A 53,027-nucleotide genomic window follows, 5' to 3' on the forward strand; every position below is an offset into this window, starting at 1 on the left:
GCACTGGCCGTCGTGGCCGCGCTCGTTTCACCCGCCGGGCTTGCGTTGCCGGGCGGGGCCGGGGCAGCGGTCGTCTCCGGCCCGGGTTCAGGCGCCGCCGTGATCGCCTGCGGCACGGGTGCCGGTGCGGGCGCCGGACGTGGCTTCACCGGCTTGGGCCGGGGTGCTGCGGGCGGCGGAGCAGGGGCCGGGACGGGCTTCGGCGCCTCCACCACGGGCGGCGGCGTGATCACGATCGTGCGGGTGATGAAGCGCTCGGCCGGCGTCTGCGCATCGGGCGCGTTGCCCAGCGGAATGGCGCCCAGCAGCGCCATGTGGGCGGCCACAACCACCGCGCTCACCACCAGCGGCGTGCGCCATGCGGTGCGCTCGGCCGGCAGGTGGCCGGCGGCGGGGGAGAGGGCGGACGTCGGCATCAGCGTCATCAGGTATGGACCGGTCGGCGCGCCGGAGGTTCACCTCGGTACACTGCCGCCGTTCCACCAGTTTAGTAGCGAGGCCGCATCCGGGCCCGCCGCCACCATGAAACTCGCCACCCTCAAGGACGGCTCGCGCGACGGCCAGCTCGTCGTCGTCTCGCGCGATCTCTCGCTCGCCCACTACGCCACCGGCATCGCCAGCCGCCTGCAGCAGGTGCTCGACGACTGGGGCTTCCTGAGCCCGCAGCTGCAGGACCTCTACGACGAGCTCAACAACGGCCGCGCGCGCCATGCCTTCCCCTTCGACCCGGCCCAGTGCATGGCGCCGCTGCCGCGCGCCTACCAGTGGGCCGACGGCTCGGCCTACCTCAACCACGTCGAGCTGGTGCGCAAGGCGCGCAACGCCGAGGTGCCCGAGAGCTTCTACACCGACCCGCTGATGTACCAGGGCGGCAGCGACGACTTCATCGGCGCCATGGACGACATCGTGGTGCCCAGCGAAGCCATGGGCATCGACTTCGAGGCCGAGATCGCGGTCGTGACCGGCGACGTGCGCATGGGCGCGTCGCCCGAGCAGGCGCTCGACGGCATCCGCCTGGTGATGCTGGTCAACGACGTGAGCCTGCGCAACCTGATCCCGGCCGAACTCGGCAAGGGCTTCGGCTTCTTCCAGAGCAAGCCGGCCACCGCCTTCAGCCCGGTCGCCGTGACCCTCGACGAGATCGGCGAGGCCTGGCGCGACGGTCGCGTGCACCTGCCGCTGCAAAGCAGCTGGAACGGCCGCAAGGTCGGCCTGTGCGACGCGGGCGAGGAGATGACCTTCCACTTCGGCCAGCTGATCGCCCACATCGCCAAGACCCGCAACGTGCGCGCCGGCAGCATCGTCGGCAGCGGCACCGTGAGCAACAAGGGCGTGGAGCGCAAGGGCGGTGGCATGGACTGGCCCAAGGGCTATTCCTGCATCGCCGAGAAGCGCTGCATCGAGACCATTCAAGACGGCCAGCCCAGCACCGAATTCATGTACTACGGCGACACCATCCGCATCGAGATGAAGGGCCCGGACGGTCGCACGCTGTTCGGTGCGATCGACCAGGAAGTGGTGGCGCCGGGCGCGCGTGAGCGGGCGGCGGCGGAGGCGCTCAAGGCGCAGGCGCTGGCGCGCAGCCAGGCGGCGGCGGAGGGTTGAGCGTTTTCAGGCGGCGGCGCCACCGCCGCGCAGCAGCTCCTTCAACGACCCGATCCCCAGCCGCCGGAACGCGCGGTACTGGTGGGTGCGCACGGTCGTGAGCGCGATGCCCATCTCGCGTGCCGTGGCCTTGGCCGTGCGGCCGGCCAGCAGGTGCCCGATCACCTCGCGTTCGCGCTGGCTCAGCGCGAGCAGGCGCGGCGCGAGCGCGGGGTCGGCGGTTTCGCGGGCGACCACGGCGCTGCGGCCGTGGGCGGCGGTCGCGTCGGCCAGCAGCGCGGCGTGCGCCTCGAGCTGCGCGAAGTCGCCGGCATCGAATGCCGGCTGGGCGAGGCTGCGGTAGAAGCTCACGGCCGCGCGCTGGCCCGTGGGCAGCAGCAACAGCACCGACGCACGCTCGCGGATGCCCACGTCGCCGTAGCAGGCGGCGCGGTAGGCCAAATCTTCGATCTCGTCGCCGAGGTGGTGGCCGATCCAGCGCTGCGCCTGCTTCGGCCGCGCGCGGGCCGCCAGCCACACCATGTGCGGATCGAGCCGGTCGAAGCGCTCGGCGATGTAGCGCGCGGCCGTGCGCTCGGCGGTGTTGCCGTAGCTGCTGGCCGCCGACACGGCCTCCAGCGCGCCCGCGGCGCCGACCGCGAACACGGTGCAGAAGGTGGCGGGCAGCACGCGCTGCATCGCCGCCAGGCAGTGGGTGGCGAGCTGCGGCGTGCCGATGCCCGCGAGCACCTCGCCGATCACGGCGGGCGCGATCGGCAGGTCGGAGGGAGGAATGCGCCAGCGTTTCATTGCGAGTCGAGAAGCGTGCCCCTAGGGTAATCACCTCCTACAAGGTTATGACACTGCGCCGGTCCTGCCATCGGGAGAATCCCGTCGCATGAACACCGCAACCCCTGTCGTTCCTTCCGCGCGTCCCGGCGATGCCGCTGGTGGCCCGCTGCCACCGCGCGCGGACGAGGGCGCGCTGCCGCCCTCGGTCGGCAGCTTCCACTACACGCGCTACGCGCCGCGCACGCCGGCGCTCGAAGACGGCCGCGAGCCCGGCGTGCACCCGGTGCTGATCGCGGGCGGCGGCCCGGTCGGCATGGCGCTGGCGCTCGGGCTGGCCAACCATGGCGTGCGCAGCGTGCTGATCGAGGCCGACGACACGGTGTGCGTGGGCAGCCGCGCGATCTGCGTGTCGCGCCGCAGCCTGCAGATCATGGAACGGCTGGGCGCGCTGCCGGGCTTCCTGGCCAAGGGCCTGCCGTGGTCGGTGGGGCGCAGCTTCTACAAGACTGACGAGGTGTTCCGCTTCGAGATGCCGCAGGACCCGCGGCAGCCGCTGCCGCCCATGGTCAACCTCGCGCAGTACGACATCGAGCAGAGCCTGCTCGACGCGATCCATCGGCGCAATGCACAGCAGCCCGGGCTGATCGACATCCGCTGGGCCACCGAGGTGACGGCGCTCGCGCAGGACGCCGAGGGCGTGAGGCTCGCGGTGCGCAACCGCGACGCGGCCTACACGCTGCAGGGCCGCTGGCTCGCGGCCTGCGACGGCGGCCAGAGCTTCGTGCGCAAGACGCTCGGCCTGTCGCTGGAAGGCGCGGCCTACGAAGGCCGCTACGTGATCATCGACATCGAGCTGCCGAGCAGCTACCCGACCGAGCGTCGCGCCTGGTTCGACCCGCCGTGGCACCGCGGCGCGACCGTGCTGATGCATCGCCAGCCCGACGACATCTGGCGCATCGACTACCAACTGCGCGCCGGCCAGCGCACCGAGGACGCGATGACGCCCGAGGCGATCCGCGCGTTCGTGCAGCGCCACCTCGACGCCATCGGCGAAGGCCATCTGCCGTGGCAGACCGTGTGGTCCTCGGTCTACCGCGCGGGCGCGATGACGCTGGCCGGCTACCGCCATGGCCGCATCCTCTTCGCGGGCAACGCGGCCCATGCGATGCCGATCTTCGGCGTGCGCGGGCTCAACTCGGGCTTCGACGATGCCGACAACCTGGCCTGGAAACTGGCCGCGGTGGTCGACGGCATCGGCGGCGAAGCACTGCTCGGCAGCTACTCGCAGGAGCGCATCGAGGCCTTCCACATCAACGCCGAGAACGCGATGCGCAGCACCGAATTCATGTCGCCGCCCTCGCGCGGCTTCGACCTGATGCGCGAGGCCGCGCTGTCGCTGGCCGGCGCGCACCGCGACATCGCGCAGCTGGTGAACCCGCGCCAGACCGAGGCGGTGCGCTATGCGGCGTCGGCGCTGTCGAGCGAGGGCGATGCCTGGCCCGCGGGGCCGTTGCCAGGCCAGGTGATGCCGGGCTTCGTGGACGTGAACGCGGCGGCCTTCATGCTGCTGGTGCTGGCGCCCGAGGGCATGGCCGAACCCGTGGACGAGGCCGAGCTCGGGGATGCGCAGCAGGCGGTGCGCAGCCTGCAGGTCCGGCGCATCGCGAACGACGGCGCATTGTTCGCCGAGCTGGGCGCCGAGCAGGGCGCGGCCTACCTGCTGCGTCCCGACGGCCATGTCGCCGCGCGCTGGCGCCGCGTGCCCCGCGGTGCGCTCGTGGCCGCCTTGCGCCGCGCCCTCTGCGCCACCAAAACAGAAAGCCAGCCATGAGCACCCCCTTGCCTCCCGAAGCCCGCGACCGCCTCTACGCCGCCTGCGCGCGCGCCATCACCGAAGCCGGACCCGAGCGCGAGTCGCTGTTCCTCGCGCGGCTCGCGCTGCTGCTGTTCGAGCAGGTCGGCGACGAGGCGCGCTGCAGCGAAGCGCTGGCGCACGCGCTGCAGGACCTGCCCGTACCATCCCTGTCTGCCCTCACAACCACAAACGGAGATTGAATCCATGGACCGTCGTACCCTCCTGGCCACGCTCGCATCGGGCGCCGCCGTCGCGGCCGCGCCTTTTGCCCGCGCGCAGTCGGCCTATCCCGAACAGCTCATCAAGTGGGTCGTGCCCTACCCGGCGGGCGGCGGCACCGACGTGATCGCGCGCACGCTGGCCGAAGCCATGCGCCAGACGCTGGGCCAGCAGATCGTGATCGACAACCGTCCCGGCGCCGCCACCAACATCGGCGCCGACCTGGTGGCCAAGAGCAAGCCCGACGGCTACACCATCCTGTCGGCCGACAACGCGGTGCTGGCCTTCAACGAGCACCTGTTCGGCAAGCTGCCCTTCAACCCGCAGAAGGACTTCAGCTACATCGGCGCGATCGGCAAGTTCCCGCTGGCGCTGGTGGTGCATCCCGATTTCCCGGCCAAGAACTTCAAGGAATTCCTGGCCTACGTGAAGGCCAACCCCGGCAAGGTGAACTACGCGTCGCCGGGCAACGGCTCGCCGCACCACCTGGCGATGGAGCTGTTCAAGAACCGCACCGGCACTTTCATCACGCACATCCCGTACCGCGGCGCGGCGCCGGCCATGGCCGACGTGATGGGCGGCCAGGTGCCGTGCATGTTCCTCGACCTGGCCTCGGGCCTGACCATCATGCAGAGCCACAAGGTGCGCGTGCTGGCCATCGGCTCGGGCGCGCGCAGCAAGCTGCTGCCCGAGGTGCCGACGCTGGCCGAGGTGGGCGTGCGCGACAGCGAGGTGTTCGCCTTCCAGGGCCTGCTGGGTCCGGCCGGCCTGCCGGCCAACGTGGTGAGCAAGCTCAACGGCGACCTCAACAAGGCCTTCACCACGGCCGCGGTGCAGAAGCGTTTCGCCGACATCGGCATGGAAGCGATGCCCGGCACGCCCGAGCAGTTCTTCGGCCTGGCGCGCGCGGAAGCCAGGCGCTGGGGCCCGGTGATCCAGGCCGCGGGCGTCAAGCTGGATTGAGTCGACCCAAGGGCCGGCGCTACTTCGCGTTGGCCTTGCGCGACCCGTCCTCGAAGACCTCGTCGTCGCGGTCGGGCAGGCCGTTGGCGTCCCAGGTGCGCTCGCGCGTGACCCGCCCCTTGTCGTCGTAGTTGGACTCGCTGATCAGCCGGCCCTGCAGGTCGAAGCGCCGGTGCAGGCCGATCGCGAGCAGCCGCCCGCGCGGTGCCGGCGCGCTGAAGCGGCCCTGCGCGGCGCGCTGCCCGTTGTCATGGAACTCGCTGATGTCGGCCACGCGCGCCAGGCCGTCGCCGCTGTAGGCGGTCTTGCTGCGCGGCTGGCCGTTGAGGTAGTAGCTGTCGTCGCTCGCGGGCAGGCCGGCCGGTGTCCAGCGCTGTTCGCGCACCAGCGTGCCCCGCTCGGAGTACTCGCTCTCGCGCTGCTTCAGCACGCTGCGCTCGGCGATCAGCGACACCAGTTCGTAGCGCTTCACGCCCTCGGACGAGAAGCGCTGTTCGGTGCGCTGGTTGCCCGAGAGCTCGTCCAGCGACTCGGGCTTGCCGTTGTCGTAGAGGCGTTCGCTGCGCACCCGCTTGCCGGTCGTGAAGGACAGCTTGGCGCGCAGGCCGCCCTTGCCGTCGAACAGTTCGACCTGCGAGGGCTGGGGCCCGACGAAGCCGCACTGGCGCGCGTCGTCGAAGGCCGGCGCCAGCACCGGCCGGTCGGCGCAGCGCAGCGCCGAGAGCTGGCCGCCGGGCGTGAACTCGGCCGCCGCGCGCTCGCCGCCGGGGTCGGCGTAGAAGGCCAGCCGGCGCAGCTGGCCGTTGGGGTGGAAGCTGCGCACCAGGCCGAGCTCGTGGCCGTCGTCGTAGGTCGCTTCGCGCAGCACCTGGCCGTCGGGGTAGAGCTCGCGCGCGCGTCCGTGCAGGTTGCCCTTGGCGTTGACGCTCTGCTCCTTGGCCAGCTTGCCCTTGTCGTAGTAGCGCACGATGCCCATGAAGACGCCGTTGCGCAGTTCCTGTTCGCGCTGCAGCTCGCCGCTGTCGCGGTCCTTGCAGCGCATCAGGCCGGTCTTGCCCTGCGTGGTGTAGCCGTTCGCGGGGTTGACCGGGGCACCGTTGAGCTCGCAGTCCTGCACCGCATGCGCGGCGCCCGCCAGTCCCATCAGGACCGACATCCAGGCCAGGTGCGTGCGTGGGTTCATGCGTTCATTTCTCCAGCCCCGGCGGGTTGAGCTCGCGAATGAGGGGGGCGGGTGCCACGGCTATTTGTCGTAGAGCGCGGCCAGGGAGCGGAAGCCCTTGACCTCGATCGGATTGCCGAAGGGATCGCAGAAGAACATGGTCCATTGTTCGCCGGGCTGGCCTTCGAAGCGCACCTGCGGCGCGAGCACGAAGTCGGTGCCGGCGGCCTCGAGGCGCTGGGCCAGCGCGCGCCAGTCGGGCAGCTCGAGCACGATGCCGAAGTGCGGCATCGGCACCATCGCATCGCCCACGCGGCCGGTGCGCGTGGTGGCGAAGGGCTCGCCCAGGTGCAGCGAAAGCTGGTGGCCGAAGAAGTCGAAGTCGACCCAGGTCTCGGTGCTGCGGCCTTCGGCACAGCCGAGCACGTCGCCGTAGAAGCGGCGCGCGCCGTCGAGGTCGCGAACGTGGAAGGCGAGGTGAAATATGCTCTGCATGCGGTCAGCATAGCCGCCTTGTAACCAAATCCATACTTCGGCCCCCGGGGAAGACCATGCGCCTGCAGCGCCATTTCCAATCGTTTCGATGCGCAGGCGCGGCGCGGCTGTGGCGGCGCATGGCGGCGGCCTGGCTGGCCCTGGGCATGGCGGGCGCGGCGCTGGCGGCCGAGGCGCCTGCCGTCTGCGTGCCTGTGCCCGCGCCGGCATCGGAGGCGGTGCAGGACACCCCAGCGCAGGCCCAGGACCGGGGCTTCCTGTGGCGCCTCGAGAAAGACGGCCACAGCTCTTGGCTCTACGGCACCATGCACGTGGGCAAGCCGGCCTGGATGCCTCCGGGCGAGAAGGTGGGCGCGGCGCTGCGCCGGAGCGAGGTGATCGCGCTGGAACTGGACCTGTCGGACCCGGCCACGCTGGCGGTGTTCACCGCGCCGCTCGACGCCGCCGCCGTGGCCCGCATCCTCACGCCCGATCGCCGGCGCCGGCTCGAGCGCCAGATCGCGATCGCCTGCCTGCCGGCCGATGCGCTGGCGCGCCTGCGGCCGATCCTGCAGGCCACCACGCTGGCCGGGCTGGCGGTGCGCCACGACGGAATCTTCGCGGAATGGGGCAGCGAGCACTTCCTCGGCGCCTACGCGCGCCGCCACGCCAGGCCGATCGTCGCGCTCGAGGATGCGCAGATGCAATTGAAGGCCCTGGCCGGCGACAGCGAGGCCGAGGAGGGTGCGCAGGTCGACGAGACCCTCGACGAGCTCGAGTCCGGCCAGGCGCGCACGCTCGGCGCCGAACTGGCCACCGTCTGGGCTTCCAGCGACTGGCAGAAGCTGTCCGACTACCGCCGATGGTGCGATTGCGTGAAGACGGCGACCGACGAGCGCGCGCTGCAGCGCCTGCTGGACGATCGCAACCCCGGCTTGGCCGAGGGCATCGCGCGCCTGCATGGCCAGGGGCGCGGCGTTTTCGCCGCGGTCGGGGCGCTGCACATGGTGGGGCCCAAGGGCCTGCCGGCCCTGCTGGCGGCCCGGGGCTTCCGGGTGACGCGGCAGGTGCCGGCGCCATAATCGCCGCTCCCATGCCCGTCCTCCTGCGCCACCTCCTCTGCTTCCGCCGTCTCGGCGCGCTGGGCGGCCTCGTGCTCTGGAGTTTCGTGCTGTCGCTGGGCGTGGCCGCGGCATCTCCGCTGCTGCAGCCGCAGGCGCTGGAACTGGTGTGCGCCAGCACCGGTGCCGTGAAGATGGTGGTGCACACGGCCGACGGCGTGCAGGAGCTTGGCGCGGGCCACCTCGACTGCCCGCTGTGCCTGCCGGGCGGGGCGCCGCCGCACGCTGCTTCCGAGGCGCTGGCTACGGCGCCGCTGCCGCGTGGGCGCTTGTCGCGATCGGTCGAAGCCACACGCGTGGCGCTCGCCGCCGCGCCGCTGCCGGCCCGCGGGCCGCCGCTTCGCGCCTGATCCCTGTGCCTGTCTCGCCGCGCGAGACATGGCAGGCCCTGCGCCGCAGGCCGCCGCCGCCCTTCGATCCCTGACGTTTTCCTGTCTCCAAGGAGTTCCCGCATGACTTTCAACACCACCTTTCGCCGCGCCGCCGCCTGCATGGCGCTCTTCGCCTGTGCGTCGGCCTGGGCCCAGACGGCCGCGCCGGTCGACGTGCAGGACGCCTGGGTCCGCGCGGCCGTGCCCGGCCAGAGCGGCACCGGCGCTTTCATGAAGCTCACGGCGCACGAAGGCCTCAAGCTGGTCGGCGCGAGCACGCCGGCCGCCGGGGTGGCCGAAGTCCATGAGATGAAGATGGAGGGCGACACCATGCGCATGCGCGGCGTGTCCGGCGTCGAGCTGCCCGCGCACCGCACGGTCGAACTCAAGCCGGGTGGCTACCACCTGATGCTGATGGACCTGAAGCAGCCCATCGTCAAGGACGCGACCCTGCCGATCACGTTGCAGTTCGAGGACGCCAAGGGCGCCAAGAGCTCGCTGGCGTTGAACGTGCCGGTGCGCAGCGTCGCCCCGGGCGCCGCCGCCGGGGCCGCGGCACCGGCCCACCGCCACTGAGCGGGCGCGCCGCGCGCCAGCGCCCTGGGGTAAGCTGGTGCCCACCACTGCCGGAGACAGCCATGAGCGACGCGAATTCCCCTTTTGCCTTCAGCCAGTTCGTTCCCGGCTTCGATTTCCTCAAGGGCCTGGCCGGCAACACGGCCACCGGCGGCGCTGCCGCCACCGGCATGCCCAGCCTGTCCAACTGGGTGGCGCCCACGCTCAGCGTCGAGGAACTCGAGAAGCGCATCCAGGAACTCAAGACGGTGCAGTACTGGCTCGAGCAGAACGGCCATGCGCTGAAGGCCACCATCCAGGCGCTCGAGGTGCAGAAGATGACCTTGTCGACGCTGCGGGGCATGAACGTGCAGATGGAAGACCTGGCCAAGGTCTTCACCCGGCCGGCGGCGGCACCGGCCGAGGCGCCCGTCGCGTCGCCGTCCCCTGCGCCTGCGCCTGAACCGGCGCCCGCACCCGCCGCCGAGGCCTCTGGCGAGAAAGCGGCCGCGGCACCGGGCGTGGTCGATCCGCTGCAGTGGTGGAACGCGCTGACCCAGCAGTTCCAGCAGATCGCCAGCACCGCGATGCAGGAGGCGGCCCACGCCAAGATGCCGGGCGCGACGCCGGCACCGCCCTCCAAGGCCAAGCCGGCCGCCAGCAAGAAGCCCGCTCGCAAGACCGCCCCGCGCAAGGCGGCGGCCGCCAAGCCTCCCGCCGCGGCCGCGCCTCGGCGCGCGCGCGGCTGAGCCCTTTTCTTTTTTCTCCCACCAGGACCCCGGACCGCGCGCATGAAGCTTTTCCCCACCGGCCACGCCACCCATCCGCAATGGCGGATGGCGGCAGGCCTCGCGCTCGCGCAGCTGCGCGCGCAGATGGCGCTGCCCGACTACGCCGCCGCCCCCACGCTGGGCCTGCTCTACATCACCGACCACTACGCGGCCGAGGCGCAGGAGATCCTCGACCACCTCGGCGCCGAACTGCCCGAGATCACCGACTGGTCGGGCACCGTGGGCTTCGGTGTCGCGGCCAACAACGCCGAGTACTTCGACGAGCCGGCGCTGAGCGTGATGCTGTGCGCGCTGCCTAGCGACCAGTACCGCGTGTTCTCCGGCGTGGCGCCGCTGGGCAGCTCCGAGATGAGCGGCTTCGAGGCGCACACGGCGCTGGTGCATGCCGACCCGGGCACGCCGGAGCTGGCCGAACTGGTCGGCGAGATGGCCGGGCGCACCGACACCGGCTACCTGTTCGGCGGCCTGTCCTCGGGGCGCCGCGGCGCGCTGCAGTTCGCGCTGGGCGGCAACGGCAACATCCGCGGCCACGGCGCGGCGCGCGGCGTGTTCTCGGGCGGCATGTCCGGCGTGGTGTTCGGCGAGGGCGTGCGGCTGGTGTCGCGCGTCACACAGGGCTGCGAGCCGGTGTCGCGCGAGCGCGAGATCACCGAGGCCGACGGCAACCTGCTGCTGCAGTTGGACGGCGAGCCCGCGCTCGACGTGCTGCTGGCCGACCTGCAGATCTCGCTCGACGCGCCGCAGGAAGCGATCGAGGTGGTGCGCGCCACGCTGGTGGGGCTGGTCGACGCCGGCAGCGACGGCATCCGCCGCACCGGCGACCTGGGCGCCGACGTGCTGGTGCGTCACATCATCGGCCTCGACCCGACGCGCCGCGGCATCGCGATCGCCGACACGGCCGAGGCCGGCATGCGCATGAGCTTCTGCCGGCGCAGCCCCCAGGCCGCGCGCGCCGACCTGATGCGCATCTGCGCCGAGATCCGCGAGGAGCTCGAGCCCGAGGAGCAGACGCTGGCCACGGCCCGTGCCGTCGCGGCCGGCGAGGCCGAGGCCGCGCCGCATCCGGCGCGCCGCATCGCGGGTGCGGTGTACGTGAGCTGTTCGGGGCGCGGCGGCGCGCATTTCGGCGCGCCGGGCGCCGAGATGCAGATCGTGCGCCACGCGCTGGGCGACGTGCCGCTGACCGGCTTCTTCGCCGCCGGCGAGATCGCCCGCCACCACGTGTACGGCTACACCGGCGTGCTGACGGTGTTCGTCACCGACTGAGCCCGCCGACGGGCTTCTTCAGCCCTTGGCGAAGGCGAATTCGACCTCGGGCGAGAGCCCGCTCACGATGCGCGCGATCGACTTGCCCGCGCCGCAGGCGTTGACCCAGCCCTGCGCGCCCGGCGCGGTATTGAGGAACAGGTTGCGCACCGGCGTGCGGCCGATCAGCGGCATGCCGCTGGCGCTGCGCGCGTGCAGCGTGCTGGAGAACTCGGCCCGCGACGGGTCGACCACGCCCGGCAGCAGGGTCTCGACCCGCGCCAGCATGCGGGCGAAATGCGTCGAGTCGGGCAGGTCCTGCGCATCGGTGGCCAGGCGCACCGTGCAGCACACGCGCAGGCGCTCGCCCTCCGGCGTCTCGATGCGCCGGATGCGCAGGCGCTCGTGGCGGTCGTTGAGCATCACCTGCGGCGCCCCCGCCATGTCCTGGATCGGCAGCACGATGCTGTACTCGCGCATCCGGCGCAGTGGCATCGCGATGCCCAATGCCTGCGCGTGCGGCACGCTGCCGGTGCCCAGGGCCAGCACATAGGCATCGGCGCGCAGCAGGCTGCGCTCGCCGTCGGCATTGGCCAGTTCGACGTGGTCGATGCGGCCGTCGCGCGCATGCAGCTGGACCACCGAGTGGTTCATCAGGAAGCGCACGCCGGCGGCGCGGCACATGAAGGCCAGGCTGGCCGCGAAGGCCGCGGGGTCGCGCGAGGTGTCCTCGGGCGTGAAGGCGGCGCCGGCGAGATGGCCGTGCAGGTGCTGCAGCGAGGGTTCGATGCCGATGGCCTGTTCGGGCGACAGCAGCTGCAGCGAGCAGCCCAGCGCCTGCAGCCGGCGCACGCTGTGCGTGAAGGCCTCGAAGGCCTTGGCATCGGTGTAGACGCGCATCCATCCGGCGCTGCGCAGGTCCTGCGAGACGCCGGCCTCCTTGCGCAGTTCGTGCACCGTTTCCCGGCTGTAGGTGGCCAGGCGGACCATGTGCTCCAGGCGCGCGGCCGGCCGGTGGCGCACGCCGGTCAGGTAGCCGGACACGCGGTGCAGCCGGCGGCGCAGTCCGTCGATCGCGGTGCGGCAGAGGCTGCGCGCGGGCGGGGGCGCCAGCGGCGGGCGCGAGGGCGCGCTCGCCATGCCCCGGGCCTTGGCGGCGGGCGCCGCATGGCGGTCGATCACCGTGACCTCGTGGCCCAGCTGCTGGAGGTAGTAAGCCGAGGCGACGCCGAGAAGACCGCCGCCCAGAACGATCACGCGCATGGTCCGGTTCCTTGTGGGAAGGCACAAACGGCGGACCGGCGCACGCGGCAGATAGGGCGTGCGGGCCGGGTCCGAGGTTCAGGTTGCCGCTCCCTCTGTCCTGGGTACCTGAGAGATTCGCCCGCTGCGCCTTGCAACGGGTTTGCTCCTTCGGTGCATCGCACGGGGCGATGGCTCTTCAGACGGCGAATCGAAATGAGGCAGTCGTCGAACCGGCAGGGCGGTTCACCTCGGCGTTCATGGGAGTTTGCGCGTGCGGTGGGGTCCGAAAACCCTCTTTTCTGCAGAAATAGGAGTTTACCCGTCTTGACAAACTAGATAAACGTGTAATCGATATTCACCGAATATGCGCCGAAATATGCGGCATCGGCGCCACAGCCCCTGTTCAGTGGCGGCGAAGCCGGGTAAAGGCCTCGAATTCCCAGTTGCGCATGCCCAGCAGCAGCGTGTAGCCCTCTCGGTCGTCGGGTGAGAGTTTCTGGTCGGTCTGGTGCTGCTGCGCGAAATCCTGCGCCACGCGTTGCAGCCGTTCGAGGAAGGAGGGCGCCAGCGCCCGGCTGATCGAGCCGTGCACCAGCAGCAGCCCCTCGGCCGGCCCGTCGAAGCCGCCGCTGTAATAGTCGAGCACCACGTTGTCGCGGAAGAAGTTCATCACCGGCCCGTGCGGGCGCCAGCGGAAGGTCTTGGCCAGCTTGAGCCGGTAGCGGTTGAGCGGCCGCAGCTCGATGATGCCGATGCGGTCGAGCTGGGCGAAGCAGGCGATGCACTCGGCCTCGCTCAGGCGGTAGGCGCCGACGATCTGCTCCAGCGTCCACTGGCTCAGCACGCTGATCGCGACCAGGATCAGCTTCTTGTCGCGCACAACGGCCTTTTCCTGCTCGAGCGTGAGTTCGCGCAGCAGCGGCTGGGCGTCGGCCACGCGGCGCGCGAGCTCGGCGAAATCCATCTTCAGCGCGCGGCAGATCGCGTCGACCCGGCTCAGCGGCATGTCGGACTTGGCCAGCATGCGCTTGACGCTGGACTCCGCCATGCCCAGCGACCGGGCCAGGTCGGCATAGGTCATGCGGGCGTTCTTGAGTTCGTTCTTCAGGGCCTGAACCAGGTCGACGGTGGTGCTCATGGGCAGTAGGGTATTGCAAAGCGATACCGATCGGATGCGATCGGCGGACCGTATCGATTTTCGATGCCGGATCGGGGCGCCGCCCCTAGATTCGCGCCATGACACCTCGCACCGCCTTCCCGCCGGCCCCTGCGGCACAATCCACGCGCAGCCGCCTTGACGGCCTGAGGAGCCCGACAGGGACATTCCAATGACAGCACCCGCCATGGCCCCCGACGCCCACGCCAACCAGTTCGCCTTGTTGAAGCAGCGGCGCTTCGCGCCTTTCTTCTGGACCCAGTTCGCGGGCGCGGCCAACGACAACCTGTTCAAGTTCGCCTTCACCGTGATGGTGACCTACCAGCTGCAGGTCAGCTGGATGCCGCCCGCCATGGCGGGCCTGGTGATCGGGGCGCTGTTCATCCTGCCCTTCCTGCTGTTCTCGGCCACGGCCGGCCAGCTCACCGACAAGTACGACAAGACCACGATCATCCGATTCGTGAAGAACCTCGAGATCGCGATCATGGTGCTCGCGGCCTGGGGCTTCTTCCGCGCCGATCCGGTGGTGCTGCTGGCCTGCGTGTTCCTCATGGGCCTGCACTCCACGCTGTTCGGGCCGGTCAAGTTCGCCTATCTGCCGCAGGTGCTGGCGGCGCGCGAGCTCACCGGCGGCAACGGCATGGTCGAAATGGGCACCTTCGTCGCCATCCTGCTGGGCCAGGTGGCGGGCGGCCTGCTGGTGGCGCTGCCCCAGATCGGCCACACGAGCGTGGCCGTGGCGTGCGTGCTGCTGGCGCTGGTCGGCCGTGGCGTCGCGCAGGCCATTCCGAGGGCGCCGGCCACCGACCCGCAACTGGTCGTCAACTGGAACCCCATCAGCGAGACCTGGCGCAACCTCAAGCTCGCGCGCGGCAACATCGTGGTGTTCCGCTCGCTGCTGGGCATCTCGTGGATGTGGTTCTTCGGCGCGGTCTTCCTGAGCCAGTTCCCCAGCTTCGCCAAGGAGGTGCTGCATGGCAACGAGCAGGTCGCCTCGCTGCTGCTGGTGGTGTTCTCGGTCGGCATCGGCATCGGCTCGCTGCTGTGCGAGACGCTGAGCCGGCGCCAGGTCGAGATCGGGCTGGTGCCGCTGGGCGCGATCGGCATGAGCGTGTTCGCGATCGACCTGTACTTCGCCTCGCGCGGCCTGCCGGCCGGGCCCGAGATGGGGCTGGGCGCCTTCCTCGCGCAGTCGGCGCACTGGCGCGTGATGGCCGACCTCGGCCTGCTGTCGCTGTTCGCCGGGCTCTACAGCGTGCCCATGTATGCGCTGATCCAGCTGCGCAGCCAGCCCACGCACCGCGCCCGCATCATCGCGGCCAACAACATCCTCAACGCGCTGTTCATGATCGCCAGCTCGGTGATCGCCGGCGCGCTGCTCGGGGCCGGCTTCACCATCCCGCAGATCTTCCTGTTCACCGGCATCGCCAACGCGCTGGTGGCCTTCTACATCTTCCTGCTGGTGCCCGAGTACCTGCTGCGCTTCGTGGCCTGGGTGCTGTCGCGCTTCGTCTACCGCTTCAGGATCGAAGGCGACGAGCACATCCCGACCGAGGGCCCGGCCGTGCTGGTGTGCAACCACGTGAGCTTCATCGATGCGGTGCTGCTGATGGCGGCCAGCCCGCGGCCGATCCGCTTCATCATGGACCACCGGATCTTCCGCGTGCCGGTGCTGGGCTGGCTGTTCCGGCTGGCCAAGGCGATCCCGATCGCGCCGCAGAAGGACGACCCGGCCGCCTACGAACGCGCGTTCGCGCAGGCCATCCAGGTGCTGCGCGAGGGCGACCTGCTGGCCATCTTCCCCGAGGGCGCGATCACCAGCGACGGCGCGCTGCAACCCTTCAAGGGCGGCGTCATGAAGATCCTCGCCGGTGCGCGCGCCGAAGGCGTCGAGCCGCCGGTGATCCCGATGGCGCTGACCAACCTCTGGGGCTCCTTCTTCAGCCGCGTCGAGGTGCGCGAGGGCAAGAACGTGGCGATGGTGCAGCCCTTCCGCCGCGGCCTGTTCAGCCGGGTCGGTCTGCACGTGGGCACGGTGGTGACGGCGGCGGACGCCACGCCCGAACTGCTCCAGTCGCGCGTGAGCGGGCTGCTTTCGACCTGATGGCGGGCGGGCTCGACACCGTTCCCGCGGACGCCTGGCACGCCTTCACCTGGCTGGGCGACAGCGCGCTGATGCTGCCGCTGGCCCTGCTGCTCGCGCTGGGGCTGTGGCTCTCGCGCGCCGGGCGCGGTGCCGCGTTCGCGTGGTGCCTGGCCTTCGGCGCCGGCAGCGCACTGATCCTGCTGAGCAAGCTGGCCTTCCTGGGCTGGGGCATCGGCAGCGCGCGTTGGGACTTCACCGGCTTCAGCGGCCACACGGCGATCGGCACCAGCGTGTGGTCGGTGCTGCTGTGGCTGGCTTGCGCGCGCGGCTCGCCGCTTGTCCGTCGGCTCGCGGTGGGCGCGGGCTGGGCGCTGGGCGCGGCCATCGGCGTGTCGCGGCTGGCCCTGCATGCGCACTCGGTGTCGGAGGTGGTCGCGGGCCTGCTGCTGGGCATGGCGGTCAGCCTCGGCTTCCTGTGGCTGGCGCGTCATCGCGCGCCGCCGCGCCTGCCCTGGGCGGCCTGGCTGGTCGGGCTGCTGCTGCCGCTGGTGCTGCAGACACCCGGCAAGCCCGCGCCGACGCAGGGCCTGCTCGAAACCATGGCCGTCCGGCTGGCGGGCATCGAGCGGCCCTTCACGCGCAGCGATCTCCAGGCGCTCTGAGCCGGCGATTTTTCACGAAAAGTATCGAATATCGGTACTCCCGGCCTCCTGGCGGGGAACCGGTGCATAGATTCGCCCCTCCATGGGCGGTGCCCGGCCATCATTCGGGCTCCTTTTCCTTCCTCTTTCTTTTCGAAAGTCACTCATGAACAAACAACGGGTCCTGAGCTGGATGAGCGCCGGTGCGATCGCCGTGTCGCTGCTCGCTCCCCTGTCGGTGCATGCGCAGAGCGAAACCTCGGCGGCACTGTCCCTGATGCCCGTGGCCTCGGTGGTGGGCGCGGCCTCGGCCGCCGGCGGCGCGGTCGGCGCATCGGTCGCACTGCCGGCCGCGCTGTCGGTCGGCGGCTCGGTGCTCACGGTGGTCGCGGTCGAGGCCTCGGTCGACGGCATCACCTACGTGCTGGCGCGGGCTTCCGACGGCGCGCGCGCCAGCGTCCGGGTGGCGGGCCGGGCGGTGGGCGGGGCGTCGATGGTGGTCGGCACGGCGGTGACGGTCAGCGTGATCGCTTCGGGTGTGGTGCTCTCGGCCGCGGGCGAGGTGCTGGCCTTCGTGCCCAACGCCATCGGCCGCGCGCTGCTGCACAACGAGAGGCTGGTGTGAATTCGCAGATGTCCGATCTCTACGGCCTTGACGGCGAAGCCCGGGTGCCGCGCTGGCAGCGCAAGCTGCGGATCGCGCTGCGCGTCCTGGTGCTGGCGCTGGTGGTGTGCCTGGCCGGGGCCTTCCTCTTCCCCATGCAGGCGCATGCGGGGCGCTCCTGCGAACAGGCCCGGCCGACGCCGGAGAACGTGATGCAGGGCATGCAGCTGGCCGAGCGCACCTCGCAGGCGCTGGACGCGAGCGGCGCACGCGTCGTGCTGCTGGCCCGTGCCGGCCAGGACCTCACGCGCTACGGCCTGCAGTGGTCGCACATGGGCCTGGCCTACAAGACCGAGGCCGGCCCCTGGCGCGTGGCGCACAAGCTCAACCAGTGCGGCACCGCCGTCGCCGGCGTGTACCGCCAGGGCCTGGGCGAGTTCTTCCTCGACGATCCCTGGCGCTACCGGGCCGCGTGGTCGGTGCCGACGCCGGCCGTACAGGCACAGCTGCTGGCGCTGCTGGAAGCCCCGAGCGACAGCCTGGTGCGGCTGCACACCCCGGCCTACAGCATCGTGAGCTATGCCTGGGCGCAGAAGTACCAGCAGTCCAACCAGTGGGCGCTGGAGACGCTGGCCGCCGCGATGGAGCCCGGCACCATCCGCACCCGCGCGCAGGCCCAGGCCTGGCTGCAGTTCAAGGGCTACGAGCCGGGCGTGTTGCAGCTCGGGCCGCTGACGCGACTCGGAGGGCGCGTGAGCAAGGCCAACGTGGCCTTCGACGACCATCCCAACGACAAGCGTTTCTCGGACCGCATCGAGACCATCACGGCCGACTCGGTGTTCGTCTGGCTGCAGCGCAGCGGGCTCGGCGCGGCACCGGTCACACTGGCCCTCTGAGACCTGTTCACATCGCCTGAAGGAAAAAAGAATGAGCAAATCCCTGCGTCTGTCGGAGAAGTGGTTCCGTCGCGGCCTGTGGGTCGTGGCGCTGGTGTTCGCCGGCTTCCTGATCGGGCTCGGCGGCACGCTGGTGAACGACCTGCCGCGGGTCGAGCGCACGCTGCAGACCGACGACTTCATCGACCGCGCCGCGGCCGATCCGCTGCGCGACGGTGTGCGCGAGGCCGAGCGCATCGAGCAGCAGGCGGCCAGCGCGCTCGAACAGGCCGAACTCCAGCGCAGCGCCGCCGCGCAGAGCAGCCGCAGCGCGCGCGAAACCTTCGGCAACTGGATCGCCACGCGCCGCGCCACCGCGCAGCCCGACCAGGACACCGAGCTCATCGCCCGCACGCGCGCGCTGGACGCGCTCAAGGCCAGGGAGGACGCGGCGCAGCAGAAGGTCGAGGCGCAGCAGCAGGTGGCGCTCGATGCGCGCCAGGCCCAGGAGGCCGCGCAGCGCAAGCTGGCGGTGCTCGAGCACGACGCCGAGCAGCGGCTGCAGGCCGAGTACCGCCGCGTCGAGCTGCGCGTGTTCGGCTACCGGCTCGCGCTGACCCTGCCGCTGCTGCTGATCGCGGGCTGGCTGTTCGTGAAGAAGCGCAAGAGCACCTACTGGCCCTTCGTCTGGGGCTTCATCCTCTTCGCGCTGTTCGCCTTCTTCGTCGAGCTCGTGCCCTACCTGCCCAGCTACGGCGGCTATGTGCGCTACATCGTGGGCATCGTGATCACCGTGCTGGTGGGGCGCTACGCGATCGTCGGGCTCAACCGCTACCTCGCGCGCCAGAAGCTGGCCGAGGCCCAGCCCGACATCGTGCGCCGCGAGGAACTCAGCTACGACACCGCGCTGACCCGGCTGGCCAAGAGCGTGTGCCCGGGCTGCGAGCGGCCGGTCGATTTGAAGAACGCCGAGATCGACTTCTGCCCGCACTGCGGCATCGGCCTGTTCGACCACTGCGGCACCTGCGATGCGCGCAAGAGCGCGTTCTCGAAGTTCTGCCATGCCTGCGGGACTTCCGCACATCCCGCCGCGCGATCGCAGGGGGAAGCGCTGGCCGGGGCCGCACCCGCGTGATAGAAGCGGGAGCGGCGCCTCGCGCGCCCGCTTTCACCGGTCCGTTCAACCCCCAAGGAATCCCATGAGCATCTTCGGCAGCATCCTCTCCAAGATCTTCCCGTCGGCCCAGGCCGCACCGGCACCGGCCCCCGCGCCTGCACCGGCCGCTGCCGGCGCGCCCGCACCCGCGGTCGCGGCACCGCCGCCGGCCATCCCGCTGGGCGACGTGGCCGCCGTGCTCGACGCGATGCCCGGCGCCGCCAGCCTCAACTGGCGCACCTCCATCGTCGACCTCATGAAGCTGCTCGGCCTCGACAGCAGCCTGGCCGCGCGCAAGGAACTGGCGGCCGAACTGAGCTACGGCCAGGACACCAGCGACAGCGCCAAGATGAACATCTGGCTGCATCGCCAGGTCATGACCAAGCTGGCGGCCAACGGCGGCACGGTGCCGGCCGAACTGCGCGACTGATCGCCGCGATCCGCGTTTTCTCCGAAGCCCGGCGCTGCCGGGCTTTTTTCATGCACGCCGGAATGGAAGGCCTGGTCCGACATCGCTGGCGCGCGATGGCGTCTAAGGTGAAGCCACGGTGTCGCCCGGCATCGCACGCAATCAGACAGAAGGAGATCGATCGATGGCCTACACCTTGACCCAAGCCCGCGGCCTGCTCACCGCAGCCGAGCTGAGTCTGTTCGACCAGAGCCGCGCCGCCCCGATCAAGGACCTGACCCTGGCGCGCCTGCGCGGGAAGGTGACACGCGCACGTGCACTGCGCGACAAGTACCGGGACCTCTACCGACGCCAGACCGTGGCCACGCGTGGCACGCCCGCGAGCAAGCGCTCGGCCGTCGGTGGCGACAACGAGCGCACCGGCCGCAAGGCCGAGGTCTTCGCCGAGGTGCTCGGGCGTTTCGAGGATCGGCTGACGCTGCTCGAAGGGCGTGCCGAACGTGAGGCCGGCAAGGTCGCGCCGGCGAAGAAGACCGCGCGATCGAAGGCCGTGACGGCGCCCAAGGCCCCGGCCAAGAAGGCGGTCGCGAAGAAGGTCGTCGCCACGAAAGCCAAGCCCGTGCGCCTCAAGACCGCGGTCAGGAAGGCGCTGAAGCTCAAGCAGGCGGCCGTGGGCCATGGGTCGTCGGATACGCGCTCGGCCAAGGCGCCCGCGGCGCAATCGCCGCTGGGTGCGGCCGCCGCCGGTGCGCCGCAGCAGACCGCGCCGCTCGACATCCCCGCGCGAGCCGCGCGCCGCAATCCCCTGAAGGAAAGCGCGGCCGGCATCGCCCTGCATGCGCATGCGGGCTCGCAGACCCGGCGCGCACAGGGCAAGCGCGACAGTCGCTGAGGCCTGCCCGGCGACGTCTCAGACGCCGCGCGCGCGCTCGGCCTTGAACTGCGCGCGGAATTCGGTGAAGCGCCCGGCGTCGAGCGCCTCGCGGATCTCGCGCATCAGGTTCAGGTAGTAATGCAGGTTGTGGATGGTGCACAGCATCGGGCCGAGCATTTCGCCGCAGCGGTCGAGGTGGTGCAGGTAGGCGCGGCTGAAGCCTTCGCGGCCGCCGTCGTTCCACGACACGCCCGAGGTGCCCGCGCAGGCGTGGCAGGTGCAGCTCGGGTCAACCGGCTGCGGGTCGCTCTTGTGGCGCGCGTTGCGCATCTTGAGGTCGCCGAAGCGGGTGAACATCGTGCCGTTGCGCGCATTGCGCGTGGGCATCACGCAGTCGAACATGTCGACGCCGTCGGCCACGCCCTGCACCAGGTCCTCGGGCGTGCCCACGCCCATCAGGTAGCGCGGCTTGTGGGCCGGCAGCCGGTGCGGCGTGTGGCCCATGATGTGCAGCATCTCGGCCTTGGGCTCGCCCACGCTCACGCCGCCGATCGCATAGCCGGGGAAGTCCATCTCGACCAGCGCGGCCAGCGACTCCTCGCGCAGGTTCTCGAACATGCCGCCCTGCACGATGCCGAACAGCGCGTTCGGGTTCTCCAGCTTCTCGAACTCGGCCTGGCAGCGCTTGGCCCAGCGCAGGCTCAGCTCCATCGAGGTGCGGGCCTCGGCCTCGGTCGTGATGTGGCCGTTGGTGTCGTAGGGCGTGCACTCGTCGAACTGCATGACGATGTCGCTGTTGAGGATGGTCTGGATCTGCATCGAGACCTCGGGCGTGAGGAACAGCTTGTCGCCGTTGACCGGCGAGGCGAACTTCACGCCTTCCTCGCTGATCTTGCGCATCGCGCCCAGCGACCAGACCTGGAAGCCGCCCGAGTCGGTGAGGATGGGCTTGTCCCATTTCTCGAAGCCGTGCAGCCCGCCGAAGCTGGCCATCACGTCGAGGCCGGGCCGCATCCACAGGTGGAAGGTGTTGCCCAGGATGATCTGCGCGCCCATCTCCTCGAGGCTGCGCGGCATCACGCCCTTGACGGTGCCGTAGGTACCCACGGGCATGAAGATCGGCGTCTGCACCTTGCCGTGGTTGAGCGTGAGCGTGCCGCGGCGTGCGTGGCTGTCGGGGTCGGTGGTGAGGAGGTCGAAGTTCAGCATGTTCAGTCCTGTCGTGCCAGCAGCATGGCGTCGCCATAGCTGAAGAAGCGGTAGCGGTTCTCGATCGCGTGCGCATAGAGCGCCATCACGCGCTCGTAGCCGGCCAGCGCGCTCACCAGCATCATCAGCGTGCTCTTGGGCAGGTGGAAGTTGGTCAGCAGCAGGTCGACGTGCGCGAAGGCGAAGCCCGGCGTGATGAAGATGCGGGTGTCGCCCGAGGCTTCGCCGCTTTTGGCCCACGATTCGAGCGTGCGCACGGTGGTGGTGCCGACCGCGACCACACGGCCGCCGCGGGCCTTGCATTCGGCAATCGCGCGCTGCGTGGCCTCGGGCACGTCGTAGCGCTCGGCATGCATGGTGTGCTCGGCGATGTTCTCGGTCTTGACCGGCTGGAAAGTGCCCGCGCCCACGTGCAGCGTGACGCTGGCGCGCTGCACGCCGCGCGCTTCGAGCTGGGCCAGCAGGCCTTCGTCGAAATGCAGCGCGGCGGTCGGCGCGGCCACCGCGCCGGGCACGCGCGCGAACACGGTCTGGTAGCGGCTCTCGTCCTCGGCCGAATCGCTGTGCTCGATGTAGGGCGGCAGCGGCACGTGGCCGCAGCGCGCCATCAGCGCATAGGGGTCCTCGCCGGCCGGGCTCTCGAAGGCGAAGCGGAACAGCGCGCCGTCGTCCTCGGGCCAGCGGCCGAGCAGGGTGGCGCTGAAGCCGCCGACCATCTGCAGCACGGTGCCCACGGGCGGCTTCTTGCTGACCTTCATGTGGGCCACGACTTCCTGGCCGGTCAGCACGCGCTCGACCAGCAGCTCGAGCTTGCCGCCGGTCGGCTTCTCGCCGAACAGCCGGGCCTTGACCACGCGGGTGTCGTTGAAGACCAGCAGGTCGCCGCTGCGCAGCAGGCCGGGCAGGTCGCGGAAGATGCGGTCGACCGGCGTGTCGCCCGTGCCGTCGAGCAGGCGGGAGGAGGTGCGTTCGGTGGCCGGGTGTTGTGCCACCAGTTCGGGGGGCAGGTCGAAATCGAAATCGGAGAGCGTGAAGGCGCGCATGGTGCTTGAGGGCCGGACGGGCCCGTGCCAAGGAGGCATGAGGAGAGAAAAGGGGAAGGCGGCTGGAATTGTCCCATGCCAGGAAACAGGGCATCGAAACGGGGGCATGGCGCCCGGTGGCCGAGGCAGAATCGACGCATGCCTGATTCACTTGCCGCGCGCATTGCACCCCCGCCCGGCGGCCCCTCCGAAGGCGAACTCTTCAAGAAGATCCTCGGGCGCAGATGGCAGGGCCTGCATCCCGACATCCGGCGGCGCTTCGACAAGAACCCGTCGCCGGGCCAGGCGCTGCACTACCGGGGCGCACTCAGCGAACTGCGCTGCTCGCGCTTCGGCAAGCTGCTGGGCCACCTGACGCAGCCGCTGATCCAGGGCGCGCTGATTCCCTACAGCGACGCCGACTTTCCGGTCGAGATCCAGGTCTACGCCAGGCCGAACGACCCGGCCATCTACAAGCAGCGCATCTACCGGCTGCATGGCCGCCAACCGATCCAGTTCACCAGTTTCATGCGCGAGAGCGAACGCGGCGAGGTGCTGGAGTACGTGGGCATGGGCCTGGGCATGAAGCTGGTGCTGAGCGTGGAAGACAACGGCAGCCTGCATTTCCAGAGCGACGGCTACTTCTGGGACGTGCTCGGCTGGCGCATTCCGCTGCCCGGCCTGCTCACGCCGGGCAAGACCTTCCTCTGGCACCACAACGAGACGCCGGAGCGCTTCAACATCCGCATCGAGATCCGCCACTGGCTGATGGGCACCACCTTCACCCAGGTCGGCGTGTTCGAGGAAGTGGCCGCGCCGAAGACGGTGGCCGCATGACCCTCGACACCCACCTGCTGGCGCTGCAGCTCATGGCCGCCCAGGGTGTGATGGGCGCCTTCGACACGCTCTATCACCACGAAGGCACCGAGGCGCTGGCGCAGCGAAACAGCGCGCGGCGCGAGCTGTCCATCCATGCCGTGCGCTCGGCTATCTACTGCGCGATGTTCATCGGGCTGTCGTCCTGGGCCTGGCACGGCCTGTGGGCGGGGGTGCTGCTCGCGGTGTTCGGCGTCGAGATCGTGCTCACGCTGTGGGACTTCGTGGTCGAAGACGGCAGCGCCTGCTGCCGCCCACCGAGCGCGTCACGCACACGGTGCTGGCCATCAACGCCGGCGCGTTCATCGCGCTGCTGGCGATGAACGCGGTGGACTGGGCGGCACAACCCACGGCCTTGGTGTGGCAGCCGCAAGGCTGGCTCGGCGCCTTTCTTGCGCTGTGCGGGGTGGGCGTGGGCCTCTCGGGGCTGCGCGACGGCTTGGCGGCGCATGCGCTGTTCCGTCGCACCGCGCAGGAGGAACAGCGCGCGGTCGATGCGCCGGTGCGCTTCGGCCACAAGCCGCAGCGCGTGCTGGTGACCGGCGGCACCGGCTTCATCGGCCAGATCCTGGTGCGCCACCTGCTGGCCGACGGCCATGCGGTGACGGTCTGGACGCGCGATGCGCGCGCGGCCGCCTGGGGCTTCGGCGGCGCGGTGCGCTGCGTGCAGGCGCTCGAGCAGATCCCGGCAACCGACGATGTCGACGTGGTCGTCAACCTGGCCGGCGCGCGCATCCTCGGCCAGCGCTGGAGCGAGCGGCGCCAGCGCCAGCTGATGCAGAGCCGCGCGGGCCTGACGAGCACGCTGGTTGCGTGGATCGCCACGCGACCGCGCAAGCCCTGGCTGCTGCTGTCGGGTTCGGCCATCGGCTACTACGGCGTGCAGCCGCAGGGCGATACCGCCGAGCTGGCCGAAGACGCACCGCCGCAGGACCTCTTCATGTCGACGCTGTGCCAGGCCTGGGAGCAGGCGGCGCGCGGCGCCGTCGCGCACGGCGTGCACGTGGCCTGCATGCGCTTCGGCTTCGTGCTGGGCCACCAGGGTTCGCTGCCGCAACTGCTGCTGCCGGTGGCGCTCGGCATGGGCGGGCGCCTGGGCAGCGGGCGGCAGTGGCTGTCGTGGGTGCATGTGCATGACGTGATCCGCGCGATGGCCCATGTGTGGACGCTGACCGAACAACAGGAGGCCGCCAACGGTGCGGCCGCGCAGGCCTTCAACTGCACCGCGCCCGGCGCGCTCACGCAGGAAGAATTCACCCGCACGGCCGCCAGTGTGATGCACCGTCCCTTCTGGATGCCCACGCCCGCCGCGCCGGTCCGGCTGCTGTTGGGCGAACAGGCGGACCTGCTGCTCGAAGGCCAGCGCGTGGTGCCCGCGCGCCTGCTGCAGACCGGCTTCCGCTTCGCGTTCCCCGATGCGCGCAGCGCCTTGACGGACCTTTGCCGTCCGCGCTAGAAGCCCCTCCGTGCCCGCCAAGAAAACCCCGTCCCCCGCCACCGCCGCAAGCCCTGCCGCGCCTGCACCCGCGGGCCCGCCCGGCACCGGCCTGAGCCTGGTGCAGCGCGCGCTGCGCAAGCTCGGCCTGGTGCGCGACATCGACTTCGCGCTCTACCTGCCGATGCGCTACGAGGACGAGACGCGCATCGTGCGCATCGCCGACCTGCGCGAGGGCGACCTGGGCCAGTTCGAGGCTGTCGTGACCGAGAGCGAGGTGAGCTACCGCCCGCGCCGCCAGCTGGTGGTGACGGTCGACGACGGCAGCGACACCTGCCAGCTGCGCTTCTTCAATTTCTATCCCTCGCAGCAGAAGCAGCTCGCGGTCGGCGCCAGGGTGCGCGTGCGCGGCGAGATGCGCGGCGGCTTCATCGGGCGGCAGATGCTGCACCCCACGATCAAGGCCGCGGGCACCGCACTGCCCAGCGCGCTCACGCCCGTCTACCCGACCGTGGCCGGCCTGGCGCAGCCGGTGCTGCGGCGCGAGGTGCGCTCGGGCCTGGCGCGCGCGGTGCTCGACGAGACCATCCCGGTGCAGATCGGCCTGCGCGGTGCCTGGGACCTGCGCGCCTCGCTGAGCTTCCTGCACTACCCGACGCCCGACGTGTCGATGGCCGCGCTCGAGGACCACAGCCACCCGGCCTGGCAGCGCATCAAGGCCGAGGAACTGCTGGCGCAGCAGCTGTCGCAGCTGCAGGCCCGGCTGGAGCGCGCGGCCCAGCGCGCGCCGAGGCTGCCGTCGTCGGCCGAGCCGCTGGCCAGCTCGCTGCATGCGCAGCTGCTCGCGGTGCTGCCCTTCGGCCTGACCGGTGCGCAGCGGCGCGTGGGCGAAGAAATCACGCACGACCTCGGCCGCGAGATCCCGATGCACCGGCTGCTGCAGGGCGACGTGGGCTCGGGCAAGACCGTGGTGGCCGCGCTCGCGGCGGCGCGCGCCATCGACGCGGGCTTTCAGTGCGCGCTGATGGCACCGACCGAGATCCTGGCGGCCCAGCATTTCGGCAAGCTGGTGGGCTGGCTCGATCCGCTGCTGGCCGCGCGCGGCCTGCGCGTGGCCTGGCTCACGGGCAGCCAGAAGAAGAAGGAGCGCGAGCAGATGTCGGCCGCGGTCGAGAGCGGCGAGGCCGCGCTGGTGATCGGCACCCATGCCGTGATCTCGGAGAAGGTGCGCTTCAAAAACCTCGCGCTCGCGCTGATCGACGAGCAGCACCGCTTCGGCGTCGCGCAACGGCTCGCGCTGCGCGGCAAGGCCGTCGGCGACCTCGAACCCCACCTGCTGATGATGAGCGCCACGCCCATCCCGCGCACCCTGGCGATGAGCTACTACGCCGACCTCGATGTCTCCACGCTCGACGAGCTGCCGCCGGGCCGCACGCCCATCGTGACCAAGCTGGTGGCCGAGCACCGGCGCGACGAGGTCATCGACCGCATCCAGTCGCAGATCTCGCAGGGCCGGCAGGTCTACTGGGTCTGCCCGCTGATCGAGGAGAGCGAGGCGGTCGACCTGCGCAACGCCACCGAGACCCGCGACGAGCTGGCCGACACGCTGGGCGACGCGGTCCAGGTCGGCCTGCTGCATTCGCGCATGCCCACGGCCGAGAAGGCGGCGGTGATGGCGGCCTTCACCGCCAACGAGATCCAGGTGCTGGTGAGCACCACGGTGATCGAGGTGGGGGTCGACGTGCCAAACGCTTCGCTGATGGTGATCGAGCACGCCGAGCGCTTCGGCCTGTCGCAGCTGCACCAGCTGCGCGGGCGCGTGGGGCGCGGCGCCGCGGCCTCGGCCTGCGTGCTGCTCTACGCGCCGGGCGACAGCGGCCGCGTGGGCGAGACCGCGCGGGCCCGGCTCAAGGCCATGGCCGAGACCGGCGACGGCTTCGAGATCGCGCGGCGCGACCTCGAGATCCGCGGGCCCGGCGAATTCCTCGGCGCGCGCCAGTCGGGCGCGCCGCTGCTGCGCTTCGCCGACCTCACGACCGACGTGCTGCTGCTCGACTGGGCGCGCGAGCTGGCGCCGGTGATGCTGGAAAAACACCCCGAACTGGCGCAGCGCCACATCGACCGCTGGCTGGGCACCAAGGCCGAATATCTGAAGGCCTGACTCAGCCCACGTCTTCGAACAGATCGAGCAGCCGGTCCAGCCCGCCTTCGTCGATGCACACCATGGCCTGCGCGCGCACCGCGGGCTTGCCGTGGTAGGCCACCGACAGCCCGGCCGCGCCCAGCATCGGCAGGTCGTTGGCGCCGTCGCCCACCGCGATGGCCTGGGCCGGCGTGATGCCCAGCGCGCGGCAGCATTCGAGCAGCTTGTCCTTCTTGGCCTCGCCGTCGCAGACCTCGCCCCAGGGCTGGGCCAGCATGCGGCCGGTGAGTTTTCCGTCCTCGATCTCGAGCACGTTGGAGCGCGTGTCGTCGAGCCGCAAGCGGTCGCGCAGGCGGTCGGTGAAAAAGGTGAAGCCGCCGCTCAGCAGGATCACCCGCAGGCCGGCGCGCTGGCAGGTGGCGATCAGGGTCTCGGCGCCGGGGCTCAGGTGCAGCCGGTCGTACACGGTCTGCAGGGCCGACAGCGGCAGGCCGCGCAGCAGGGCCACGCGCTCGCGCAGGCTCGTCTTGTAGTCGGCGATCTCGCCGCGCATCGCGGCCTCGGTGAGGGCCGCGACCTCGGCGCCGCAGCCCGCGATCTCGGCCAGCGCATCGACCGTCTCGAGATCGATCAGCGTCGAGTCCATGTCGAAGGCGATCAGCCGGAAGTCCGACAGGCGCAGCGGGGCGGGGAGGGGGGTGCGGAGCTTCATGGCGCTGTCCAGTGTTGCGTGCTCAGCCAGTCGACGAACTGCCGCGCCAGTGTGGCCGCCGGCCCCTCGCTGCGGTACAGCGCATAGACGCCGGAGGCCGGCAGGCGCGGTTCGGGGAACACCAGGCGCAGCCGGTCGGCCTGGATGTCTTCCTGCAGCAGGCACCAGGGCGCGAGCGCCAGGCCAAGGTCGTTCATGGCCGCCTGCATGCAGAGGAAGTGGTGGTCGAACACCGGGCCCGGCAGCTGCGGCGGCACGCGCACGCCGGCCAGCTCGAACCAGCGCGGCCAGCTCTCCTGGCTGCCGGCCGCCTGCAGCAGCGGATGGCCCAGGCAGTCGGCCACGCCCGCGATGCGGTGGCGCTCGATGAAGCGCGGCGAGGCCACGGGCACCAGGTGGTCGTCGAGGCAGCGCACGCAGCTGTGCTCGGGGCGCTGCATGGGCATGCGGCGCACCAGCACGTCGCTGCCGGACTCGGCCTGGTCGAAGAACTGGCGGCCCAGCGTCGACAGCTGCACGTCGGCCTGCGGCGCCAGCGCCTGGAAGCCGGCCAGGCGCGGGATCAGCCACTTCATCGCCAGCGAGGGCGTGGTGCACACGCGCAGGGTGCTGCGCTGGTGGGGCGACTTCAGCGCGGCGGTGGCGCTGGCGATGCGGTCCAGGCTGGCCTGCACCTCGTTGAAGTAGTCGCGCGCATGCGGCAGCAGGCTCGCGCCGCGGGCCTCGCGCGCGAACAGCGGCTGACCCAGGTAGTCCTCCAGCAGGCGGATCTGCTGGCTGACGGCGCTGTGGGTGATGCTGAGTTCGTCGGCGGCCGTGGTGAAGTTGGCATGGCGCGCCGCCGCCTCGAAGGCGCGCAGCGCCTTCAACGGCGGCAGGCGTCGGGTCACCACCGGCGGGCCTTGGCGGACGGGCTGCTCTTCCTCATGCGTGCGATGCGCTTTCTTGTGTTCTGGGTTGCTTGCCGCCTTCGGCGGGGGGCTCGGCGCGCATCGTAGACCGGGAAGCCTGCAGAAAAACTAACCGCCGGCCCCAAAAAATACGGCTGGTGGCGGGGCAGGGCGGCCCCTAGCATCGCGCCTTCTTTCACCCTGATCCAGAGACATGGCTTCCATCACCATCGACAACGTCGTGAAGCAGTTCGCCCATCAGACGGTGCTGCAGAAGCTGTCGCTGCATGTGCCGGATGGCGCCTTCTACACGCTGCTGGGCCCGAGCGGCTGCGGCAAGACCACCTTGCTGCGCTGCATCGCGGGCTTCAACGAACCCGACGGCGGCCGCATCCTGTTCGACCAGGACGACGTGACGCGCGTGTCGACCCACCATCGCGACATCGGCATGGTGTTCCAGGACTACGCGCTGTTCCCCGACAAGACCGCCTTCGACAACCTGGCCTACGGGCTGCGCGCGCGCAAGGTGCCCAAGGCCGAGATCACGCGCCGCGTCAACGAGGCGCTGGACAAGGTGAGCCTGCTGGCGCTGGCCGACCGCTACCCGGCGCAGATGAGCGGCGGCCAGCGCCAGCGCGTCGCGCTGGCGCGCGCGCTGGTGATCCGCCCGCGCGTGCTGCTGATGGACGAGCCGCTGTCGAACCTCGACGCCAAGATGCGGCTGCAGATGCGCGACGTGATCCTCGACCTGGTGCGCGAGGCCGGCATCACCACCGTCTTCGTCACCCACGACCAGGAAGAGGCGCTCGCGATGTCGGACCGCATCGCCATCATGGACCGCGGCAGCATCGCGCAGCTGGGCACGCCCGAGGAGCTCTACGGCACGCCGGTCAATGCCTACGTGGCGGACTTCATCGGCTCGGCCAACGTGATCCCCGTGCCGGCCGAGCGCGGCGGCGAGGCGCCCGCGGGCGATGCGCCGGCGCATGTGCGCTACCGGCTGTGCGGCCAGCAGCTCGACGGCGTCCAGGGCAGCCCCACGCTGGGCGCGCAAGGCACGCTGATCGCGCGCCCCGAGGCGCTGTCGCTGATGGCGCCCGCGCCCCATGTGCCCAACGCGATCGCGGGCGTGGTGCTGCGGCGCCAGTACCTGGGCTTCAAGACCGCCTACCGCATCCGGCTGCACGACGACTCGGAGATCCGGGTCGAGCTGCACGCGGGCAACATGGTGGCCGACTTCCAGGCCGGCGACGCGGTGCAGGTGCTGGTGCCGGCCGACAGCCGCGTCGTCAGCGCCTGAGCAGGGAACGCACGCCATGAAAATCAAATGGTGGCCCTGGGGTTTCCTGACCCTGCTGAGCCTGGTCCTGCTGCTGTTCTTCGTCTTCTATCCGCTGGGCACGCTGTTCGTGAACAGCGTGCGCGACGAGTCGGGCGCGTTCTCGCTGGCCGGCTTCGTCACGCTGCTCGAGGACAGCGAGTACCTGCAGGCCTTCCGCAACACGCTGGTGCTGGGCGTGTCGGTCACGGCCTGCACGGTGGCGGTGGGCGTGCCCTTCGCCTACATGGTGGCGCGCTACGACTTCCCGCTGAAGAACCTGGTGGCGGTGCTGCCGATCATGACCATCGTGATCCCCGAGATCATCGTGGGCCAGTCGTGGCTGCTGCTGCTGGGCAACAACGGGCTGGTGACCAACCTGTTCGCGGGCCTCGGCATCGAGCTGCCGACCTTCTACGGCTGGACCGGCATGGTCTTCTCCATGACCCTGGTCTACTACACCTACATCTACCTGGGCGTGCTGGCCGCATTGCGCGGCTTCGACGGCCAGCTGGAGGAAGCCGGCCTGAGCCTGGGCACCTCGCCCTTCGTGACCAAGCTGCGCGTGCTGGTGCCGGTGATCCTGCCGGCGGTGCTGGTCAACGCGCTGGTGGTGTTCACGCTGGTGGTGGGCAACTTCGCGCTCTCGGTGGTGCTGGGCAGCCGCGTGCCGCTGCTCTCGGTCATGACCTACAACGCCTTCGTCGGCGAGATGGGCGGCAGCCCGGCGCTGCAGAGCGCGATGTCGGTGATCTCCATCGGCATCGTGGCGGTGGTGCTGTTCTTCCAGAAGCGGGTGGTGGAGCGCAAGGTCTACACCATGACCCAGGGCCGCGCGCCGGCCGTGCTGCGCGTGCGCTCGGGCGCGGCGCTCTTCTACACGCTCAGCGTGGGCGTGATCATCGTGCTGTCGATGCTGCCGCTGCTGATCGTCTTCGTGGGCGCGTTCACCGAGACCAGCGGGCCGGTGATGCGCTGGGGCCAGTGGTCGCTGTCGAGCCTGGAGCGGGCGCTGCGCGGCGCCCCCGAGCCGATCTTCAACTCGCTCAAGTTCGCCTCGATGGCGACGGTGACGGGCGTGGCCTTCGCGGTGCTGGTGAGCTACCTGACGATCAAGAAGCGCAACCCCTTCACCCAGCTGCTGGACTACATCGTGGTGCTGCCGCTGACCATCTCCGGCACGGTGCTGGGCATCGCGCTGGTCCAGACCTTCAACACCGGCTGGCTGGTGCTCGCGGGCTCGTCGGGGATCATGGTGCTGTGCTACACGGTGCGCCGGCTGCCCTTCGCGGTGCGCAACGCCTCGTCGACGCTGTTCAACATCTCCGACTCGATCGAGGAGGCCTCGATCAGCCTGGGCGTGTCGCCGCTCAAGACCTTCTTCAAGGTGCTGCTGCCGGCGATGAAGGCCTCGATCATCTCGGCCGCCATCCTGATGTGGGTGACGACGATCTCGGAGCTGTCCGCTTCCATCGTGGTCTACACGGGCGGCCTCGAGACCATGCCGATCGCGATCTTCCGCCAGGTCGACGGCGGCCGGCTGGGCCTGGCCTCGGCCTACGGCGCGGCGTTGGTCAGCGTGATCCTGCTGCCCATCATCGTGTCGATCAAGGTCTTCCGCATCAATCTCTTTTCCAGCAAGTAACCCAACCCGGAGAGCCTCTCATGTCCTTCAAGTCCCTGGCGAAATACGCGATCGCGGCCCTGGCCCTCACGGTGGGTGCCGCCCACGCGCAGACCGTGGTGCTCTACTCGTCCAACAACACCGAGACCGTCGAGACCGCGCTGGCCGTGGTCAAGAAGAAGACGCCCGCGCTGACGGTGCAGCAGGTCACGGGCGGCACCGGCACGCTGATGAAGCGCATCCAGGCCGAGGCCAAGAGCCCGCGCGGCGACGTGCTCTGGAGCGGCGGCTTCGGCACGCTGGGCGCCTACAAGGACCAGATGGCACCCTACAAGTCGCCCGACCTCGCGGCCGTGCCCGCGATCTTCCGCGGCCCGAACGACCTGTGGGTCGGCACCAACGTGCACGTGATGGTGATGATGGTCAACGAGCGCCAGCTCAAGGGCCTGCCCGCGCCCAAGACCTGGTCGGACCTGATGCGCCCCGAATGGAAGGGCAAGTTCGCCATCACCGACCCGAGCAAGAGCGCCACCGCCTACATGCTGGTCTACGGCCTGCTCAAGCAGTTCGGCCGCGACGGCCTCGACAAGCTGGCGGCCAATGCGGTCGTCACCGCCTCCTCGGGCAGCACCTACAAGGGCGTGGCCGCGGGCGAGTACCCGGTGGGCCTGACCATCGAGTACGCGGCGCAGGAGTACGTGGCCGGCGGCCAGAAGGAGATCAAGCTGGTCTACCCGACCGAGGGCAGCTACCTCGCGCCCGAAGGCATGTTCATCGTCAAGGGCGCGAAGAACATGGACGCGGCCGTCGCGCTCTATAACGGCCTCCTGAGCAAGGAAACGCAGCAGGAACTGCTGGTCAAGAACTTCCGCCGCCCGGTGCGCACCGACATCCCGGTGTCCAAGCTGACCTCGCTGCCCGACCTGGGCGCGATCAAGATCTTCCCGCTCGACCAGGAAGCGGCCTCGGCCGAGTACGAACAGCTGGTGGCGCTGTGGAACCTGGCGGTGAAGGGGCGCTGAGCGATGGGGGCATGATCGGCCTTCCTCCGACGCCATACGCCCCCATGACCGCCCTCCAGATCCGCCCGGCCGTGCAGGCCGACCTCCCCGCCATCGCCGCGCTGCTGGCCGATGACGTGCTCGGCGCCCAGCGCGAGCGCCCGGCCGATGCCTCGCTCTACGACACCGCCTGGCGCCAGATCGCAGCGCAGCCGGGCAACGAGATCTGGGTGGCGGTGCTGCCCGAAGGCGTGGTCGGCTGCCTGCAACTGATCGTGATCCCGGGGCTGGCCCGCCAGGGCGCGCTGCGGGCGCAGATCGAGGGCGTGCGCGTGGCCTCCACCCACCGCGGGCAGGAGATCGGCGAACGCCTGTTCGCCCATGCCATCGAGACCGCGCGCGCGGCCGATTGCCGGCTGGTGCAGCTCACGACCGACAAGCGCCGCACCGACGCGCACCGCTTCTATGCGCGCCTGGGCTTCGAGGCCACGCACGAGGGCATGAAGCTGGAGCTGGAACCAGGGGCACGCACCGCCTCTTCCCCTTCGTGAAATACCGAGCCGGGCCTCAGAAGTTGCCCCGATAAGGGGTTGGAGAAGCGACAGGAAGTGCGCGTAGCCTGGCGCTAGCCGTCGATGCCGCCCTCGGGCATCTGCCGCGCATACACCGCGAGCACGATGCGCTCGGAGTGGATCAGGTAATCGTTGAGCGCCGCCGCACCCTCGGCGAACTTGCCGGCCTCGATGAGTTCCAGCAGCTTGGTGTTCATGTCCACGTAGGGCGCGTGCAGGAACTCCGGGTCTTTCAAGAGGCCGAAGGCCAGCCGCAGCTCGACCAGGATGTGCGCGAACAGCACGTTCAGCCGTTCGCTGTCGGCCAGTTCCACGATGCCCTGGTGGAACTCCATGTTGGCCGTGCCCACGCCCAGCCAGTCGCCGGCGTCGCGGCAGCGCAGCGCCATCTCGACCGCCTCGCGCATGTGCTTCTTGGCCGGGTGCCGCGGGTAGGCCTGGGCCAGCGCCTGGCATTCGATGAGCCGGCGCACGCGGTAGATGTCGATGATCGACGCGATGCTGGGCACCGCCACGAACACGCCGCGGTTGGGCGCGTGCTTGAGCAGCCCCTCCTTGGTCAGCGTGCGGAACACCTCGCGCAGCGTGTTGCGCGAAATCTCGAAGCTGTCGGCCAGCGCGGCCTCCGATAGCCGCTGCCCGGGCGAAAACTCGCCTTTCACGATCTTCTGCCGGATGAGCTCCGCGACCCGGTCGTTGAGCGTCTGCGTGCCGGCGGCGGGCGCGGCAGGGGAGGTCGGGGAAGCCAGTGAAGTCATGCCGGAGAGAAGAGGAAGGGGAAAGGTGCTGGGGACCCGCGAGTTTGCAGCAGTTTCAGCCTGCCGCGCGGCCGCCACCGGTGGCACGGGGCGATGCACCAAAGCGCAGCCGACATGACCCATCTCAGGGTTTTCCTGGGGCAAGCCGGGCACTGTTGTTGGGCACACTCGCTGTAATTGTTCAACAATCTGCGATAAATGAGTGAATCAGACAATTTCGATTGCTCATTCATTGGCACGAGGTTTGCATCAACCGCGTGGCCGGCGCTCCCGCGCAAGGTGTCGCTGAATCCCAAAACGAAAGACCAACATGACTCCTGACATCCCTCACCTGTGGCCGCTGATCGGCGTGGCCGTGATCATTGCGGGCTTCATCCTGCGCTTCAATCCGATGCTGGTGGTGATCGTCACGGCCATCGTGACGGCTGCCGCCGCGGGCTTCGGCCCTATGGCCATCCTCACGGCCATCGGCACCGGCTTCATCAAGACCCGCAACCTGCCGCTGATCATTCTTCTGCCGCTGGCGGTGATCGGCCTGCTCGAGCGCCACGGCCTGCGCCAGCATGCGCAGAACTGGATCAGCCGCATCAAATCGGCCACCGCCGGCCGCCTGCTGATCGTCTACCTGGCGGCGCGCGAACTCACGGCTGCGATCGGCCTGACCAGCCTGGGCGGCCATCCGCAGATGGTGCGGCCGCTGCTCGCGCCGATGGCCGAGGGCGCCACCGAGACCCGCTACGGCAAGCTGCCCGAGCGCCTGCGCCACAAGCTGCGCGCCTATGCCGCGGCCACCGACAACGTGGGCCTGTTCTTCGGCGAGGACATCTTCGTGGCCTTCGGCGCCATCGTGCTGATGAGCACCTTCCTGCACGAGGCCGGCATCGACGTCGAGCCGCTGCACATCGCGCTGTGGGGCATCCCGACCGCGATCGCCGCCTTCGTGATCCATTCGTGGCGCCTGCGCCGGCTCGACCAGTCGATCGCCCGCGAGATGGCGGGCGAGCCGCAGCCGGTGGTGCCCGCCGTCGCCACGCCAGAGGGCCGCTGATCATGGTCCTCTCGATCCAGCACCTCTACATCCTGGTCGGCCTGATCCTCGCGGTCACGGCCGTCATGACGCTGACCGACCGGCAGCATCCCAAGCGCTACACCAGCGGCCTGTTCTGGGCGCTCTACGCGCTGGTCTTCCTGATCGGCGACAAGCTGCCGCCCGCCGTGGTCGGCGCCGGCGCCATCACGATGGCCGTGATCGCCGGCCTGCGCGGCGTCGGCGCGGGCAAGCACCGCGAGCCCACGCCGGCCCAGTACCAGGCCAGCGCCGCGCGCCTGGGCAACAAGCTGTTCATGCCCGCGCTGGCGATCCCGCTGGTCACGGTGATCGGCACCGTGCTGATGAGCAAGGTGAAGATCGGCGATGCCTTTCTGCTCGACCCCAAGAACACCACGCTGGTGAGCCTGGGCGTGGGCTGCGTCATCGCGTTGGCGCTGGCCTGCTGGCTGACGCGCGAGACGCCGGTGCAGGGCCTGCGCGAGTCGAGGCGCCTGACCGACGCGCTCGGCTGGGCCGTGGTGCTGCCGCAGATGCTGGGCATGCTGGGCCTGGTGTTCTCCGACGCGGGCGTGGGCAAGGCGGTGGCGCACATCACCACCAGCTACATCAACATGGACATCCGCTTCGTGGCGGTGGTGGTCTACGTGCTGGGCATGGCGCTGTTCACCATCATCATGGGCAACGGCTTCGCGGCCTTCCCGGTGATGACCGGCGGCGTGGGCGTGCCGGTGCTGGTGGGCGTGTACCACGGCGACCCGGCCGTGATGGCCGCCATCGGCATGTTCTCGGGCTACTGCGGCACGCTGATGACGCCGATGGCGGCCAACTTCAACATCGTGCCGGCCGCGCTGCTGGAGCTGCCCGACAAGAACGCGGTGATCAAGGTGCAGGTGCCGACCGCGGCCGCGCTGCTGGTGGTCAACATCTTCCTGCTGTACTTCCTGATGTTCCGCTGAGGTGCCGCCCATGACCCCGGTTGCCACGCCACCCCGCGTGCTCGTCGCGGGCTTCGAGCCCTTCGAGAACGATCCCGTCAACCCGGCCTGGGAGATCGCCCGCGCGCTCCACGGCTGGGCCTGCGAGGGCGCGGTGGTGCAGGCGCTGCAGCTGCCCTGCGTGTTCGGCCGCGCGATCGACACGCTCGACTCGGCGCTGGCCGGCCCCGCGCCGACCCTGGTGCTGTGCCTCGGCGCGGCCGGCGGGCGCACCGAGGTCTCGCTCGAGCGCGCGGCGCTGAACGTCGACGATGCGCGCATCCCCGACAACGCGGGCCAGCAGCCGATCGACGTCGAGGTGGTGGCCGGCGGTCCGGCCGCGTACTTCTCGACGCTGCCGATCAAGGCCATGGTGCGCGACATGCGCGCCGCGGGCCTGCCGGCGGCGGTGTCCAACACCGCCGGCACCTTCGTCTGCAACCACATCTTCTATGCGCTGATGCACCGGCTGGCGACGCAGTCCGCGCTCGCCTCCACGCGCGGCGGCTTCCTGCACGTGCCCTACCTGCCCGAGCAGGCTGCGTCCAAGCCGGGCGTGGCGAGCATGGCGCTCGGCGCCCAGGTCGAGGCCCTGCGGGTAGCGATCCGCACCGCGCTGACCGTGCGCCACGACGTGCGCGAGACCGCCGGCCGCCTGCATTGATGACCCCTGAGGCGCGCGCAGCCCGCGCGCCGGAGAGAGAGAACACGATGAACATCGACTTGAACAGTGACCTGGGCGAGAGCCTGGGCGTGTGGCGCATGGGCGACGACGCCGCCATGCTGTCGCTGGTGAGCAGCGCCAACGTGGCCTGCGGCTTCCATGCGGGCGACCCGGCCGGCATCCTGCGCACGCTGCGCGAGGCCCAGGCGCGCGGCGTCGCGGTCGGCGCCCACGTGGCCTACCGCGACCTCGTGGGCTTCGGCCGCCGCAACATGGACGTGGACAGCGCCGACCTGCGCGCCGACGTGATCTACCAGATCGGCGCCCTGAAGGGCCTGGCCGCCGCGGCCGGCACCACCGTGCGCTACGTGAAGCCGCACGGCGCGCTCTACAACACCATCGCCCACGACCAGCGCCAGGCGCGCGACGTGATCGCGGCGATCCGCGAAACCGATCCCACGCTGTGCCTGGTGGCGCTCGCGGGTTCGCCGCTGCTGGGCTGGGCGCGCGCCGAAGGCCTGCGCGCGGTGGCCGAAGCCTTCGCCGACCGGGCCTACACGCCCCAGGGCACGCTGGTCTCGCGGCGAGAGGCCGGCGCGGTGCTGCACGACGCCGACCTTGTGGCCGAGCGCATGCTGCGCCTGGCCACCGAGGGCGTGGTCACGGCCATCGACGGCAGCACGGTGCGCATCGAGGCCGAGTCGGTCTGCGTGCACGGCGACAGCCCGGGCGCGGTCGAGATGGCGCGCCAGGTGCGCGCGCGGCTCGCGCAGGCGAGCGTGCACATCCGCTCCTTCGTGGACGCCGCATGACGATGCGCTTCCTGCCGGTCAACCTGAACGCGCTGCTGGTCGAGCTCGACGACCTGCCGCAGACGCTGGCGCTGCTGGCCTCGCTGCGCGCCGAACCCATCGCGGGCATCGAGGAGCTGGTGCCCGCGGCGCGCACGCTGCTGGTCAGCTTCCGGCCGGCGGCGATCGCGGCCGACGAACTCCGGCGGCGCATCGGCCAGCGCCGGCTCGACGCCCGCGAGACGCGCGTCGACAAGCGCATCGAGATCCCGGTGCGCTACGACGGCGAGGACCTCGCCGAAGTCGCCGCGCTGCTGGGCACCACGCCCGAGGACGTGGTGCGCCGCCACACGGGCAGCGACTACACCGTGGCCTTCACCGGCTTCGCGCCCGGCTTCGCCTACCTCTCGGGCGGCGACCCGAGCCTGGACGTGCCGCGCCGCCAGGTGCCGCGCACGCGCATCCCGGCCGGCGCGGTGGGCCTGGCGGGCCGCTTCAGCGGCGTCTATCCGCAGGCCAGCCCGGGTGGCTGGCAGATCCTCGGCATCACCGATGCGCCGATGTGGGACCTGTCGCGCGCGCAGCCGGCCCTGCTGCAGCCCGGCGACACGGTGCGCTTCGTGGATGTCACGGCGCAGCCGCGCGTGGCGACCGTGGCCGTGGCCGCCGCCGCGCCCGCCCGCCCTGTGGCGTCGAAGGGCAGCGCCCTCGAGATCCGCGCCCCCGGCCTGCAGGCGCTGCTGCAGGATCGCGGCCGCCATGGCCAGGCCGGGCAGGGCGTGTCCGCGTCGGGCGCGATGGACCAGCGCTCGCTGCAGGCCGCCAACCGGCTGGTGGGCAACGCCTCGGACATGGCCTGCCTGGAGATCGCCTACGGCGGCTTCCAGCTGGTCTGCCGCGGCGATGCGGTGATCGCCATCACCGGCGCCGACGGACCGGTCACCTTGACGCGTGCCGACGGGGCCGGCGGGCCGCTGCCGCGCTGGCAGCCGATCGCGCTGGCCGAGGGCGACCTGCTCGCGCTGGGCGAGCCGCGCGCCGGCATCCGCAGCTACCTGGCGGTGCGCGGCGGCTTCGACCTGGCACCGGTGCTCGGCAGCCTGTCGACCGACACGCTGGCGCGCGTCGGCCCGCCGGCCCTGGCCGCGGGCGATGTGCTGCCGGTGCGCGCGGTGGCCGCGGGCGCGGTGGTCGGCGCGGCCGAGACGCCACCCGCCGACCTGCCGACGGTGCAGGAAGAGGTCGTGCTCGACATCGTGCTGGGCCCGCGCACCGACTGGTTCACGCCCGACGCGCTCGCGTTGCTGTGCAGCCAGTCGTGGGCCGTCACGCCGCAATCGAACCGCGTCGGCATCCGGCTCGCGGGCGAGGTGCCGCTGGCGCGCGCCCACCACGCCGAGCTGCCCAGCGAGGGCACGGCCTACGGCGCGCTCCAGGTGCCGCCCAGCGGCCAGCCGGTGCTGTTCCTGGCCGACCACCCGCTGACCGGCGGCTACCCCGTGATCGCCTGCGTCGCGACCCACCACCTCGATCGCGCGGGCCAGATCCCGGTGGGCGCGCGCATCCGCTTCCACCCGATCGCCTCCTGAGAGTCCTCCAGATGAAAAAACTCCTGATCGCCAACCGCGGCGAAATCGCGGTGCGCATCGTGCGCGCCTGTGCCGACCACGGCGTGACATCGGTCGCGGTCTATGCCGACGCCGACCTGAACGCGATGCATGTGCGCATGGCCGACGAGGCCTACGGGCTCGAGGGCGACAAGCCCGCCGACACCTACCTGAACATCGCCAAGCTGCTGGCGGTCGCGCAGCGCAGCGGCGCCGACGCGGTGCACCCGGGCTATGGCTTCCTGTCGGAAAGCGCGGCCTTCGCGCAGGCCGTGATCGACGCCGGCCTGACCTGGGTCGGCCCCTCGCCGGCCGCGATCGCGATGCTGGGCGACAAGGTGCAGGCGCGCAAGCTCGCGCTGCAGGTCGGCGCGCCGCTGGTGGCGGGCACGGCCGACCCGGTGACGAGCGCCGCCGAGGTGCGGGCCTTCGCCGAGCGGCACGGCCTGCCGGTCGCGATCAAGGCGGCCTTCGGCGGCGGCGGCCGCGGCATCAAGGTGGCCTGGCGGCTCGACGAGATCGAGGGCCTCTACGAATCGGCGGTGCGCGAGGCCGTGACCGCCTTCGGCCGCGGCGAGTGCTACGTCGAGCAGTTCCTCGACCGCCCGCGCCACGTCGAGGCCCAGGTGCTGGCCGACACGCACGGCCACGTGGTGGTGGTCGGCACGCGTGACTGCTCGCTGCAGCGGCGCAACCAGAAGCTGGTGGAGGAGGCGCCCGCGCCCTTCCTGAGCGACGAACAGCGCGCGCGCATCCATCGGTCGGCGCGCGACATCTGCGCCGCGGCCGGCTACACCGGCGCGGGCACGGTCGAGTTCATGCTGAGCGCGAGCGGCGCGATCTCCTTCCTCGAGGTCAACACGCGGCTGCAGGTCGAGCATCCGGTGACCGAGGAAACCACGGGCCTCGACCTGGTGATCGAGCAGCTGCGCATCGCCGACGGCCTGCCGCTGTCGATCACCGAGACGCCGGTGCCGCGCGGCCATGCCTTCGAGTTCCGCATCAACGCCGAGGACGTGGGCCGCGGCTTCCTGCCTTCGCCGGGCCCGGTCAAGGTCTTCGACGCACCCTCGGGCCCGGGCGTGCGCGTGGACACGGGCGTCGATGCGGGTTCGCAGGTGCCGGGCAGCTTCGACTCGCTGATGGCCAAGCTGATCGTCAGCGGCGCCACGCGCGAACAGGCCATCGCACGGGCGCGCCGTGCGCTCAAGGAATTCCGCATCGAGGGCCTGCCCACGGTGCTGCCCTTCCACCGCGCGGCGATGGCGCATCCGGACTTCGTCTCGGCCGATGCCTTCAAGGTGCACACGCGCTGGATCGAGACCGACTTCGCCAACGGCGAGGCCGCGGCCCTGCGTCCCGACCCGCTGCCCGACACCGCGCTGCTGCGCACCGCGATCGAGGTCGACGGCCGGCGCCTGGCGCTGGGCCTGCCGGCGGTGCTGCTGAGCGGCCTGGCGTCGGTGGCGTGCGGGCCGGGCATCGCGCCGGCCGAGGCGCGCGTGGCCGACGCCGCGGCGCTGGCCGCACCGGTGTCGGGCACGCTGCAGGGCTGGAAGGTGGCCGACGGCGACACGGTGGCGCAGGGCGCGGTCGTGGCCGTGATGGAGGCGATGAAGATGGAGATGCAGGTGGTCGCGCACCGCGCCGGCCGCATCGCCTTCGCGGCCGCGGCGGGCGAGGCGGTGGCGGCGGGCGCGGTGCTCGCGGCCATCGGCTGAGCGGCCGGCCGCGGGTTCTCGTAGACCCCCGGCCCGGGCGGGTCGGGGCCCCTTGCGCATAATTGACGCAAGCTATGACTCTCACCGAACTCAAATACATCGTCGCAGTGGCGCGCGAGCGGCACTTCGGCAAGGCGGCAGAGGCCTGCTACGTTTCCCAGCCGACGCTGTCGGTGGCCATCAAGAAGCTCGAGGACGAACTCGAGGTGAAGCTGTTCGAGCGCAGCGCGGGCGAGGTCACGGTCACGCCGCTGGGCGAGCAGATCGTGCAGCAGGCGCAGAGCGTGCTCGACCAGGCGGCCAGCATCAAGGAGATCGCCAAGCGCGGCAAGGACCCGTTGGCGGGCGCGCTGAACCTCGGCATCATCTACACCATCGGCCCCTACCTGCTGCCCGACCTGGTGCGCCAGAACATCGCGCGCACGCCGCAGATGCCGCTGATGCTGCAGGAGAACTTCACCGTCAAGCTGCTGGAGATGCTGCGCGCCGGCGAGATCGACTGCGCCATCATGGCCGAGCCCTTTCCCGACACCGGCCTGGCCATCGCCGCGCTCTACGACGAGCCCTTCGTCGCGGTGCTGCCGGTGAACCATCCGCTGGCGGCCAACGAGTCGATCAGTTCGGACGAGCTCAAGAACGAGACCATGCTGCTGCTGGGCGCGGGCCATTGCTTCCGCGACCACGTGCTCGAGGTCTGTCCCGAGTTCGCGCGCTTCTCGAGCAACGCCGAGGGCATTCGCAAGAGCTTCGAGGGCTCCTCGCTCGAGACCATCAAGCACATGGTGGCCTCGGGCATGGGCGTGACGCTGGTGCCGCGGCTGTCGGTGCCGGCCGAGGCGCTCAAGCCCAAGGCCAAGGGCCGCAAGGAGCCCGAGCAGATCGTGCGCTACCTGCCGGTGCGCGACGGCGAAGGGCGCGAGCCGCCGACGCGCCGCGTGGTGCTGGCCTGGCGCCGCAGCTTCACCCGATACGAGGCGATCGCGGCGCTGCGCAATGCGATCTATGCGTGCGAGCTGCCGGGCGTGAAGCGGCTCTCCTGAGGCCGCGGCCAATGGCTGCGATAGAGTCTCGCTGTTGCGACAGGGCCGGCCGGCCTCTACAGTCGTCCCGTCGTCCGTACACCATCCACCGTCAACGAGGAATCGCCATGGCCAAAGCACCGAGCAACAACAAATCCCCCAAGAAGGCGAAGCCGCTGGTCGCGGGCGCGCCCGCGGCCGGCGCCGGCAAGGTGCCGACCAAGGGCGACGCCCAGGTCGCGCAGGAATCGGGCAGCCGCAACGCACCGATCATCAACATCGGCATCGAACGCCAGGACCGCGCGGCCATCGCCGAAGGCCTGAGCCGCGTGCTGGCCGACACCTACACGCTCTACCTCACGACCCACAACTTCCACTGGAACGTGACCGGCCCGCACTTCAACTCGCTGCACGCGATGTTCATGGGCCAGTACACCGAGCTCTGGAACTCGACCGACGTGATCGCCGAGCGCATCCGCGCGCTGGGCCACTACGCGCCGGGGTCGTACGCCGAGTTCAGCAAGATCGCCACCGTGCCCGACGTGCCGCAGACGCCGCCCAAGGCGATGGAGATGGTGCGCATCCTGGTCAAGGGCCACGAGACCGTGTCGCGCATCGCGCGCGAGTTCATCCCGGTGGCCGAGGAAGCCGGCGACGATCCGACGGCCGACATGCTGACCGCGCGCTGCACGGTGCACGACCAGACGGCCTGGATGCTGCGCTCGCTGCTGGAAGAATAAGCAGGCGGCACCGGCCCTGCGGGGCCCGGACCGGGAGCGGCACAATGGCCGCTCTTTTTTTGTCCGCCGAATGCCTGCTGCCAGCCGCCTTTCCCTGTACCTTGACCTGATCCGCTGGAACCGGCCCGCCGGCTGGCTGCTGCTGCTGTGGCCCACGCTGGGCGCGCTGTGGTTCGCGGCCGGCGGCTGGCCGGGCTGGCACCTGCTGGCGGTGTTCGTGCTCGGCACCATCCTCATGCGCAGCGCCGGCTGCTGCGTCAACGACGTGGCCGACCGCGACTTCGACCGCCACGTCAAGCGCACCGCCCAACGGCCGGTCACCAGCGGCGCGGTCTCGGTCCAACAGGCGCTGGGGCTGGGCGCCGTGCTGGCGCTGGTGGCCTTCGGCCTGGCGCTCACCACCAATGCGGCGGTGATCGTCTGGTCCTTCATCGGCCTGGGCGTGACCCTGCTCTATCCCTTCGCCAAGCGCTTCGTCTCGCTGCCGCAGGCGGTGCTGGGCATCGCCTTCTCGATCGGCATCCCGATGGCCTTCTGCGCCGCGGGCGGCCCCGACGTTCCGGCCACCGAGGCGTTCTCGCGCGTGCCGGGCTACGGCTGGGCGCTGCTGGTCGGCAACCTGGGCTGGGTGCTGGCCTACGACACCGAATACGCGATGGTCGACCGCGACGACGACCTCAAGATCGGCATGAAGACCTCGGCCATCACCTTCGGCCGCTTCGACGTGGCGGCGGTGATGCTCTGCTACGCGGTGTTCCTGGTCGTCTGGGGCGTGGTGGGCCTGCGGGCCGGGCTGGGCCTGCCCTTTTTCGTCGGCCTGGCCGCCGCGGCGGCGCAGGCGCTGTGGCACGGCGCGCTGATCCGCGAGCGCACGCGCGACGGCTGCTTCAAGGCCTTCCGCCTGAACCACTGGCTGGGCTTCGCGGTGTTCGCCGGCATCGTGGCCGACTTCGCGCTGCGCGGCCTCTAGGCGGCGCCGAATTCCCTGGCCAGCTCGCCGGCCCGCCGTTCGGCCGCGCGGATCGCGGCCTTGAATTGCGCCTTGACGCCGGCCGCCTCGAGCGCGCTGAGCGCCGCGTAGGTGGTGCCGCCCTTGGAGGTGACGCGCTCGCGCAGCACCGCGGGCGGATCTTCCGAGGCGCGGGCCAGGGCCGAGGCGCCGGTGAAGGTGCCGACCGCCAGGCGCTGCGCCTGTTCCGGCGGCAATCCCATCTCGATGCCGGCCTCGGTCATGGCCTCGATGAAATAGAAGACATAGGCCGGGCCCGAGCCCGAGACGGCCGTCACCGCGTCGAGCGCGGCCTCGCCGTCCACCCACAGCAGGTCGCCGGTCGGCGCCAGCAGCTGCTCGACCTGGGCCCGGCCCTCGGCGCTGACGGCCGGGCGGGCGAACAGGCCGGTCATGCCCTGGCCGACCAGCGCGGGCGTGTTGGGCATGGCGCGCACGACGCGTTCGCTGCCCAGCCAGCGGGCGATGCTGTCGGAGGGGATGCCGGCGGCCACGCTCAGGTGCAGCGCGTCGGGCGTCCAGGGCTGCACCGCCCGGGCCGCCTCGGCGAAGGTCTGAGGCTTGACGGCCCAGACCACGATCCTGCATCGGGCCAGCGCGGCGCCGGCCTCGGCCTGCGCGACGAGGCCGAACTGCGCGGCCAGGCGCGCACGGGCGGCTTCGAAAGGTTCGACTACCTCGAAGGTTTCGGGTGGCAGGCCCTGTCGGATCAGCCCGCCCAGGATGGCGCTGGCCATGTTGCCGCCTCCGATGAAGGCGATGGGCGGGAGGGCGGCGGCGTGGTCTGGCTGGGTCATGGGCGATCGACGTGGGCGGCGTGGAGGGGAGGGGAGGGGAGGGCTCGGGCCGATTGTCGCCCGGACGCCACGGCCCGCGCCGAAGTTCGGAAAACAGGTCGTTGACATGCGGGATGGGTCGTGTGACAATCGCGGGCTTCGCTTCAAAAAGGCGAAGCTTTCCGCCCATACGAAGGCGCTCCAAGTGGTTTGGGGCGTTGACGACGGGCCCAAGACTGACTGCGGTGCTGCCATGAGGCGGTTTCTCGGTACAAGTTGGGAACCAATCGAAATGATCCAAACTGAATCCCGGCTCGAAGTGGCCGACAACACGGGCGCGAAATCCGTCCTGTGCATCAAGGTGCTCGGTGGCTCCAAGCGGCGTTACGCCAGCGTGGGCGACGTCATCAAGGTCAGCATCAAAGAAGCAGCCCCCCGCGGCCGCGTCAAGAAGGGCGAAATCTACAGCGCCGTCGTGGTGCGTACCGCCAAGGGCATCCGTCGCGCAGACGGTTCGCTCGTCAAGTTCGACGGCAATGCCGCCGTTTTGCTCAACGCCAAGCTGGAGCCGATCGGCACCCGCATCTTCGGACCGGTCACGCGCGAACTGCGCACCGAGAAGTTCATGAAGATCGTCTCGCTGGCTCCCGAAGTTCTGTAAGGACACAACGCCATGAACAAGATTCGCAAAGGCGACCAGGTCATCGTGTTGGCCGGTCGTGACAAGGGCAAGCGCGGCACCGTCTCGCTGCGCAAGGACGACTCGCATCTGATCGTCGACGGCATCAACATCGTCAAGAAGCACACCAAGCCGAACCCCCTCAAGGGTACGACCGGTGGCATCACCGAAAAGACCATGCCGATCCATCAATCCAACGTGGCCATCTTCAATGCTGCGACCGGCAAGGCCGATCGCGTGGGCATCAAGATCGCCGACGGCAAGCGCGTGCGGATCTTCAAGTCCAGCGGCGACGAAATCAAGACCGCCTAAGGAGCATTCAGATGGCACGTCTCCAACAAATCTACCGCGAGAAGATCGCGAAAGAGCTGACTGAAAAGTTCGGCTACAAGTCGCCGATGCAGGTTCCCCGCATCACCAAGATCACCCTGAACATGGGTGTGGGTGAAGCGGTTGCCGACAAGAAGGTGCTGGACAACGCCGTGGGCGACCTGACCAAGATCGCCGGCCAGAAGCCCGTGGTCACCAAGTCGAAGAAGGCCATCGCCGGCTTCAAGATCCGCGAAATGCAACCGATCGGCTGCATGGTCACGCTGCGTGGCGTGCAGATGTATGAGTTCCTGGACCGTTTCGTGACCATCGCGCTGCCGCGTGTTCGCGACTTCCGCGGCATCTCCGGCCGTGCGTTCGACGGCCGTGGCAACTACAACATCGGCGTCAAGGAACAGATCATTTTCCCCGAGATCGAATACGACAAGGTCGATGCCCTGCGCGGTCTCAACATCAGCATCACGACGACGGCAAAGAACGACGAAGAGGCCAAGGCGCTTCTCGCCGGCTTCCGTTTCCCGTTCAAGAACTGAGGCGAACCGTGGCTAAACAATCCCTGATCCAGCGCGAAATCAAGCGCGACAAGCTGGTCGCCAAGTACGCAGCGAAGCACGCCGAACTGAAGGCGATCTCCAACGACTCGAAGAAGAGCGACGAAGAGCGCGCTGCAGCCCGCCTGGGCCTGCAGAAGCTCCCGCGCAACGCCAACCCGACGCGCCAGCGCAACCGTTGCGAAATCACCGGCCGTCCGCGTGGCACCTTCCGTCAATTCGGTCTGGCCCGCGCCAAGATCCGCGAACTGGCTTTCAACGGCGACATCCCCGGTGTCACCAAGGCCAGCTGGTAAGCCAGGCAGGAGCAATAAACATGAGCATGAGTGATCCCATTGCCGACCTGTTGACGCGTATCCGTAACGCGCAAATGGTGGCGAAGCCGACCGTGTCGATCCCGTCTTCCAAGGTGAAGGCCGCGATTGCACAAGTCCTCAAGGACGAAGGCTACATCGACAGCTTCGAAGTGAAGACCGAAGACGGCAAGTCCGAACTCGTCATCACGCTGAAGTACTACGCTGGCCGCCCGGTCATCGAGCGCATCGAGCGCGTGAGCCGCCCCGGCCTGCGCGTCTACAAGGCCAGCGCAGCCATTCCGCAAGTCCAGAACGGCCTCGGCGTCGCCATCGTCACGACCCCCCAGGGCGTGATGACCGACCGCAAGGCACGCGCTACCGGTGTCGGTGGCGAAGTCCTGTGCTACGTCGCCTAACCGAGACATCAAGGAGTCACTGAAATGTCCCGAGTAGGAAAAATGCCCGTCACCATCCCCGCTGGCGTGGATGTGTCGATCAAGGAAGACCAGATCAGCGTCAAGGGTACGGGCGGTTCGCTCAACCTGGCCCGCAATCCCCTGGTCAATGTCGTGAACAACGACGGCAAGCTGAGCTTCGAGCCCGCCAACGAATCGCGTGAAGCGAATGCGATGAGCGGCACGCTGCGCCAGCTGGTCAACAACATGGTGGTTGGCGTGACCAAGGGCTTCGAGAAGAAGCTCAACCTGGTCGGCGTCGGCTACAAGGCTGCAGCTTCGAACAACAAGCTGAACCTGCAAGTCGGATACTCGCACCCGGTCAACTTCGACATGCCGCAAGGCATCACCGTGGCCACCGCGACCCCGACCGAAATCGTGATCAAGGGTGCTGACCGTCAGCGCGTTGGTCAAATCGCCGCTGAGATCCGCGCTGTTCGTCCGCCCGAGCCCTACAAGGGCAAGGGCATCCGGTATTCGGACGAGAAGATCGTGATCAAAGAGACCAAGAAGAAGTAAGGGGCAGCAAAATGATGTTGACCAAAAAAGCACAGCGTCTGCGCCGCTCGCGTCAGACCCGCATCCGGATCGCGACGCAAGGCGTGGCCCGCCTGACGGTGAACCGCACCAACCTGCACATCTATGCCACCGTCATCTCCGGCGACGGCACCAAGGTGATCGCAACTGCATCGACGGCCGAAGCCGAAGTTCGCAGCACGCTCGGCGGTTCCGGCAAGGGCGGCAATGCCGCTGCCGCCACCGCGATCGGCAAGCGCATCGCTGAAAAGGCGAAGGCTGCCGGCGTCGAGAAGGTTGCTTTCGACCGCGCAGGTTTCGCGTACCACGGCCGCGTCAAGGCGCTGGCCGACGCAGCCCGCGAAGCCGGCTTGCAGTTCTAACCGGACACGAGATTCAAAATGGCAAAGATTCAAGCAAGAACGCAGAACGAAGGACCCGAGGACGGCCTGCGCGAGAAGATGATCGCGATCAACCGCGTCACCAAGGTGGTGAAGGGTGGTCGTATCCTCGGTTTCGCAGCACTGACCGTGGTCGGTGACGGCGACGGCAAGGTCGGCATGGGCAAGGGCAAGTCGAAGGAAGTGCCTGCTGCCGTGCAGAAGGCCATGGAAGAAGCCCGCCGCAACCTGTTCCAGATCTCGATCAAGAACGGCACGCTGCACCACCGCGTGACGGGTCACCATGGCGCCGCTTCGGTCGTCATGATCCCGGCTCCCAAGGGTACCGGCATCATCGCCGGCGGCCCGATGCGCGCCGTGTTCGAAGTGCTGGGCATCACCGACATCGTGGCCAAGAGCCATGGTTCGTCGAACCCCTACAACATGGTCCGCGCCACGCTGGACGGCCTGAAGAACTCGACGACCGCGTCGGCTGTCGCTGCCAAGCGCGGCCTGACGGTCGAAGAGCTGTTCGCTTGAACGGGAGCATCGACATGACGACCCAACAACAAACCGTCAAGGTGCAGCTGGTGAAGAGCCCGATCGGCACCAAGGAATCGCATCGCGCGACCGTGCGTGGCCTCGGCCTGCGCAAGGTCAACAGCGTGAGCGAGCTGCAAGACACGCCCGCGGTGCGCGGCATGATCAACAAGATCAGTTATCTGGTCAAGGTTCTGTAAGAGAGACTGATATGGAACTCAATGGCATCAAGCCCGCCGCCGGCGCCAAGCACGCAAAGCGTCGCGTCGGCCGCGGTATCGGCTCCGGCATCGGCAAGACCGCAGGTCGCGGTCACAAGGGCCAGAAGTCGCGTGCAGGCGGCTTCCACAAGGTGGGCTTCGAAGGCGGTCAAATGCCTCTGCAGCGTCGCCTGCCGAAGCGCGGCTTCAAGTCGCAGACGCTCAAGTACAACGACGAAGTCACGCTGACCTCGCTGGAAGCCCTCGGCCTGGCCGAAGTCGACCTGCTGGCGCTCAAGCAAGCCGGCCTCGTCGGCCACATGATCAAGGTCGTCAAGGTCATCAAGACCGGCGAACTGACCAAGGCCGTCAAGCTGACGGGCATCGGCGCAACCGCCGGCGCCAAGGCAGCGATCGAAGCTGCCGGCGGCAGCGTCGCCTGAAGACACCGGACTGAGAGAGATCCTTCGTGGCTACTAACGCGGCAACGCTCGCAAAAACAGGCAAGTTCGGCGACCTGCGTCGTCGGCTGGTCTTTTTGCTGCTCGCACTCGTGGTGTACCGGATCGGCGCGCACATCCCTGTTCCGGGCATCAACCCGGACCAGCTGGCGCAGTTGTTCCAGGGGCAGCAGGGCGGGATCCTGAGCCTGTTCAACATGTTCTCGGGCGGTGCGCTGTCGCGCTTCACCGTGTTCGCGTTGGGCATCATGCCGTACATCTCCGCGTCGATCATCATGCAACTGATGACCTACGTGGTGCCGACCTTCGAGCAATTGAAGAAGGAAGGCGAGGCAGGGCGGCGCAAGATCACGCAGTACACGCGTTACGGCACTTTGGGCCTCGCGCTGTTCCAGTCCTTCAGCATCGCAGTGGCACTTGAATCGTCGGCCGGCCTGGTGATCGCACCCGGCTTCGGCTTCCGGCTCACCGCCATGATCAGCCTCACGGCCGGTTCGATGTTCCTGATGTGGCTCGGCGAGCAGATCACCGAGCGTGGTCTGGGCAACGGCATCTCGATCCTGATCTTCTCGGGTATCGCGGCCGGCCTGCCCAGCGCCATCGGCGGCCTGGCTTCGCTGGTGACGACCGGCGCGATGAACCCCATCGTGGCCATCTTCATCATCGCGGTCGTGGTCCTGGTGACCTACTTCGTGGTGTTCGTCGAACGCGGCCAGCGCAAGATCCTCGTGAACTATGCGCGCCGACAGGTCGGCAACAAGGTCTACGGTGGCCAGTCGTCGCACCTGCCGCTGAAGCTGAACATGGCTGGCGTGATCCCGCCGATCTTCGCGTCGTCGATCATCCTGCTGCCGGCCACCGTCGTGGGCTGGTTCAGCACCGGTGACAGCATGCGCTGGATCAAGGACATTGCCGGGGCACTCACACCGGGTCAGCCGATCTATGTGATGCTCTACGCTGCTGCGATCGTCTTCTTCTGCTTCTTCTACACGGCTCTCGTGTTCAACAGCAAGGAAACGGCCGACAACCTCAAGAAGAGCGGTGCGTTCATCCCGGGCATTCGTCCGGGTGACCAGACGGCCCGCTACATCGACAAGATCCTGGTTCGCCTGACGTTGGCCGGCGCGGTGTACATCACCTTCGTCTGCCTGCTGCCGGAGTTCCTGATCCTCAAGTACAACGTGCCGTTCTATTTTGGCGGCACCTCCTTGCTGATCATCGTGGTCGTGACGATGGACTTCATGGCCCAGGTACAGAACTACATGATGTCGCAGCAGTACGAATCACTGCTCAAGAAGGCCAACTTCAAGACATCGTAGGACTGGCGTTTCAAGTATTGAGTCCGGGCGGCTGACGCCACGTTAAACAGTTTTAGGAGAATGAAATGAGAGTTTCGGCTTCGGTCAAACCCATCTGCCGTAATTGCAAGGTCATCCGCCGCAAGGGTGTGGTTCGTGTGATCTGTTCTGACCCGCGCCACAAGCAGCGCCAGGGTTAAGTCAAAGAAGTATTAGAGGACGCACATGGCACGTATTGCAGGCATCAACATCCCGCCGCACAAGCACGCTGAAATCGGCCTGACCGCCATTTTCGGTATCGGTCGCACCCGCGCCCGTCAAATCTGCGAAGCGAGCGGCATCGAATATTCGAAGAAGATCAAGGATCTGACCGACGCTGATCTCGAGAAGATCCGCGACCAGATCGCTCTCTTCACCATTGAAGGCGATCTGCGCCGCGAAACGACGATGAACATCAAGCGCTTGATGGACATCGGTTGCTACCGCGGCTTCCGTCATCGCCGTGGCCTGCCGATGCGCGGCCAGCGCACGCGCACCAATGCCCGTACCCGCAAGGGTCCGCGCAAGGCCGCGCAGTCCCTGAAGAAATAAGGATTGAAACAGCATGGCTAAAGCTCCTGCCAATAACGCCGCACAGCGCGTCCGCAAGAAGGTTCGCAAGAACGTTGCCGACGGTATCGCTCACGTGCACGCCTCGTTCAACAACACGATCATCACGATCACGGACCGCCAGGGCAACGCCCTGTCGTGGGCCTCGTCGGGTGGCCAGGGCTTCAAGGGTTCGCGCAAGTCGACGCCTTTCGCAGCCCAGGTGGCGTCGGAAGTGGCCGGTCGTGCTGCTGTCGAACAAGGCATCAAGAACCTCGACGTCGAGATCAAGGGCCCCGGCCCCGGTCGCGAATCGTCGGTGCGCGCCCTGGCTGCGCTCGGCATCCGGATCAATTCCATTGCCGACGTGACCCCGGTTCCGCACAACGGTTGCCGTCCCCAAAAGCGTCGCCGCATCTAAGCGTCGAAGCGCCAGCGCAGCCTGCTTCACAGCGGCTGCGCGTTTTGTTTTCAACAAGCCCACCGCCATCGGCACGCCGCTGATGGCTCCTGCAGGCCGACCCTGCAGCAGATGACACAAAGGAAGATCACGTGGCACGCTACCTCGGCCCCAAGGCCAAACTTTCCCGCCGCGAAGGCACCGACCTGTTCCTGAAGAGCGCTCGCCGTTCGATCCAGGACAAGTCGAAGTTCGACTCCAAGCCCGGCCAGCATGGCCGCACCTCGGGTCAGCGCACCTCCGACTTCGGCCTGCAACTGCGTGAAAAGCAGAAGGTCAAGCGCATGTACGGCGTGCTGGAGAAGCAATTCCGCCGCTACTTCGAAGAGGCCGATCGCCGCCGTGGCAACACCGGCGCGAACCTGCTGTTCATCCTCGAATCGCGCCTGGACAACGTCGTCTACCGCATGGGCTTCGGCTCGACCCGCGCTGAAGCACGTCAGCTGGTGTCGCATCGCGCGATCACCGTGAACGGCCAGTCGGTCAACATCGCGTCGTACCTGGTCAAGACCGGTGACGTGATCGCCGTGCGCGACAAGTCGAAGAAGCAGACCCGTATCGCCGAAGCGCTGCAGCTGGCTGCACAGGTCGGCATCCCGGCCTGGGTGGACGTGAACGCCGACAAGGCGGAAGGCGTGTTCAAGAAGGTTCCGGATCGCGACGAATTCGCTGCCGACATCAACGAATCGCTGATCGTCGAACTGTATTCGCGCTAAGCGGACCCAACGAGCCGCGCCATGCGGCTCGTTTTTGTTTTTTTGTTCCCGCCGGGATCGACCCGCCGGGCGCTTCACCAGCCTTACCGGTGTAACGAACCGGGGGTATTGAGAGGAAGTCTGCATGCAAACCACCCTGCTGAAACCCAAGACCATCCAGGTCGAGCAAATGGCCGCCAACAAGGCAAAGGTCACGCTCGAGCCTTTCGAGCGCGGCTACGGCCACACGCTCGGCAACGCGCTGCGTCGCGTGCTGCTGTCGTCGATGGTCGGTTATTCGGCCACCGAAGTCACGATCGCGGGCGTGCTCCACGAGTACTCGTCGATCGATGGCGTCCAGGAAGATGTCGTCAACATCCTGCTGAACCTCAAGGGCGTGGTGTTCAAGCTCCACAACCGCGATGAAGTGACCCTGAGCCTGCGCAAGGACGGTGACGGCCCGGTGCTGGCATCGGACATCCAGACGCCGCACGACGTCGAGATCATCAACCCGGATCACGTGATCGCGCACCTGTCGCAAGGCGGCAAGCTCGACATGCAGATCAAGGTGGAAAAGGGCCGTGGCTACGTGCCCGGCACGATGCGCCGCTATGCGGACGAACCGACGAAGTCGATCGGCCGCATCGTCCTCGACGCCTCGTTCTCGCCCGTCAAGCGTGTGAGCTACACGGTCGAAAGCGCCCGTGTGGAACAGCGCACCGACCTCGACAAGCTGCTGATCGAAATCGAAACCAACGGTGCCATCACCGCTGAAGATGCGGTGCGTGCCTCGGCGAAGATCCTGGTGGAACAGCTGGCTGTGTTCGCGCAGCTCGAAGGCGGCGAACTCGCTGCATTCGACGCACCCGCGCCGCGCAGTGCCCAGCAGTTCGATCCGATCCTGCTGCGCCCGGTCGACGAGCTCGAGCTCACCGTGCGTTCGGCCAACTGCCTCAAGGCAGAGAACATCTACTACATCGGCGACCTGATCCAGCGCACCGAGAACGAGCTGCTCAAGACCCCCAACCTGGGTCGCAAGTCGCTCAACGAAATCAAGGAAGTGCTCGCTTCGCGCGGCCTGACCTTGGGCATGAAGCTCGAAAGCTGGCCGCCGGCCGGCCTCGATAAGCGATAATCCGCGATTCGGCCAAAAAGTAATCGGCCCCCGCTTCGAGAGAAGCAGGCCAGTGCGATGGGCAGTACCTGATACGGCTGCCTGTTTTTATAAAGTAAAGGAAAAGCACCATGCGTCACGGACACGGACTCCGCAAACTCAACCGCACCAGCTCGCACCGCCTTGCGATGCTGCAGAACATGATGAACTCGCTCATCGAGCACGAAGTCATCAAGACCACGGTCCCCAAGGCCAAGGAACTGCGCCGCGTCATCGAACCGATGATCACGCTGGCCAAGAACCCCACGCTCGCCAACAAGCGCCTGGCCTTCGACCGCCTGCGCGACCGCGACAGCGTCGTCAAGCTCTTCGCC

The 53,027-nt window shown here is 69.2% G+C and carries 61 protein-coding genes, 1 pseudogene and 1 riboswitch (1 of these 63 running past the window's edge); of the genes and pseudogenes, 50 read left to right on the top strand and 12 right to left on the bottom strand.

Annotation, left to right across the window (positions count from 1 at the left end; genetic code table 11):
* Window positions 1-416, bottom strand: a pseudogene (locus tag A9977_RS28970) (hypothetical protein); the annotation flags it as partial.
* A 106-nt stretch (window positions 417-522) separates the two neighbouring features.
* Here A9977_RS28970 and A9977_RS28975 point away from each other — a divergent pair.
* Complete coding sequence (locus A9977_RS28975) at window positions 523-1,605, top strand: fumarylacetoacetate hydrolase family protein (protein ID WP_259652207.1); 1,083 nt, start codon at window positions 523-525, stop codon at window positions 1,603-1,605.
* A gap of 6 nt (window positions 1,606-1,611) precedes the next feature.
* Here A9977_RS28975 and A9977_RS28980 read toward each other — a convergent pair whose 3' ends face one another.
* Window positions 1,612-2,394 carry a helix-turn-helix transcriptional regulator gene (locus A9977_RS28980; protein ID WP_183028273.1) on the bottom strand — a complete coding sequence of 261 codons (783 nt, stop codon included), beginning with the start codon at window positions 2,392-2,394 and terminating at the stop codon, window positions 1,612-1,614.
* An 88-nt stretch (window positions 2,395-2,482) separates the two neighbouring features.
* On the opposite strand from A9977_RS28980, the gene A9977_RS28985 reads away from it, so the two are divergent.
* From A9977_RS28985 to A9977_RS28995, 3 genes are read left to right on the top strand one after another with little or no spacing between them, the layout of a single operon-like run.
* Window positions 2,483-4,207: an FAD-dependent monooxygenase gene (locus A9977_RS28985; RefSeq protein WP_183028274.1), complete on the top strand. Its 1,725-nt coding sequence runs from the start codon at window positions 2,483-2,485 to the stop codon at window positions 4,205-4,207.
* Complete coding sequence (locus A9977_RS28990) at window positions 4,204-4,431, top strand: hypothetical protein (RefSeq protein WP_183028275.1); 228 nt, start codon at window positions 4,204-4,206, stop codon at window positions 4,429-4,431. Before A9977_RS28985 ends, A9977_RS28990 begins: the two co-directional genes overlap by 4 nt.
* Window positions 4,432-4,435: 4 nt before the next feature.
* Entirely contained in the window at window positions 4,436-5,413 is a 978-nt protein-coding gene (locus tag A9977_RS28995) for a tripartite tricarboxylate transporter substrate binding protein (protein ID WP_183028276.1), read from the top strand.
* A gap of 19 nt (window positions 5,414-5,432) precedes the next feature.
* On the opposite strand, the gene A9977_RS29000 is transcribed toward A9977_RS28995, so the two are convergent.
* Complete coding sequence (locus A9977_RS29000; RefSeq protein WP_183028277.1) at window positions 5,433-6,596, bottom strand: toxin-antitoxin system YwqK family antitoxin; 1,164 nt, start codon at window positions 6,594-6,596, stop codon at window positions 5,433-5,435.
* A 60-nt stretch (window positions 6,597-6,656) separates the two neighbouring features.
* Window positions 6,657-7,070 carry a VOC family protein gene (locus tag A9977_RS29005; protein WP_183028278.1) on the bottom strand — a complete coding sequence of 138 codons (414 nt, stop codon included), beginning with the start codon at window positions 7,068-7,070 and terminating at the stop codon, window positions 6,657-6,659.
* Window positions 7,071-7,126: 56 nt separating this feature from the next.
* Between A9977_RS29005 and A9977_RS29010 the strand changes: the two genes are divergently transcribed.
* From A9977_RS29010 to A9977_RS29030, 5 genes are all read left to right on the top strand, one after another.
* Complete coding sequence (locus A9977_RS29010) at window positions 7,127-8,131, top strand: TraB/GumN family protein (protein WP_183028279.1); 1,005 nt, start codon at window positions 7,127-7,129, stop codon at window positions 8,129-8,131.
* 11 nt (window positions 8,132-8,142) lie between these two features.
* Window positions 8,143-8,520 carry a hypothetical protein gene (locus A9977_RS29015; RefSeq protein ID WP_183028280.1) on the top strand — a complete coding sequence of 126 codons (378 nt, stop codon included), beginning with the start codon at window positions 8,143-8,145 and terminating at the stop codon, window positions 8,518-8,520.
* 102 nt (window positions 8,521-8,622) lie between these two features.
* Window positions 8,623-9,117, top strand: coding sequence for a copper chaperone PCu(A)C (locus A9977_RS29020; protein ID WP_183028281.1), 495 nt, complete (start codon window positions 8,623-8,625; stop codon window positions 9,115-9,117).
* Window positions 9,118-9,179: 62 nt separating this feature from the next.
* Complete coding sequence (locus A9977_RS29025) at window positions 9,180-9,845, top strand: PhaM family polyhydroxyalkanoate granule multifunctional regulatory protein (RefSeq protein WP_183028282.1); 666 nt, start codon at window positions 9,180-9,182, stop codon at window positions 9,843-9,845.
* Between the two features lie 42 nt (window positions 9,846-9,887).
* Window positions 9,888-11,153, top strand: coding sequence for an FIST N-terminal domain-containing protein (locus A9977_RS29030; protein ID WP_183028283.1), 1,266 nt, complete (start codon window positions 9,888-9,890; stop codon window positions 11,151-11,153).
* 18 nt (window positions 11,154-11,171) lie between these two features.
* Here the strand turns inward: A9977_RS29030 and A9977_RS29035 are convergent, their stop codons facing one another.
* On the bottom strand, window positions 11,172-12,395 hold the full coding sequence (locus tag A9977_RS29035; protein WP_183028284.1) for an FAD-dependent oxidoreductase: 1,224 nt from the start codon (window positions 12,393-12,395) through the stop codon (window positions 11,172-11,174).
* 85 nt (window positions 12,396-12,480) lie between these two features.
* Window positions 12,481-12,587: riboswitch (glycine riboswitch) on the bottom strand.
* Between the two features lie 193 nt (window positions 12,588-12,780).
* Window positions 12,781-13,515 carry a helix-turn-helix transcriptional regulator gene (locus A9977_RS29040; RefSeq protein ID WP_183028285.1) on the bottom strand — a complete coding sequence of 245 codons (735 nt, stop codon included), beginning with the start codon at window positions 13,513-13,515 and terminating at the stop codon, window positions 12,781-12,783.
* Between the two features lie 190 nt (window positions 13,516-13,705).
* Between A9977_RS29040 and A9977_RS29045 the strand changes: the two genes are divergently transcribed.
* From A9977_RS29045 to A9977_RS29075, 7 genes are all read left to right on the top strand, one after another.
* Complete coding sequence (locus tag A9977_RS29045; protein WP_183028286.1) at window positions 13,706-15,637, top strand: MFS transporter; 1,932 nt, start codon at window positions 13,706-13,708, stop codon at window positions 15,635-15,637.
* Window positions 15,637-16,281, top strand: coding sequence for a phosphatase PAP2 family protein (locus A9977_RS29050; protein ID WP_183028287.1), 645 nt, complete (start codon window positions 15,637-15,639; stop codon window positions 16,279-16,281). Before A9977_RS29045 ends, A9977_RS29050 begins: the two co-directional genes overlap by 1 nt.
* A 145-nt stretch (window positions 16,282-16,426) precedes the next feature.
* Entirely contained in the window at window positions 16,427-16,885 is a 459-nt protein-coding gene (locus tag A9977_RS29055) for a hypothetical protein (RefSeq protein ID WP_183028288.1), read from the top strand.
* Between the two features lie 134 nt (window positions 16,886-17,019).
* The gene (locus A9977_RS29060; RefSeq protein ID WP_183028377.1) at window positions 17,020-17,760 is read left to right on the top strand and encodes a DUF2145 domain-containing protein; all 741 of its coding nucleotides are present in this window, start codon (window positions 17,020-17,022) and stop codon (window positions 17,758-17,760) included.
* Between the two features lie 31 nt (window positions 17,761-17,791).
* On the top strand, window positions 17,792-18,874 hold the full coding sequence (locus A9977_RS29065; RefSeq protein ID WP_183028289.1) for a zinc ribbon domain-containing protein: 1,083 nt from the start codon (window positions 17,792-17,794) through the stop codon (window positions 18,872-18,874).
* A gap of 64 nt (window positions 18,875-18,938) precedes the next feature.
* Window positions 18,939-19,325, top strand: a complete 387-nt coding sequence (locus A9977_RS29070; RefSeq protein WP_183028290.1) for a DUF3597 domain-containing protein — start codon at window positions 18,939-18,941, stop codon at window positions 19,323-19,325.
* A gap of 163 nt (window positions 19,326-19,488) precedes the next feature.
* Entirely contained in the window at window positions 19,489-20,196 is a 708-nt protein-coding gene (locus A9977_RS29075) for a hypothetical protein (RefSeq protein ID WP_183028291.1), read from the top strand.
* 18 nt (window positions 20,197-20,214) lie between these two features.
* Here the strand turns inward: A9977_RS29075 and tgt are convergent, their stop codons facing one another.
* A complete protein-coding gene (tgt, locus tag A9977_RS29080; protein WP_183028292.1) occupies window positions 20,215-21,387 on the bottom strand; it encodes a tRNA guanosine(34) transglycosylase Tgt in 1,173 nt (390 codons plus the stop codon).
* Between the two features lie 2 nt (window positions 21,388-21,389).
* Window positions 21,390-22,430, bottom strand: a complete 1,041-nt coding sequence (gene queA / locus A9977_RS29085; RefSeq protein ID WP_183028293.1) for a tRNA preQ1(34) S-adenosylmethionine ribosyltransferase-isomerase QueA — start codon at window positions 22,428-22,430, stop codon at window positions 21,390-21,392.
* Window positions 22,431-22,568: 138 nt separating this feature from the next.
* Between queA and A9977_RS29090 the strand changes: the two genes are divergently transcribed.
* The 4 genes from A9977_RS29090 to recG are packed head-to-tail and all read left to right on the top strand — an operon-like array spanning window position 22,569 to window position 26,881.
* The gene (locus A9977_RS29090) at window positions 22,569-23,246 is read left to right on the top strand and encodes a DUF4166 domain-containing protein (RefSeq protein ID WP_183028294.1); all 678 of its coding nucleotides are present in this window, start codon (window positions 22,569-22,571) and stop codon (window positions 23,244-23,246) included.
* Complete coding sequence (locus A9977_RS34800) at window positions 23,243-23,608, top strand: hypothetical protein (protein WP_405054715.1); 366 nt, start codon at window positions 23,243-23,245, stop codon at window positions 23,606-23,608. Before A9977_RS29090 ends, A9977_RS34800 begins: the two co-directional genes overlap by 4 nt.
* Window positions 23,563-24,741, top strand: coding sequence for a TIGR01777 family oxidoreductase (locus tag A9977_RS29095; RefSeq protein ID WP_405054716.1), 1,179 nt, complete (start codon window positions 23,563-23,565; stop codon window positions 24,739-24,741). The genes A9977_RS34800 and A9977_RS29095 overlap by 46 nt, the downstream gene beginning before the upstream one ends.
* Window positions 24,742-24,751: 10 nt before the next feature.
* Window positions 24,752-26,881: an ATP-dependent DNA helicase RecG gene (gene recG, locus A9977_RS29100; RefSeq protein ID WP_183028295.1), complete on the top strand. Its 2,130-nt coding sequence runs from the start codon at window positions 24,752-24,754 to the stop codon at window positions 26,879-26,881.
* Window position 26,882: 1 nt separating this feature from the next.
* Here recG and serB read toward each other — a convergent pair whose 3' ends face one another.
* Together serB and A9977_RS29110 are read right to left on the bottom strand one after the other, a co-directional pair.
* Window positions 26,883-27,575, bottom strand: a complete 693-nt coding sequence (gene serB, locus A9977_RS29105; RefSeq protein ID WP_183028296.1) for a phosphoserine phosphatase SerB — start codon at window positions 27,573-27,575, stop codon at window positions 26,883-26,885.
* Window positions 27,572-28,468 carry a LysR substrate-binding domain-containing protein gene (locus tag A9977_RS29110; protein ID WP_183028297.1) on the bottom strand — a complete coding sequence of 299 codons (897 nt, stop codon included), beginning with the start codon at window positions 28,466-28,468 and terminating at the stop codon, window positions 27,572-27,574. Before A9977_RS29110 ends, serB begins: the two co-directional genes overlap by 4 nt.
* Window positions 28,469-28,679: 211 nt before the next feature.
* Between A9977_RS29110 and A9977_RS29115 the strand changes: the two genes are divergently transcribed.
* Genes A9977_RS29115 through A9977_RS29130 form a run of 4 tightly spaced genes read left to right on the top strand, consistent with a single transcriptional unit; the run spans window position 28,680 to window position 32,959 of the window.
* On the top strand, window positions 28,680-29,765 hold the full coding sequence (locus tag A9977_RS29115) for an ABC transporter ATP-binding protein (RefSeq protein ID WP_183028298.1): 1,086 nt from the start codon (window positions 28,680-28,682) through the stop codon (window positions 29,763-29,765).
* 16 nt (window positions 29,766-29,781) lie between these two features.
* Complete coding sequence (locus A9977_RS29120; RefSeq protein WP_183028299.1) at window positions 29,782-31,428, top strand: iron ABC transporter permease; 1,647 nt, start codon at window positions 29,782-29,784, stop codon at window positions 31,426-31,428.
* Window positions 31,429-31,448: 20 nt separating this feature from the next.
* Entirely contained in the window at window positions 31,449-32,429 is a 981-nt protein-coding gene (locus A9977_RS29125) for an ABC transporter substrate-binding protein (RefSeq protein ID WP_183028300.1), read from the top strand.
* Window positions 32,430-32,473: 44 nt separating this feature from the next.
* Entirely contained in the window at window positions 32,474-32,959 is a 486-nt protein-coding gene (locus A9977_RS29130; RefSeq protein ID WP_183028301.1) for a GNAT family N-acetyltransferase, read from the top strand.
* Between the two features lie 74 nt (window positions 32,960-33,033).
* On the opposite strand, the gene A9977_RS29135 is transcribed toward A9977_RS29130, so the two are convergent.
* Complete coding sequence (locus tag A9977_RS29135) at window positions 33,034-33,738, bottom strand: GntR family transcriptional regulator (protein WP_183028302.1); 705 nt, start codon at window positions 33,736-33,738, stop codon at window positions 33,034-33,036.
* 310 nt (window positions 33,739-34,048) lie between these two features.
* Between A9977_RS29135 and A9977_RS29140 the strand changes: the two genes are divergently transcribed.
* The 9 genes from A9977_RS29140 to ubiA all read left to right on the top strand — a co-directional run bounded on the left by A9977_RS29140 (window position 34,049) and on the right by ubiA (window position 43,275).
* Window positions 34,049-34,786, top strand: a complete 738-nt coding sequence (locus A9977_RS29140; protein ID WP_183028303.1) for a DUF969 domain-containing protein — start codon at window positions 34,049-34,051, stop codon at window positions 34,784-34,786.
* Between the two features lie 2 nt (window positions 34,787-34,788).
* A complete protein-coding gene (locus tag A9977_RS29145; RefSeq protein ID WP_183028304.1) occupies window positions 34,789-35,745 on the top strand; it encodes a DUF979 domain-containing protein in 957 nt (318 codons plus the stop codon).
* A gap of 10 nt (window positions 35,746-35,755) precedes the next feature.
* Window positions 35,756-36,427 carry a pyroglutamyl-peptidase I gene (pcp, locus tag A9977_RS29150; protein WP_183028305.1) on the top strand — a complete coding sequence of 224 codons (672 nt, stop codon included), beginning with the start codon at window positions 35,756-35,758 and terminating at the stop codon, window positions 36,425-36,427.
* A 47-nt stretch (window positions 36,428-36,474) separates the two neighbouring features.
* A complete protein-coding gene (locus A9977_RS29155; RefSeq protein ID WP_183028306.1) occupies window positions 36,475-37,239 on the top strand; it encodes a LamB/YcsF family protein in 765 nt (254 codons plus the stop codon).
* A 2-nt stretch (window positions 37,240-37,241) separates the two neighbouring features.
* A complete protein-coding gene (locus tag A9977_RS29160) occupies window positions 37,242-38,807 on the top strand; it encodes an urea amidolyase family protein (RefSeq protein WP_183028378.1) in 1,566 nt (521 codons plus the stop codon).
* Between the two features lie 11 nt (window positions 38,808-38,818).
* The gene (locus A9977_RS29165) at window positions 38,819-40,546 is read left to right on the top strand and encodes a biotin carboxylase N-terminal domain-containing protein (protein WP_183028307.1); all 1,728 of its coding nucleotides are present in this window, start codon (window positions 38,819-38,821) and stop codon (window positions 40,544-40,546) included.
* 74 nt (window positions 40,547-40,620) lie between these two features.
* Window positions 40,621-41,586, top strand: coding sequence for a LysR substrate-binding domain-containing protein (locus A9977_RS29170; RefSeq protein ID WP_183028308.1), 966 nt, complete (start codon window positions 40,621-40,623; stop codon window positions 41,584-41,586).
* Window positions 41,587-41,693: 107 nt separating this feature from the next.
* Entirely contained in the window at window positions 41,694-42,305 is a 612-nt protein-coding gene (locus tag A9977_RS29175) for a Dps family protein (protein WP_259652208.1), read from the top strand.
* 70 nt (window positions 42,306-42,375) lie between these two features.
* Window positions 42,376-43,275: a 4-hydroxybenzoate octaprenyltransferase gene (gene ubiA, locus A9977_RS29180; protein WP_183028309.1), complete on the top strand. Its 900-nt coding sequence runs from the start codon at window positions 42,376-42,378 to the stop codon at window positions 43,273-43,275.
* Here the strand turns inward: ubiA and proC are convergent.
* The gene (gene proC, locus A9977_RS29185; RefSeq protein WP_183028310.1) at window positions 43,272-44,111 is read right to left on the bottom strand and encodes a pyrroline-5-carboxylate reductase; all 840 of its coding nucleotides are present in this window, start codon (window positions 44,109-44,111) and stop codon (window positions 43,272-43,274) included. The two genes, ubiA and proC, sit on opposite strands and share 4 nt — an antisense overlap.
* Before the next feature lie 271 nt (window positions 44,112-44,382).
* Between proC and rplN the strand changes: the two genes are divergently transcribed.
* The 17 genes from rplN to rplQ form a co-directional block, all read left to right on the top strand.
* A complete protein-coding gene (gene rplN, locus A9977_RS29190) occupies window positions 44,383-44,751 on the top strand; it encodes a 50S ribosomal protein L14 (RefSeq protein ID WP_009124801.1) in 369 nt (122 codons plus the stop codon).
* A 12-nt stretch (window positions 44,752-44,763) separates the two neighbouring features.
* Window positions 44,764-45,081, top strand: coding sequence for a 50S ribosomal protein L24 (rplX, locus tag A9977_RS29195; protein ID WP_183028311.1), 318 nt, complete (start codon window positions 44,764-44,766; stop codon window positions 45,079-45,081).
* 11 nt (window positions 45,082-45,092) lie between these two features.
* Entirely contained in the window at window positions 45,093-45,632 is a 540-nt protein-coding gene (gene rplE / locus A9977_RS29200) for a 50S ribosomal protein L5 (RefSeq protein ID WP_183028312.1), read from the top strand.
* An 8-nt stretch (window positions 45,633-45,640) separates the two neighbouring features.
* Window positions 45,641-45,946 (top strand): 30S ribosomal protein S14, encoded by a 306-nt coding sequence (gene rpsN / locus A9977_RS29205; protein WP_183028313.1) that lies wholly within the window; start codon window positions 45,641-45,643, stop codon window positions 45,944-45,946.
* Window positions 45,947-45,966: 20 nt separating this feature from the next.
* A complete protein-coding gene (gene rpsH, locus A9977_RS29210) occupies window positions 45,967-46,362 on the top strand; it encodes a 30S ribosomal protein S8 (RefSeq protein WP_183028314.1) in 396 nt (131 codons plus the stop codon).
* A gap of 24 nt (window positions 46,363-46,386) precedes the next feature.
* Window positions 46,387-46,920, top strand: a complete 534-nt coding sequence (gene rplF, locus A9977_RS29215) for a 50S ribosomal protein L6 (RefSeq protein ID WP_183028315.1) — start codon at window positions 46,387-46,389, stop codon at window positions 46,918-46,920.
* 14 nt (window positions 46,921-46,934) lie between these two features.
* Entirely contained in the window at window positions 46,935-47,300 is a 366-nt protein-coding gene (gene rplR, locus A9977_RS29220) for a 50S ribosomal protein L18 (RefSeq protein ID WP_183028380.1), read from the top strand.
* A gap of 18 nt (window positions 47,301-47,318) precedes the next feature.
* Window positions 47,319-47,837, top strand: coding sequence for a 30S ribosomal protein S5 (gene rpsE / locus A9977_RS29225; RefSeq protein ID WP_183028316.1), 519 nt, complete (start codon window positions 47,319-47,321; stop codon window positions 47,835-47,837).
* 14 nt (window positions 47,838-47,851) lie between these two features.
* Window positions 47,852-48,037 (top strand): 50S ribosomal protein L30, encoded by a 186-nt coding sequence (gene rpmD / locus A9977_RS29230; RefSeq protein WP_183028317.1) that lies wholly within the window; start codon window positions 47,852-47,854, stop codon window positions 48,035-48,037.
* A gap of 11 nt (window positions 48,038-48,048) precedes the next feature.
* The gene (gene rplO, locus A9977_RS29235) at window positions 48,049-48,480 is read left to right on the top strand and encodes a 50S ribosomal protein L15 (protein WP_183028318.1); all 432 of its coding nucleotides are present in this window, start codon (window positions 48,049-48,051) and stop codon (window positions 48,478-48,480) included.
* Between the two features lie 26 nt (window positions 48,481-48,506).
* Window positions 48,507-49,817 (top strand): preprotein translocase subunit SecY, encoded by a 1,311-nt coding sequence (secY, locus tag A9977_RS29240; protein ID WP_183028319.1) that lies wholly within the window; start codon window positions 48,507-48,509, stop codon window positions 49,815-49,817.
* A 65-nt stretch (window positions 49,818-49,882) separates the two neighbouring features.
* Window positions 49,883-49,996, top strand: coding sequence for a 50S ribosomal protein L36 (rpmJ, locus tag A9977_RS29245; protein ID WP_140840881.1), 114 nt, complete (start codon window positions 49,883-49,885; stop codon window positions 49,994-49,996).
* A gap of 25 nt (window positions 49,997-50,021) precedes the next feature.
* Window positions 50,022-50,387, top strand: coding sequence for a 30S ribosomal protein S13 (rpsM, locus tag A9977_RS29250; RefSeq protein ID WP_013544105.1), 366 nt, complete (start codon window positions 50,022-50,024; stop codon window positions 50,385-50,387).
* Window positions 50,388-50,400: 13 nt separating this feature from the next.
* Window positions 50,401-50,805, top strand: coding sequence for a 30S ribosomal protein S11 (gene rpsK / locus A9977_RS29255; RefSeq protein WP_009124825.1), 405 nt, complete (start codon window positions 50,401-50,403; stop codon window positions 50,803-50,805).
* A gap of 131 nt (window positions 50,806-50,936) precedes the next feature.
* The gene (rpsD, locus tag A9977_RS29260; RefSeq protein ID WP_183028320.1) at window positions 50,937-51,560 is read left to right on the top strand and encodes a 30S ribosomal protein S4; all 624 of its coding nucleotides are present in this window, start codon (window positions 50,937-50,939) and stop codon (window positions 51,558-51,560) included.
* A gap of 124 nt (window positions 51,561-51,684) precedes the next feature.
* On the top strand, window positions 51,685-52,674 hold the full coding sequence (locus tag A9977_RS29265) for a DNA-directed RNA polymerase subunit alpha (RefSeq protein ID WP_183028321.1): 990 nt from the start codon (window positions 51,685-51,687) through the stop codon (window positions 52,672-52,674).
* Window positions 52,675-52,784: 110 nt separating this feature from the next.
* Window positions 52,785-53,027, top strand: the 5' portion of a protein-coding gene (gene rplQ / locus A9977_RS29270; RefSeq protein WP_183028322.1) for a 50S ribosomal protein L17. It continues 156 nt past the right edge of the window; only the first 243 of its 399 coding nucleotides appear in the window; it begins with the start codon at window positions 52,785-52,787; its stop codon lies beyond the right edge, outside the window.

The organism is Variovorax sp. UMC13 (genome assembly GCF_014170375.1).
Classification (GTDB): Bacteria; Pseudomonadota; Gammaproteobacteria; order Burkholderiales; family Burkholderiaceae_C; genus Variovorax.

Excerpts from the sequence above, each read along its gene's own strand:
- A9977_RS28975 (WP_259652207.1), top strand. The coding sequence starts at position 523 with ATGAAACTCGCCACCCTCAAGGACGGCTCGCGCGACGGCCAGCTCGTC.
- A9977_RS28980 (WP_183028273.1), bottom strand. The coding sequence starts at position 2,394 with ATGAAACGCTGGCGCATTCCTCCCTCCGACCTGCCGATCGCGCCCGCC.
- A9977_RS28985 (WP_183028274.1), top strand. The coding sequence starts at position 2,483 with ATGAACACCGCAACCCCTGTCGTTCCTTCCGCGCGTCCCGGCGATGCC.
- A9977_RS28990 (WP_183028275.1), top strand. The coding sequence starts at position 4,204 with ATGAGCACCCCCTTGCCTCCCGAAGCCCGCGACCGCCTCTACGCCGCC.
- A9977_RS28995 (WP_183028276.1), top strand. The coding sequence starts at position 4,436 with ATGGACCGTCGTACCCTCCTGGCCACGCTCGCATCGGGCGCCGCCGTC.
- A9977_RS29000 (WP_183028277.1), bottom strand. The coding sequence starts at position 6,596 with ATGAACCCACGCACGCACCTGGCCTGGATGTCGGTCCTGATGGGACTG.
- A9977_RS29005 (WP_183028278.1), bottom strand. The coding sequence starts at position 7,070 with ATGCAGAGCATATTTCACCTCGCCTTCCACGTTCGCGACCTCGACGGC.
- A9977_RS29010 (WP_183028279.1), top strand. The coding sequence starts at position 7,127 with ATGCGCCTGCAGCGCCATTTCCAATCGTTTCGATGCGCAGGCGCGGCG.
- A9977_RS29015 (WP_183028280.1), top strand. The coding sequence starts at position 8,143 with ATGCCCGTCCTCCTGCGCCACCTCCTCTGCTTCCGCCGTCTCGGCGCG.
- A9977_RS29020 (WP_183028281.1), top strand. The coding sequence starts at position 8,623 with ATGACTTTCAACACCACCTTTCGCCGCGCCGCCGCCTGCATGGCGCTC.
- A9977_RS29025 (WP_183028282.1), top strand. The coding sequence starts at position 9,180 with ATGAGCGACGCGAATTCCCCTTTTGCCTTCAGCCAGTTCGTTCCCGGC.
- A9977_RS29030 (WP_183028283.1), top strand. The coding sequence starts at position 9,888 with ATGAAGCTTTTCCCCACCGGCCACGCCACCCATCCGCAATGGCGGATG.
- A9977_RS29035 (WP_183028284.1), bottom strand. The coding sequence starts at position 12,395 with ATGCGCGTGATCGTTCTGGGCGGCGGTCTTCTCGGCGTCGCCTCGGCT.
- A9977_RS29040 (WP_183028285.1), bottom strand. The coding sequence starts at position 13,515 with ATGAGCACCACCGTCGACCTGGTTCAGGCCCTGAAGAACGAACTCAAG.
- A9977_RS29045 (WP_183028286.1), top strand. The coding sequence starts at position 13,706 with ATGACAGCACCCGCCATGGCCCCCGACGCCCACGCCAACCAGTTCGCC.
- A9977_RS29050 (WP_183028287.1), top strand. The coding sequence starts at position 15,637 with ATGGCGGGCGGGCTCGACACCGTTCCCGCGGACGCCTGGCACGCCTTC.
- A9977_RS29055 (WP_183028288.1), top strand. The coding sequence starts at position 16,427 with ATGAACAAACAACGGGTCCTGAGCTGGATGAGCGCCGGTGCGATCGCC.
- A9977_RS29060 (WP_183028377.1), top strand. The coding sequence starts at position 17,020 with ATGCAGGCGCATGCGGGGCGCTCCTGCGAACAGGCCCGGCCGACGCCG.
- A9977_RS29065 (WP_183028289.1), top strand. The coding sequence starts at position 17,792 with ATGAGCAAATCCCTGCGTCTGTCGGAGAAGTGGTTCCGTCGCGGCCTG.
- A9977_RS29070 (WP_183028290.1), top strand. The coding sequence starts at position 18,939 with ATGAGCATCTTCGGCAGCATCCTCTCCAAGATCTTCCCGTCGGCCCAG.
- A9977_RS29075 (WP_183028291.1), top strand. The coding sequence starts at position 19,489 with ATGGCCTACACCTTGACCCAAGCCCGCGGCCTGCTCACCGCAGCCGAG.
- tgt (WP_183028292.1), bottom strand. The coding sequence starts at position 21,387 with ATGCTGAACTTCGACCTCCTCACCACCGACCCCGACAGCCACGCACGC.
- queA (WP_183028293.1), bottom strand. The coding sequence starts at position 22,430 with ATGCGCGCCTTCACGCTCTCCGATTTCGATTTCGACCTGCCCCCCGAA.
- A9977_RS29090 (WP_183028294.1), top strand. The coding sequence starts at position 22,569 with ATGCCTGATTCACTTGCCGCGCGCATTGCACCCCCGCCCGGCGGCCCC.
- A9977_RS34800 (WP_405054715.1), top strand. The coding sequence starts at position 23,243 with ATGACCCTCGACACCCACCTGCTGGCGCTGCAGCTCATGGCCGCCCAG.
- serB (WP_183028296.1), bottom strand. The coding sequence starts at position 27,575 with ATGAAGCTCCGCACCCCCCTCCCCGCCCCGCTGCGCCTGTCGGACTTC.
- A9977_RS29115 (WP_183028298.1), top strand. The coding sequence starts at position 28,680 with ATGGCTTCCATCACCATCGACAACGTCGTGAAGCAGTTCGCCCATCAG.
- A9977_RS29120 (WP_183028299.1), top strand. The coding sequence starts at position 29,782 with ATGAAAATCAAATGGTGGCCCTGGGGTTTCCTGACCCTGCTGAGCCTG.
- A9977_RS29125 (WP_183028300.1), top strand. The coding sequence starts at position 31,449 with ATGTCCTTCAAGTCCCTGGCGAAATACGCGATCGCGGCCCTGGCCCTC.
- A9977_RS29130 (WP_183028301.1), top strand. The coding sequence starts at position 32,474 with ATGACCGCCCTCCAGATCCGCCCGGCCGTGCAGGCCGACCTCCCCGCC.
- A9977_RS29135 (WP_183028302.1), bottom strand. The coding sequence starts at position 33,738 with ATGACTTCACTGGCTTCCCCGACCTCCCCTGCCGCGCCCGCCGCCGGC.
- A9977_RS29140 (WP_183028303.1), top strand. The coding sequence starts at position 34,049 with ATGACTCCTGACATCCCTCACCTGTGGCCGCTGATCGGCGTGGCCGTG.
- A9977_RS29145 (WP_183028304.1), top strand. The coding sequence starts at position 34,789 with ATGGTCCTCTCGATCCAGCACCTCTACATCCTGGTCGGCCTGATCCTC.
- pcp (WP_183028305.1), top strand. The coding sequence starts at position 35,756 with ATGACCCCGGTTGCCACGCCACCCCGCGTGCTCGTCGCGGGCTTCGAG.
- A9977_RS29155 (WP_183028306.1), top strand. The coding sequence starts at position 36,475 with ATGAACATCGACTTGAACAGTGACCTGGGCGAGAGCCTGGGCGTGTGG.
- A9977_RS29160 (WP_183028378.1), top strand. The coding sequence starts at position 37,242 with ATGCGCTTCCTGCCGGTCAACCTGAACGCGCTGCTGGTCGAGCTCGAC.
- A9977_RS29165 (WP_183028307.1), top strand. The coding sequence starts at position 38,819 with ATGAAAAAACTCCTGATCGCCAACCGCGGCGAAATCGCGGTGCGCATC.
- A9977_RS29170 (WP_183028308.1), top strand. The coding sequence starts at position 40,621 with ATGACTCTCACCGAACTCAAATACATCGTCGCAGTGGCGCGCGAGCGG.
- A9977_RS29175 (WP_259652208.1), top strand. The coding sequence starts at position 41,694 with ATGGCCAAAGCACCGAGCAACAACAAATCCCCCAAGAAGGCGAAGCCG.
- ubiA (WP_183028309.1), top strand. The coding sequence starts at position 42,376 with ATGCCTGCTGCCAGCCGCCTTTCCCTGTACCTTGACCTGATCCGCTGG.
- proC (WP_183028310.1), bottom strand. The coding sequence starts at position 44,111 with ATGACCCAGCCAGACCACGCCGCCGCCCTCCCGCCCATCGCCTTCATC.
- rplN (WP_009124801.1), top strand. The coding sequence starts at position 44,383 with ATGATCCAAACTGAATCCCGGCTCGAAGTGGCCGACAACACGGGCGCG.
- rplX (WP_183028311.1), top strand. The coding sequence starts at position 44,764 with ATGAACAAGATTCGCAAAGGCGACCAGGTCATCGTGTTGGCCGGTCGT.
- rplE (WP_183028312.1), top strand. The coding sequence starts at position 45,093 with ATGGCACGTCTCCAACAAATCTACCGCGAGAAGATCGCGAAAGAGCTG.
- rpsH (WP_183028314.1), top strand. The coding sequence starts at position 45,967 with ATGAGCATGAGTGATCCCATTGCCGACCTGTTGACGCGTATCCGTAAC.
- rplF (WP_183028315.1), top strand. The coding sequence starts at position 46,387 with ATGTCCCGAGTAGGAAAAATGCCCGTCACCATCCCCGCTGGCGTGGAT.
- rplR (WP_183028380.1), top strand. The coding sequence starts at position 46,935 with ATGTTGACCAAAAAAGCACAGCGTCTGCGCCGCTCGCGTCAGACCCGC.
- rpsE (WP_183028316.1), top strand. The coding sequence starts at position 47,319 with ATGGCAAAGATTCAAGCAAGAACGCAGAACGAAGGACCCGAGGACGGC.
- rpmD (WP_183028317.1), top strand. The coding sequence starts at position 47,852 with ATGACGACCCAACAACAAACCGTCAAGGTGCAGCTGGTGAAGAGCCCG.
- rplO (WP_183028318.1), top strand. The coding sequence starts at position 48,049 with ATGGAACTCAATGGCATCAAGCCCGCCGCCGGCGCCAAGCACGCAAAG.
- rpmJ (WP_140840881.1), top strand. The coding sequence starts at position 49,883 with ATGAGAGTTTCGGCTTCGGTCAAACCCATCTGCCGTAATTGCAAGGTC.
- rpsM (WP_013544105.1), top strand. The coding sequence starts at position 50,022 with ATGGCACGTATTGCAGGCATCAACATCCCGCCGCACAAGCACGCTGAA.
- rpsK (WP_009124825.1), top strand. The coding sequence starts at position 50,401 with ATGGCTAAAGCTCCTGCCAATAACGCCGCACAGCGCGTCCGCAAGAAG.
- A9977_RS29265 (WP_183028321.1), top strand. The coding sequence starts at position 51,685 with ATGCAAACCACCCTGCTGAAACCCAAGACCATCCAGGTCGAGCAAATG.